Raw genomic sequence first — 57,175 nt, forward strand, 5'->3', positions numbered from 1 at the left:
CGATTTTCCCGCCCCAGCTAGACCGAATCTCCCTCCGTGCGCCATCGGGTTGCGCATCTGCCGCAAGGTCGGCTTGAACCTGGCCGGTGCCGACATTTTTTTCACATCCGCTTGGTTATGTTCCCCCCCGTTGATCAGGGGCCGCTCAGCCAATAGGCGATCACGGCGGCGCCCAGCACCCAGATCAGTAGTACCGCTGCTGCCCCGGCCAGGCTGGCCGGGCGGGCATCGTGCTGCTGCTCCCAGACGAGCGCCTGGGCGCGGCATGCGGCAAGGACGTCGGCGGGCATCAGACGCACGGCCAGCCAGATTCCGAGGGGCAATAAAATCAAGTCGTCGAGATAGCCCAATAGCGGGATGAAGTCCGGGATCAGATCGATCAGGCTCAACGCGTAGGCCACGATGCTGAGCACCAGCACGCGTAGCCACCAAGGCGTGTCCGGGTGGCGGGTACAGAACCAGAGCGTCATGACGTCACGTTTGAGCGTGCGTGCCCAGCCCTGCAGGCGGGACTTTAAGCGGGACAGACCGGACACCGGATGAATCCTTGATATGAAAGACACTGGCTGCGCCAGCGATAAGGAAAGAATCGCGATGATGCAAATAAATCCTTACACCGCACAACTCTTGACCGCTTTGCTCAACCGTCACTATCGGCTGCTCGGCCTGGCCGCGTTGTTGGCCGCCGGCCTGGCGACCGGTGTGGCCCTGCACTGGAACGAGCGCCTTTACTTTTATCTGACCAGCGAGATGAACGGCAGTCGCGATAACGCAGCGAATCTCTGGTTACCCGGTTACGGTGCGGTGATCGACGCCAAGCCGGTCGAAGGCATCCGCAAAAACCTTTCGGCAGTCACCTATGACGCCGATCTCGACTGCCTGCTAGCGGTGGTCAACGGCGGGCCTACCGAGCTGGTGACACTGAGCAAGACCGGCGAGCTGCTTGAGCGCTATCCATTGCAGGGCTTCGGCGATATCGAGGGCGTGACCTACATGGGCCACGGCCGAGTCGCGGTGTCGGACGAGCGCGCGCAACAGGTGAGCGTCTTTCAGTTACCGGCGCTGCCGCGGCCGATTGACATATCCGAGGCGCAGTTCTTTTCGCTGGGGATTAATCTCAACGGCAACAAGGGCTTCGAGGGCCTGACGTACGATGCGGCTGGGGACCGTCTGTTCATCATCAAAGAGCGCGACCCGCGTCAGCTCTATGAAATCCGTGGCCTATCTGCAAACCGCAACCGAAAGCCTGCTGGCCAACAGCAGCGGCGATCGTGAGCAGAGCAGTACTGCACCGCTGCCGGTTGCGGCCACAACGCCAGCAGCCAGACCGCGCAAGGCCTTGACCGACGGTGCGGTAGCGCAAGCACGCTGATACGTCCGATGTGCTCGATGCTGTGTCACTTGGCGGCGCGGATACGGCCGCCACTGACCAGCGTGGCCACTTGCCGGGCAAAGGCTTCGATGGAGAATGGCTTGGTGATCAGCTCCAGGCCTTCACCGATGAAGTTGCCCTTCATCAGCGCATGCTCGGCGTAGCCGGTCATGAACAGCACCTTCAGCTCGGGCTGACGGGTCCGGGCGAGATCCGCCAGCTGCCTGCCATTCAGGCCGGGCAGGCCGACGTCGGTGACCAGCAGATCCAGCTGCACGTCGGTTTCCAGAATCGCCAGCCCGGTCGGGCCATCGTGGGCCTGCAGAACGTTGTAGCCCATGTCCTGCAGCACGTTCGCCACGACTGAACGTACGGTCGGCTCGTCCTCCACCAGCAATACGCTGCCGCCACGTAGCGGTTGGGGCGTTTGCTGCGCCAGCTCGACGACGCCCTCAGGCAGTTGCACCGCATGCTGGCGCGGGAGGAATACCGACACCGAGGTGCCAACGTCGGGCGCACTCTTGATTTGTGTGTGCCCTTCGGATTGGCGGGCGAAACCGTAAACCATGGACAGCCCGAGGCCGGTGCCCTGGCCGATGGGTTTGGTCGTGAAGAAGGGGTCGAACGCGCGCGCGATCACCTCCGGCGGCATTCCGCAGCCGGTATCGGTGACGGTCAGGCAGACGTAGTCACCGCCAGCGACCTGTAGCTCGTCGGCCGCTTCCTGGGCGGCGAGATGCACGTTGCGGGTCTCGATGGTCAAGGTTCCGCCGTCGGGCATGGCGTCGCGGGCATTGATCGCCAGATTGAGGATCGAGCTCTCGATCTGGTGCAGATCGCATTGGGTCAGCCAGAGGTCATCAGCAAGCAACTTACGGATACGGATGGTCTCGCCGAGTGTGCGCTGCAGCAGGTCGTCCAGCGAAGCCACCAGGCGATTGAGGTCGATGGTTTTCGGGGCGAGCGGTTGTCGACGCGAATAGGCTAAAAGCCGATGCGTCAGGCCGGCCGCGCGTTGAGCCGAGTCGATAGCGGCATCGACATGGCGCGGCAGCTCGGCCGCGCGGCCCTGGCCAAGCCGTCGCCTGGCCATTTCCAGCGAACCCACGATGCCTTGCAGCAGGTTATTGAAGTCATGGGCGATGCCGCCTGTCAGCTGGCCGATAGCCTCCATCTTTTGTGCCTGGCGCAGTACTTCGTGAATGTGTTCGAGCTCTGCGGTGCGTGCTTTAACACGCGCTTCCAGGGTTTCGTTGAACTGGCGCAGGGCCTCTTCGGCACGCCGACGTTCGGTGATTTCGCGCTGCGCCGATTCGAGCAGGCGTGCGTTATCGAAGGCCACCGCTGCATGCCCGGCCACACCGACCATCAGCCATTCATGGCGGGCGGTGAAAACAGCGGATTTTTCGTGCCCGAAAAACAGCGCCCCGAGCACCTCGCCCGTACGCGACACCACCGGAATCGCAAGGTAACTGGTGACCGGCAGGTGGCCGTGCGGCATGCCGAAATGCGGCCCGCTCTTGCCGTAGCGCGGGTCCTGGGTGATGTCATCTGACCGGATGATTTCCGTACCGGCGAAGCTCGGCGCAAAGACTGCCGTCGCGCGTGGCTGGGGGAAACGTGAGAATGCCTCGCGAGGCACGCCGGCCAGCGCATAGAGGGTGTGGGTGACCCCTCCTTCATTTTCGACGTTGTAAAAGAAGGCGCCGAACTGGGCGCCGGTCAGCTCGACCCCGGCGTCGGTCACCATCTGCACCATGGTTTCGAGGTTCAGCTCTGCGGCCAGACGGCCGCCGATACGGTTGAGAATTTCCAGGGCTTGCCGGTCAGCGATCAGCTCTTCGCGACTTTCCGGCATGGGCGGTACTTCAATTTGCATAGGCAACACCCGCAGTAAGGCTTAACAACATCTACTTACTGGTGGACAGCGCCGGGTTCTGAGCAGCTCCCGCAACCGTTACGGTCACGCGACGAACTGCTATTTAGCTCACCTTTTTCACCTACGAGTCAGCAATACGCCCGACTCCATGTGGTGGGTATAGGGAAACTGGTCGAACAACGCACAGCGCTCGATGCGATGGGTGTCGTGCAGCTGGGCGATATTCGCGGCCAGGGTTTCCGGGTTGCAGGAAATGTAAAGGATGCGCTCGAAGCGGCGGGTCAGCTCGCAAGTGTCCGGGTCCATGCCGGCGCGCGGCGGGTCGACGAAAACGCTGCCGAAGGCATAGCTTTTCAGGTCGATACCGGCCAAGCGGCGGAACGGACGCACTTCGTTCAACGCCTGGGTCAGCTCTTCAGCGGAAAGACGCACCAGGCTCACGTTGTCGATGCCGTTGTCGTCGAGGTTGGCCAGCGCTGCGTTCACCGAGGATTTGCTGATCTCGGTTGCCAGCACCTTGGATACGCGGGTCGCCAGCGGCAGGGTGAAGTTGCCATTGCCGCAGTAGAGCTCGAGCAGGTCGTCGTCGCGCTCGCCGAGCACCTCGTGTGCCCAGTTCAACATCTTCTGGCAAACCTCGCCGTTGGGCTGGGTAAAGGCGCCTTCCGGCTGGCGATAGCGGAAGCTGCGACCGGCTACGACCAGCTCTTCTTCGACATAGTCGCGACCAATGACGATGCGTTTGCCCTTCGAGCGTCCGACGATACTCACGCCCAGCTTCACCGCCAGTTGCTCGGCTTCGGCCTGCCACGCGTCGTTCAGCGGGCGATGGTAGGCGAGGGTGATCAGCGCATCGCCGGACAAGGTGGTCAGGAACTCGACCTGGAACAGCTTGAAGCTCAGTGTTTCGCTGGCCTGCCAGGCGGCCTTGAGCTGCGGCATCAGCTGGTTGATGCGGCGGCTGGCGATGGGGAATTCGTCGATCAGGATCGGCGTGTGCTTGTCGCCCTGCTCGAACATCGCGTAATGGCGCTGGCCGTCCTCGCGCCACAGGCGAAATTCGGTGCGCAGACGGTAGTGCTCCCGCGGCGAGTCGAACACCTCTGGAGCCGGCGCGTCGAAGGGCGCCAGCAGTTTGACCAGCCGGGCGGCTTTCTCGGCGAGTTGGGTGTCGTAGATGGCGGGGTCGAATTGCGGACGGCTCATTGGGCACTCGAAGCAGATGAAGAAGGAGGAAAGGTATTTTTAGAGGCGCGCTGATCGCACGTTGAGCGGCGCGCGCACCCGGCAGATGACGTCAGCCCTCCAGGAAACCCAGCTTGAGCACGCAGAGCACGGCGAGAATCACCAGCATGGCGTTGAGTTCGCGCCAGCGTCCAGCCAAGGTCTTGGTCACGACCCAAGCGATAAATCCGAAGGCAATGCCGGTGGCAATGGAGAATGTCAGTGGCATGGCCAGCGCAGTGATGAGCACCGGCGCGGCGACGGTCAGGTCGCTCCAGTCGATCTCGGCCAGACCGGAGGCCATCAATACCGCGACGAACAACAATGCCGGTGCGGTGGCATAGGCCGGAACGCTACCAGCCAGCGGGGCGAAAAACAGTGCGGCGAGAAACAGCAGCGCAACCACAATGGCGGTCAGACCGGTGCGCCCGCCGGCGCTGACGCCTGCCGCCGATTCGATATAACTGGTAGTGGTCGAGGTGCCCAGCAGCGAGCCGCCCATGGCCGCGGTGCTGTCGGCGATCAGCGCGCGTCCCATCTTTGGCATGTAGCCGTCCTTGCGCATCAGCCCAGCCTTCTTCGCCACCGCGATGAGGGTGCCGGAATTGTCGAACAGGTCAACGAAGAGAAAGGCGAAGATCACGCTGATCAGGCCGACGTCCAGCGCGCCGAGGATGTCCAGCTGCAGGAAGGTCGGCGCCAGTGAGGGAGGCATCGATACTACGCCGCCGAATTCGGATACGCCGAGCAGGATGCTGATCACCGTGACCACCAGGATGCCGATCAGCACCGCACCTGTTACACGCCTTGCTTCCAGGCCGACGATCAGGAAGAAGCCGAGGATCGCCAGCAGCGCCTGTGGCTTGCTGAGGTCGCCCATGCCGACAAGGGTGGCCGGATTGTCCACGACGATGCCCGCGCTTTGCAGGGCAATCAGTGCGAGAAACAGGCCGATACCGGCAGCGATTGCCGAGCGCAATTCGAGCGGGATGCTGTTGATGATCCATTCGCGGATGCGGAAGACCGACAGCAGGAAGAACATGCAGGCCGACAGAAACACCGCGCCCAGCGCCACCTGCCAGGTGTGGCCCATGCCGAGCACCACGGTGTAAGTGAAAAAGGCGTTCAGCCCCATGCCTGGCGCCAAGGCAATGGGGTAGTTGGCGATCAGGCCCATCACTGCCGAACCGAACGCCGCCGCCAGACAAGTGGCGACGAAGATCGCGCCCTTGTCCATGCCTGTCGCGCCGAGGATGCTCGGATTGACGAACAGAATGTAAGCCATGGTCAGAAAGGTGGTGAGACCGGCCAGCATCTCGGTGCGCACGTTGGTGTTATGCGCCTTGAGTTGAAACAGCTTCTCCAGCATGGTCAATCCTCTTGTTGCCGGTCGTTGATCTGGCGGTTGGGTTTGCCGCTTCTGTGAGCAGCTTGTTCGCTACAGCAAAGCCTATCCGGGCGCTGCCCGCAAAAGCCGCGCATCTTACACTGGCGCCGCGGCGGGTTGAATTGCGCGGCAGATTCATCGTCGCGTCAGTACTTACTTCGCCCCTCCCAGCGAACAGGCTGTACACCGTCTCGTAGGATGAGTGAAGCGGCGCTGCTACAAAAAGAACGCCTTGGCTGAACGCGCGTAACCCATCAGCGCCGTCACGCGGATCAGCTATCGAATATTGCGTTCGCCACGCCTGCTAATTCCCACTTTCCATACGGCGCTCCGCACGCTACCCGGCTGAACGATTTTTTCCCCTTGGCAGTCGTACCCCTAGACGCAGGGACAGCGCACCAAATGCCTGAGGTCTCCGGCGAATCTGCTTAGAACAGGTGCCGGATGCCCTTCAAACCGTGAGGCTGTCATGAGCGAAAACGCTTCCAACGCAGGGGGCATCGCCGCCTGCTCGATCACCCTTCAACTCAATGGGCAGAGTCGACAGGTCGAGGTCTACCCGTGGACCACGCTGCTCGATCTGCTGCGTGAACAGCTGGCCCTGACCGGCACCAAAAAGGGCTGTGACCATGGTCAATGTGGCGCCTGTACGGTGCTGCTCAATGGCAAGCGGATCAACAGTTGCCTGACTCTGGCGGTGATGCACGACGGTGCTGAGCTGACCACCATCGAAGGGCTGGCGCAGGGCGAGGCGTTGCATCCCATGCAAGCCGCTTTCGTCAAACACGATGCCTTCCAGTGCGGCTACTGCACGCCCGGGCAGATTTGTTCTGCGGTGGGCCTGGTCGCAGAGGGCCGTGCGCAGACACGCGACGAGGTGCGCGAACAGATGAGCGGCAATATCTGCCGCTGCGGTGCCTACCCGAACATCCTCGCGGCCATTGAAGAGGCGACGCCCGAGACGCGCGAGCGCCTCGCCGGCGCGCAGGAGGTGACGCCATGAATCCCTTCAGCTATGCCCGCCCGAGCAGTGTCGACGAAGCCATCGGCCAGTTCCGTCCGGACAGCCGCTATATCGCCGGTGGCACCAATCTTCTGGACCTGATGAAGGAAAACGTCACCCGTCCGACCCAGCTGATCGACATTACCCGCCTGCCATTGGCCGACATCGAGGAAACCGCCGACGGCGGTCTGCGCATCGGTGCGCTGGTGAGCAATGCCGATCTGGCCTGGCATCCGCTGGTGGAACAGCGCTATCCGCTGCTGTCCCAGGCGATACTTGCCGGCGCCTCGCCGCAGCTGCGCAACATGGCTACCACCGGCGGCAACCTGCTGCAGCGCACCCGCTGCTATTACTTCTACGACAGCACCACGCCGTGCAACAAACGTGAGCCGGGCAGCGGCTGTTCGGCGCGCAATGGCCTCAACCGCATCCACGCGATTCTCGGCCACAGCGACGCCTGCATTGCGGTGCATCCGTCCGATATGTGTGTGGCAATGGCCGCACTGGAGGCGGTGGTGCATGTGCAAGGGCCGCAAGGCGAGCGGCGTATCGCCTTCGCCGATTTCCACCGCTTGCCCGGTGATGAGCCGGAGCGTGACAACACCCTGGTCGATGGCGAGTTGATTACCGCCGTCGAGCTGCCGCCGCAGGGCTTCGCCGATTACAGCTGTTATCTCAAGCTGCGCGACCGCGCCTCCTACGCCTTTGCGCTGGTTTCGGTAGCCGCGGCGCTGGACATGGACGCTACCGGCATTCGCGGCGCGCGCATCGCCCTCGGCGGGGTGGCACACAAACCCTGGCGCAAAGCCGAAGCCGAAGCGGCGTTGACTGGCGAACCGGCGGACGAAGCCGCATTTTCTGCCGCCGCCGACATTCTTCTCGAAGGCGCCAGCGGCTTCGAGCACAACGCCTTCAAGATCGAACTGGCCCGGCGCGCCATCGTTCGTGCCCTGACCGACGCCGCCAAAGGAGCCGCCCGATGAAGCCAGCCAATTCCCCGTTCGGCCAACCCATCGACCGCGTCGACGGCCCGCTCAAAGTCACCGGTCAGGCGCGCTACGCCAGCGAGTTCCATGTGCCTGGACTGCTCTATGGCAGCGTGGTCAACAGCAGCATCGCCCGTGGGCGGATCGTCAGCATTGATGCCGCCGCGGCGGAGGCCGTACCCGGCGTGGCGTTGGTACTGACCCATCAGAACCGTCCGCCGATTGCCAGCTACGACAAGCCCTACGAGGATGAAGATGCGGCCGATGGCTCGCCGTTTCGCCCGTTGTTCAACGATCGCATCCTTTACAGCGGCCAGCCGATCGCGCTGGTCGTGGCGGAAAACCTTGAGCTGGCGCGTCACGCCGGCAGTCTGGTGCGTGTGGAATACGCGTCAGAGCCGCATCGCACCGATCTGCTGAGCGAGCTGGAAACCATGCACAAGGCGCCCGCCGAAGTGCCACCGCCTCGCGGCGATGTCGATGGTGCGTTGCGGGGCGCCATGCTCAAGCTGGATCGGGAATACAGCACGCCGGTCGAACACCACAACCCGATGGAGCCGCATGCATCCACCGTGCACTACCTGCCTGACGGCAAGCTGGAGATTTACGACAAGACCCAGGGCGTGCAGAACTGCATGCGCTATCTGGAAGGTGTGTTCGGCATGGAAGGCAAGATTCGCATCCTCTCGCCCTTCGTTGGCGGCGCTTTCGGCTCCGGTCTGCGCCCGCAGTATCAACTGCCACTGGCGGTGATGGCGGCGCTGAAACTCAAGCGCTCGGTGCGGGTCACCTTGAAGCGCCAGCAGATGTTCACGTTCGGCTACCGCCCAAGAAGCATCCAGCGCCTTTCCATCGGCGCGGCGCCCAACGGCCAGCTGGAGGCGCTGAGCCACCAGGTCATCGGCCAGACGTCCACCTTCGAAGACTTCACCGAACACGAGGTCGAGTGGTCGGGCATGCTCTACCAGTGCCCCAACGTGAAGCTGGACTACCAGTTGGTGCCGCTGGACGTCTATACGCCACTGGATATGCGTGCGCCGGGCGCGACCATTGGCGTCTATGCACTGGAATGCGCCATGGACGAACTGGCCTACGCGGCGGCCATCGACCCGCTGGCGCTGCGCCTGAAGAACTACACCGAGCGCAATGGGAACGAAGACAAGCCGTATTCCAGCAAGGAGTTGCGCCAATGTTACGAGCAGGGTGCGGAGCGCTTCGGCTGGTCGCGCCGCTCGATGGAGCCACGCAGCATGCGCGACGGCCATCAGCTGATCGGCTGGGGCATGGCCACTGGCGTCTGGGAAGCCATGCAAATGCCGGCCAGCGCCAAAGCATGCATGGAGCCGGGCGGGTGGCTGGTGGTCAGCAGTGCCACCGCTGATATCGGCACCGGAACCTACACCGTCATGACTCAGATCGCGGCTGCCGCGATGGGCTTGCCCTTGGAGCAGGTGGAATTTCGGTTGGGTGACTCCAACCTGTCCAAGGCGCCGCTGGAGGGCGGTTCGGCCACGGTATCTTCGGTTGGTAGCGCGGTGCAGAAGGCCTGCGAAGAGCTACGACAGAAACTGCTGGATGCGGCCCAGCAGTCACCGGTTTCGATATTCACCGGGGCGAAGCTCGATGACGTCGAGTTCGTCGATGGGCACATGCGCCTGAAGGCGGCGCCAGAAACGAGCGTCGAGGTCGGCCAAATCGTTGCGGTGAGCGGCGTGCTGGAGGCCGAGGCAAGCGTCGAGCCGGGCGAGAAGCGCAACGAGTACGCCACCGCCACGCATTCGGCGGTGTTCGTCGAGGTTCGCGTGGACGAATCGCTGGGCACGGTCAAGGTCAGCCGCGTGGTCAGCGCGGTGGCGGCCGGGCGGATCGTCAATCCCAAGACGGCCGGCAATCAGATCGTTGGCGGCGTGGTCTGGGGCATCGGCATGGCGCTGCACGAGGAAACCATGATCGATCACACGCTCGGCCGCTACATGAACCACAACCTGGCCGAATACCACGTACCGGTGAACGCCGACATTGGTGAGATCGAAGTGATTTTCGTCGAGGAAAAGGACGAGATCGTCAACGCGCTCGGCTCCAAGGGCGTCGGCGAGATTGGCATCGTCGGCGTTGCTGCGGCAGTGGCAAACGCCATTTACCACGCCACTGGCAAGCGCGTGCGCGACCTACCGATCACCATGGACAAGTTGCTCTAGAGCGGCTAGAAGCTGTAAGCGTCTCTGGTGGGCTGAAGCCCACCCTACATTGGTGGCACGAAACGCTACAGCCCGTAGGGTGGGCTTTAGCCCACCATAGAGTGATATTCGTGAGCTGAAGCGAAGCGTCGCTCGGCCCCACCTACGGTCTGCGGTTGAACAGGTTGTGTGGCCGATAGGGTACGAGGTGCTTGAGGCGTCGTTTGTTGGGGGCAGTTGAGCCCGCTAATCCAGGTCGCGGTGCAACTGGTCGCGGTTGGTCAGGGTCGGGAACAGCTTCATCCAGGTGCCGGCGATGAGCAGCGTGCCGACCCCGCCGATCACCACCGCAGGTACGGTACCGAACCAATGAGCGGTGAGGCCGGATTCGAACTCACCGAGCTGGTTCGACGCGCCGATGAACAATCCATTCACCGCGCTCACCCGACCGCGCATTTCGTCCGGGGTTTCCAGCTGCACGAAGGCGCCACGGATCACCATGCTGATCATGTCCGCCGCACCCAACACGACCAGTACGCCGAGCGACAGCCAGAACGAAGTCGACAGGCCGAAGGCAATGGTGGCGACACCGAACACCCCAACGGCAGCGAACATCACCCGCCCGACTTGGCGGTTGATTGGATAGCGCGCCAGCCAGAAGGACATCAATAGCGCACCCACCGCAGGGGCCGAACGCAGTAACCCCAAACCCCAGGGGCCGGTGAGCAGGATGTCCTTGGCGAACACCGGCAGCAGCGCCGTGGCGCCACCGAGCAGCACCGCAAACATATCCAGCGAAATGGCGCCGAAGATATCCGGGCGGCTGCGAATGAAGCGCATCCCGGCCAGCAGGTTGTCCATCGCCGGGCCGGTCTGTTTCGGCGGTGCCGGGCGCTTCGGCAGACTCAGCATCAGGCTGCAGGCGAGGGCGAACAGCAGCGCTACCGGCCCGTAGACCCATAGCGGGCCGATGGCGAACAGCAAACCACCGAGCGCCGGCGCGACGATGGTCGCGGTCTGCATCGCCGAGGACGAGGCGGCCACCGCAGCCGGGAACAGTTGAGTGGGCACCAGGCTCGGAAGCAGTGCCTGAGTGGCCGGCCCTTCGAAGGCGCGTGCGGTCCCGAGCAGAAAGGCCAGCACGAAGATCATCTCGCGTGACACACCCAAGCCGCCGGCACCGAGAACCAGCGCTAGGGCTATCAGCCCTTGCAAACCCTGACACAACGCTGCCACCCGCCGACGATCGAAACGATCGGCAACGTGCCCGGTCCAGAGAATGAACAGCGCGCGTGGCAGAAATTCGGCGAGCCCGACCAGACCCAGGTCCAGCACGTTGCCGGTCAGCTCGTACATGTGCCAGCCGATGGCGACTGCGAGCATCTGAAAACCGCTAGCGGTGAATACGCGGGCGAACCAGAACTTGATGAAGGGATGCTGGTGGCGCAACAGCAGTTTGGCGTGGGTGGACATCAGGCGGGAGCGCAGGCGTGGCAGGGCCGGAGAGAGTAACACGCAGTATCCGTCGCGCTGCGTAGCTAAGCCGAATGTGGAAAGTATAACCGAGCGCAGTTTTCACGCAGCCCGGTAGTGTGGCCGGGCAGCGTTCCGCTTTAGCCCGAAAATGAAATGTTACCGGAGTTTCTGGTGGGCTGAAGCCCACCCTACGGTGCTGCGTTCTGTGCGTACGGATTCAGCCCGGCAGTCCGGTGCGCCCCGCGAATTGCTGAATGTTCATCCCCACGACCCTCGCTCATGCCTTGATCGCTCGCAGAATGACGAACTTGGGCGTCGCCGCGACCTGCTCGACCTTGCCGAACAGCCGCTTGAGCTTGATGTGATAGCCAAGATGACGGTTGCCGACGATCCACAGTTCGCCGCCCTTGCCCAGCGCGGCCTTTGCCTGGGTGAACATGCGCCAGGCAAGAAAATCGCCGACCACCTGCTGTTGGTGGAACGGCGGGTTGCACAGCACCAGATCCAGCGACTCCGGGGGCTGTTCGGCCAGCCCGTCACCGGCACGGATATCGGCCGGGCGCTCGCCGAGAATCGCTTGCCAGTTCTCGCGCGCCGACTGCACTGCCATGTAGCTTTCGTCGGTCAGTGTCAGCTGCGCCTGCGGATTACTCAGCGCATAGACGATACCAAGCACGCCGTTGCCGCAGCCCACATCTGCCACGCGCAAGTTGCCGAGTGCCTTGGGCAGATGCGGGAGAAAGGCGCGGGTGCCGATGTCTAGATCCTCCCGACAGAACAGGTTGGCATGGTTGATCAGCTCAATAGCCGGCTGATCGAGACGATACCGGGTTGGATACGGCGACGCTGGTGCTGGGTTGTCGCTGGGTGTGGCGAACAGCAGGCGCGCCTTCTTAACCGCCAGAGACGCCTGCACCGGGCCTATGTATTTTTCCAGCAGATCGCCGGCAGCGCGCGGTAGATGTTTGATCATCGCGGCAGCTATCACCTGTGCGCCCGGTGCCAGCTGGCCATGCAGGCGGATCAGCTGTTCTTCCAACAATGCCAGAGTCTTGGGGACGCGAATCAGCACGCGGTCGAACGGGCCCTGCGCGGCTTCGCTGGCCGGAAGGAAAGTCACGCTGTCCACGGCCAGCGCGTTGCGTTGCAAATTCTTCTGCAGCGCCAGGTACGCCAAGTGCGAGTCGCCGTTGCTGGTCACCCGTGCCTGCTGAGCCAAGGAGCAGGCCAGAGCACCGAAGTTGTCGTTGAGGATCAGTATCCGGGTGCCGGTCGGCAGGGCCTGCTCATGCAGCTGCGCCAGTAGATACTCGTCGGCCGCATCGAAGGCTTGCAGCGGTTCGTTCGGTTGTTCGGGCTGGCGGATCAGATCGAGGCTGGCGTACGGGGTTTCGAAAATAGGCATAAGAACTGGCGGTGTTTATGGGCGTCGGAAAGGAGTATCAGAGGATCAAGCCGATGAGAAACGATCTGCGTTGGCAATACCGCGTTAGAAGCAGCCTCAGCAAGTTCATGGAACGCCTAAACATCGCGTGCTTCGGCTGTTTTTGCGGGGCCGCTTAGGCCTCGTCTTGCCTTTCTCGCTAACGTTTTCCAGCGGCCTGATAACCCCTCGAACCCGCAGATGTCCGTGAAGGGAGCGAAGTATGACCGTCAGCGAAGAGAAGTTCACCCGCCAGCGCCTGCTCGAGGTGCAGACCTTGACGCCGAGTCTGTTCACTCTGCGCACTACCCGCGATCCCGGTTTCCGTTTCACCGCTGGTCAGTTCGCCCGGCTTGGTGTGCGCAAACCCAGCGGCAGCATCGTCTGGCGCGCCTACTCGATGGTCTCGGCGCCGCATGACGAGTTTCTGGATTTCTTCTCGATCGTGGTCCCGGATGGCGAATTCACCAGCGAACTGAGCCGCCTGAGGCCTGGCGACGAGCTGCTGGTGGACAAGCAGGCATTTGGCTTTCTGACCTTGGATCGCTTCATCGATGGTCGCGATCTATGGCTGTTAGGGACCGGCACCGGTGTCGCGCCATTTCTTTCGATCTTGCAAGACTTCGACGTCTGGCAACGCTTCGAGCGCATCATCCTCGTCTACAGCGCGCGCACCGCATCCGAACTGGCGTATCAGGACCTGATTCATGAGCTGCCGCAGCGTGATTATCTGGAAGAACTCGGGTCGAAACTGACCTATTTGCCGGTCGTTACCCGCGAAGACGTTCCGGGAGCGCTAAACGGACGTATCACTCGCCTGATCGAAAGCGGCGAACTGGAACGCGCCGCCAATCTAGCGCTGGAACCCGAGCATTCGCGGATCATGCTTTGCGGCAACCCGCAGATGATCGAAGACACCCGCAGCATCCTCAAGACACGTGGCCTCAACCTAGCGTTGACCCGCAGGCCGGGGCAGGTGGCGGTGGAAAATTATTGGTAGGTATCGGCTGAAGCCGGAAGTTAGAAGGAAAATTAACATGCAGCGTAGGGTGGGCTTCAGCCCACCAGTGTCCCAGGCGCCAATGTGCGCCGTGGTGGGCTAAAGCCCACCCTACGGTGTTTAGCCCACCAATGTTCCTTGCCGCTGCCTTTAAACCACACCCTGGGCCAGCATGGCGTCGGCAACCTTGACGAAGCCGGCGATGTTGGCGCCTTTAACGTAGTTGATGCGCCCATTTTCTTCGCCGTAGGAAACGCAGGCATGATGGATCGATTGCATGATGCCGTGCAGCTTGGTATCCACCTCTCCGGCGGTCCAGTGCAAACGCATGGCGTTCTGGCTCATTTCCAGACCGCTACAGGCCACACCACCGGCGTTCGACGCCTTGCCTGGGGCATAGAGAATGCCAGCTTCGAGGAATAGATCCACGGCCTCCAGCGTCGACGGCATGTTGGCGCCTTCGGCCACGCAGTTACAGCCATTCTTAAGCAGGGTGCGCGCATCGTCCCCATCGAGTTCGTTCTGTGTCGCGCAAGGCAGGGCGATATCGCATGGCAGGCTCCAGGGCCGCTGATCGGCCAGATAGGTCACGCCAAAATGTGCGCCCATTTCGTCGAGGCGACCACGACGGACGTTTTTCAGGTCCATCAGGTAGCTCCATTGCTCTGCAGTTAGGCCTTCCGGGAAGTGCAACGTCCCGCCCGAATCGGACAGGGAAACGACCCGGCCGCCCAGTTCCATAACTTTCTGCGCGGCGTATTGCGCGACGTTGCCAGAACCGGAGATGGCAACGCGTTTGCCTTCGAAGCTGCTGTGCGTGCTCTTGAGCATTTCTTCGGCGAAATACACGCAACCATAACCGGTGGCTTCCGGACGGATCAGGCTGCCGCCGTAGGACAAGCTCTTGCCGGTCAATACTGAGGTGAACTGGTTGGACAGACGCTTGTATTGGCCGAAGAGGAAGCCGATCTCGCGTCCGCCGACGCCAATGTCGCCTGCCGGTATGTCGAGGTCAGCACCGATGTGGCGGTACAGCTCGGTCATGAAGGATTGGCAGAAGCGCATGACTTCGTTATCGCTCTTACTCTTGGGGTTGAAGTCCGAACCGCCTTTGCCGCCGCCCATGGGGAGCGAGGTGAGGGAATTCTTGAAAACCTGTTCGAAGGCGAGAAACTTCAATACGCCGATATTGACCGAGGGGTGGAAGCGCAGGCCGCCTTTGTAGGGACCGATGGCGCTGTTCATTTGAATGCGGAAGCCGCGATTGACCTGTACACGTCCCTGATCGTCGACCCAGGGCACCCGGAAAATGATTGACCGCTCCGGCTCGACCATCCGCTCAATGATGCCAGCCTGCAGGTAGCGAGGATTGGCTTCGAGGAATGGCCAGAGGCTGCGAACGACTTCTTCTACGGCCTGATGAAACTCAGGTTGGTGTGGGTCGCGTTGTTTAAGTCGGGCAAGAAAAGCGTCAACGGTTTCGAACATCTGTGAGCCCTCGGCGACCGCTGTGGCAGTCATTTAAATTTTTTTTGGCCGGCGACTCTAACAAACAACTTTTGCACCGTGAAGGTGCGGTATAGAACGAAAAGCGTCACGTTCTGGTGCGTGATTGGCGCGAGCGGGTGTCTTCTCATGTTGGAAAAGCCACTTATCGCCCGTTTTACCGTTTTACCGTTTTGCTCATGCGAGGTGCATTGGTAGCTCATAGGAAAATCCAGAGCGAAACTGACTGGTGCGCCTCACTTTGCTGAAAGCCCATACGAAAACGGAGCCTTTCGGCTCCGTCATTGGTCGTGTTACTGGGCCAACTTCTTGTATTTGACCCGGTGCGGCTGGGACGCCGCGTCGCCCAAGCGCTTCTTGCGATCGGCTTCATACTCGGTGTAGTTGCCTTCGAAGAACACGATTTCGCCGTTATCTTCATACGACAGAATGTGAGTAGCGACCCGGTCAAGGAACCAGCGGTCGTGAGAGATCACGATTGCCGCACCAGGGAAGTCCAGCAGCGCTTCCTCCAACGAACGCAGGGTTTCCACGTCGAGGTCGTTGGAAGGTTCGTCGAGCAGCAGCACGTTGGCGCCTTCCTTGAGCGTCAGCGCCAAATGCAAGCGGCCACGCTCACCACCGGACAGGTCCTTGACAAACTTCTGCTGGTCGCCGCCCTTGAAGTTGAAACGCCCGACATAGGTGCGCGACGGCACTTCATAGCTGCCGATGCGGATCATGTCGGAACCGCCGGAAACCGCTTCCCAGACGGACTTGCTGCCGTCGAGGTCATCGCGGCTCTGGTCTACGCACGCGACCTGTACGGTGTCGCCGATCTCGATGCTGCCCGAGTCCGGCTGCTCCTTGCCCATGATCATGCGGAACAGCGTGGACTTGCCCGCGCCGTTGCCGCCGATCACGCCGACGATGGCGCCCTTGGGCATGCTGAACGAAAGGTTTTCGATCAATACACGGTCGCCGTAGCCTTTGGTCACGTTATTGAAATCGATGACCTTGTCGCCCAGACGCGGGCCAGCGGGGATGTAGATTTCATTGGTCTCACTGCGCTTCTGGAATTCCTGCGATTGCAGTTCCTCGAAGCGCTGCAGGCGCGCCTTGGACTTGGCCTGACGAGCCTTGGCGCCTTTGCGCACCCACTCCAGCTCTTCCTTCATGGCCTTTTCATGGGCCGACTGCTGCTTGGATTCCTGCGCCAGGCGGTTGGATTTCGCCTCCAGCCAACCAGAGTAATTGCCCTCGTAAGGGATACCCGCGCCGCGGTCGAGTTCGAGAATCCAGCCGGCGACGTTGTCGAGGAAGTATCGGTCGTGGGTGATCGCCACCACGGTGCCGGAAAAGTCGTGGAGGAAATGTTCCAGCCAGGCTACCGAATCGGCGTCCAGGTGGTTGGTCGGTTCGTCCAACAGCAGCATGTCGGGCGCTGACAGCAACAGACGGCACAGCGCGACACGACGTTTTTCGCCACCGGACAAGTGCTCGACCTTGGCGTCCCACGGCGGCAGGCGCAGGGCGTCGGCGGCGACTTCCAGTTGGCGCTCCAGGTTGTGTCCATCGCTGGCTTGCAGAATGGCTTCAAGCTTGGCCTGCTCGGCGGCCAGCTTGTCGAAGTCGGCGTCGGGTTCGGCGTAGGCCGCATAAACCTCGTCCAGACGCGCTTGCGCGTCCTTGATACCGCTGACGGCCTCCTCGACGACTTCGCGAACGGTCTTGCTCGGATCGAGTTGGGGTTCTTGCGGCAGATAGCCGACATTCAGCTCGGGCATGGCGCGCGCTTCGCCGTCGAACTCGGTGTCGACGCCAGCCATGATCTTCAGCAGGGTAGATTTTCCCGAGCCGTTGAGGCCGAGCACGCCGATCTTGGCGCCAGGGAAGAATGACAGGGAAATGTTCTTGAGGATTTCACGCTTCGGCGGAACGACTTTGCTCAGCCGGTGCATGGTGTAGACGTATTGAGCCATGGAGACGAATGCCCGTGACGAAGAAAAGGAAAGGGATGAATCCCGCCGCGGCCGACGGGGCAAACAGTTCGGCAAAGCTACCGGAATGCTCTAGGCAGGGCAAACCACGAGCAATGGATTTTCGATGCTGGCACTTTGCTGTTTAGCGAGGCATTCTTGGGTCATTCAAGTGTCAGTTTATGGCTACTCGTCTTTAGATAAGGTCCGATCCGCTTGGCCGAAATCGATCCCCCGCAGTCGTTGACGTCTCGCCCTGAAAGGCTCGCTTCTTTGGCTCGGTTAATTGCTCGGGTTTGCGCCCGGGTTCCCTTGCCGCGGCGCATGGCGATCTATTGGCAGACGCTGCGCTATTCGGCCACTGCACTGGGCGCTATCGAGGAGCGGATCCTCATCAGCGATTTCTCCGGCCAGCTGCAGTTTCTCAATTACCGCGCGGAGGCGATGTTCGGCTTGAGCAACCGCGACGCCTCGCGCTACCGGCTGCAGGAATTGTTGCCGAGCCTCGATCCGCTGGCCTTCGACGCATCCAACTCCGGTGTCGATTTGTGCCTCGATTCCGTGCGCCTTATGCAGGACGGCGAAGCTCGCGTGTTTTCCATGACCCGCCGAGCGCTGCGCCTGGATGGCGAAACGCAGCCATCCGGTTTCGTCTGGGTCATGCGCGATATCACCGTTGAACAATCGGCGCAGACAGCTCTGGCCGAGCGCGAGCGTTTCTGGTCCGAAGTGCTACGAGCGATACCCGATACGCTTTATGTTCAGGATTTGTCGACGGGCAAATTATTGTTCAGTAACAGCAATCTGGCCATTCGGCTGGGTTACAGCGAAGAAGAGCGCGGCCCGGACTCGAACGAGTTCTGGCGGCGCATCAGCCACCCTGACGATCAGGAATATATCTGGCGACTGCTGGCGCTACGCGGCTCGATAGCCGACGGAGCAGGGCAGGAATCCGTGCTGCGCTGGCGGCACCGCGACGGTAGCTGGCGCTGGTTCAATATCTGTGAACAGATACTGTCGCGCGATGATCAGGGGCGGGTTCTGCGCCTCATCGGCGTGGCCCGCGACGTCACCACGCACATCGAACGCAGCCATTCGTTGCGCGACAGTGAGCGCCGCTATCGCATGCTCGCTGACAGCCTGCAGGATGTGATTTTTACCACCGACAGCACCGTGCGCATCAATTACATCAGCCCATCGGTGCAGGCCGTGCTCGGTTACAGCCCCGAATGGGTGGCGGAGCACGGTCTCGATCAGGTGGTGATCAAGCCGCGCCAGGCGGCCCGCTTCTATGACTTGATGCGCCAGGTGCGCAAGGCCTCGGCCAACCCGGTGGCGCTCGCCGAGCTCGGGCAGAGCCTGCAGAACCAGACGCTGTATTTCGACTGTCTCGCCGCGGATGGCCGAGCGGTGGCGATCGAGTTGCGGATCATGCTGATCTGGAATGAAAACAATCGTTTCGACGGAGCCTTGTGTATCGGCCGGGATATCAGCCAGCAACGCCAGGCGGAAAAGGAGCTGCGCCGTGCCGCCACGGTTTTCGACCATTCCACGGCTGCCATTGTGGTCACCGACCCGGCGGGCGGGATCGTGCAGGTCAACGCCGCGTTCACGCGCATCACTGGCTACGGTACCGAAGAGGTGCTGGGCCAACTGCCGACGGTGCTCACCGCGGATCGCCAGCAGGCCATTCAGATGGGTTATGTGCGCAACCAGATCATCCAGACCGGTACCTGGGAGGGTGAGTTCTGGCTCAAGCGCAAGGATGGCGAGACCTACCCCTGCTGGATCGGCATTACCGCGGTACGCGACGCCGAAAACGATCTGGTCAGCTACGTCTGCTTTTTCAGCGACATGAGCGAACGCAAGGCCAGTGAAAAACGCATCCATCGCCTGGCCTACTACGACGGTCTGACCCAGTTGCCCAACCGCACGCTGTTCCAGGATCGACTCCACAGCAGCCTGCAGCTCGCCGCGCGACGAGGTGGCTGGGTGGTGCTGATGTTTCTCGATCTGGACCGCTTCAAACCGATCAACGACTCGCTCGGTCACGCGGCCGGCGACCGCATGCTCAAGGAAGTTGCCGTGCGCCTGGCCTCTTGCGTCGACGAAGACGACACCGTGGCGCGCATGGGTGGCGATGAGTTCACCTTTCTCCTGCACCCCGGCGGCAATCGCGACGAGGCCCTGACCCGCACGATCCACGTTGCCGAACGCATCCTCGCCAGCCTTACCGAGCCCTTCGTGCTGTCCGGTCGCGAATTCTTCGTCACCGCCAGTATCGGCATCGCGCTAAGCCCGCAGGATGGCGACGACATCAGCCAACTGATGAAAAACGCCGACACGGCGATGTATCACGCCAAGGAACGCGGCAAGAACAACTTCCAGTTCTATCAGGCGGAAATGAATGCCAGCGCGCTGGAGCGTCTGGAGTTGGAAAGCGACCTGCGCCATGCACTCGAACAGCGTCAGTTCGTGCTGCATTATCAGCCGCAGTTCCTTGCCGACGGCCGGACGCTGACCGGCGTCGAGGCGCTGTTGCGCTGGCAGCATCCAGTCCGCGGGTTGGTACCGCCGTGCGATTTCATTCCGGCACTGGAGGAGCTGGGCCTTGTGGTGGATGTTGGCGACTGGGTACTCGGCGAAGCCTGCCGGCAGATTGCGGCCTGGCATCAGCAGGGCGTGACGGTGCCGAAGGTTTCTGTGAATCTTTCCGCACGGCAATTCGCCGACGGCCGGCTGGGCCAGCGCATTGCCGCAACCCTTCAAGCCAGCGGCATCTCGCCGTCCTGTCTGGAGCTGGAGCTGACCGAGAGCATCCTGATGCAGGATGTCGGCGAGGCGATGCGCATCCTCGAATCGCTCAAACGCCTGGGTCCTTCGATCGCCATCGATGATTTCGGCACCGGCTATTCTTCGCTGAACTACCTCAAGGCGTTCCCCATCGATGTGCTGAAAATCGACCGCAGCTTCGTCGACGGACTGCCCCAAGGCGAGCAGGACGCGCAGATCGCCCGGGCAATCATTGCCATGGCGCACAGCCTGAACATGTCGGTGATCGCCGAAGGCGTGGAAACCCAGGCGCAGCTGGACTTCCTGCGTGAGCACGGTTGCGACGAGGTGCAGGGTTTCTATCTGAGCCGGCCGGCACCGGCAGATGAACTGCAACAGACAGCTTTAAGCTGCAAGGCATAAACCAGGGGTCGCATTGCCTGGCAGCAAGCCGCCGCACCGATTCGCTTGCAGCTTACAGCTGCCTTCATGTTGCAGATGACGACGCCTCATACCCGCGCCCCGGCGGATGAGGTAGAATCCGCGCCTCTCTTTTATACCGCCAGCTGATTCTCAGGGGACTGCCATGTTCAGCCGTGATTTGACCCTCGCCCGTTACGACGCCGATCTCTTCGCTGCCATGCAGCAGGAAGCCAAGCGTCAGGAAGACCACATCGAGCTGATCGCCTCGGAGAACTACACCAGCCCGGCGGTGATGGAAGCCCAGGGTTCGGTACTGACCAACAAGTACGCCGAAGGCTATCCGGGCAAGCGCTACTACGGTGGCTGCGAGTACGTGGACGTGGTGGAGCAACTGGCGATCGATCGTGCCAAGGAGCTGTTCGGCGCTGATTACGCCAACGTTCAGCCGCACGCTGGTTCGCAAGCTAATAGTGCCGTCTATCTCGCCCTGCTGAGCGCCGGCGACACCATCCTCGGCATGAGCCTGGCCCACGGCGGGCACCTGACCCACGGCGCCAGCGTTTCCTCATCCGGCAAGCTGTACAACGCCGTGCAGTACGGCATCAACGATCAAGGCCTGATCGACTACGACGAAGTCGAACGTCTGGCCGTCGAGCACAAGCCGAAGATGATCGTTGCCGGCTTCTCCGCGTATTCGCAAAAGCTGGATTTCCCGCGCTTCCGCGAAATCGCCGACAAGGTCGGTGCCTACCTGTTTGTCGACATGGCTCACGTGGCCGGTCTGGTCGCCGCGGGCGTCTATCCGAACCCGGTGCCGTTCGCGGACGTGGTCACCACCACCACTCACAAGACCCTGCGCGGTCCGCGCGGTGGCCTGATCCTGGCCCGCGCCAACGCCGATATCGAAAAGAAGCTGAACTCCGCTGTTTTCCCGGGCGCCCAGGGCGGCCCGCTGGAGCATGTCATTGCCGCCAAGGCAGTGTGCTTCAAGGAAGCGCTGCAGCCTGAATTCAAGACCTACCAGCAGCAGGTGGTGAAGAACGCTCAGGCCATGGCCGAAGTGTTCATCCAGCGCGGCTTCGACGTAGTGTCCGGCGGCACTCAGAACCATCTGTTCCTGCTCAGCCTGATCAAGCAGGACATCACCGGTAAGGACGCCGACGCGGCGCTGGGCAACGCGCACATCACCGTGAACAAGAACAGCGTGCCGAACGATCCGCGTTCCCCGTTCGTCACCTCCGGCCTGCGCATCGGGACCCCGGCCGTTACCACCCGTGGTTTCGGCGAGTCCGAGTGCCGCGATCTGGCTGGCTGGATCTGCGACATCCTCGACAAGATGGGTGACGAGTCGGTGATCGACGCCGTGCGCGGCAAGGTCGAGGCCGTCTGCGCCAAGTTCCCGGTCTACGGTAACTAAGGCGTTATCGCAGTACAGAGAAGCCCGGCTATTTTGCCGGGCTTTTTCGTTTTACCCGAAGGTGATATCCAGCAGCGCTCAGCAAGATCGCATCATCCGGAGAAGCTCGATGCAGCTCAAACACAAGATCGCCGCGCTCAGCATCCTGCCTTTGTTGCTGGCCGTGGCGGTGGTCTGCGCGCTGGTTTTCCTCCAGAACCAGCGCCTCGGCGAACAACAGGCCAAACTGATCGAGACCAGCATTCTGGCGAGCAAGCAGGCCGAGCTGAAAAACTACGTCGAGATGGCCACCAGCATCATCGCGCCGCTCTACGACAGCGGATTGAACGACGCCGAGACCAAACAGAAGGTGCTCGCGGCACTGGGCCGATTCAGCTTTGGCAGCGACGGCTATTTCTTCGTCTACGACCGCAGCGGACGCAACCTCATGCATCCACGCCAGAGCGAGCTGGTAGGGCAGAACTTGTGGAACATGACCGACCCGAACGGCCTGCGGGTAATTCAGGCGCTGATGCACAGCGCCGAAACCGGCAAGGGCTTTCAGCGCTATGCCTGGCAGAAACCCTCCACTGGGCAGTTCGCGGCGAAACTCGCCTATGTGGTGATGCTCGACCGCTGGGGCTGGATGCTCGGCACTGGCATTTACCTTGAGGACGTCGACCAGGCAATCCTGAAAGTACGTGAGGAGGTTTCCGGCGGCATTCACACCACCATGCTGGCGATCGCCGGGGTGGCGCTGGTGGCGGTGCTGCTCGTTTTCGCCAGCGGCCTGACGCTGAATGTCAGTGAGCGTCGGCTGGCGGATCGCAAGTTGCAGGTGCTTACCCAGCGCATCGTCAGCCTGCAGGAGGAGGAGCGCTCGCGGGTGTCTCGCGAGTTGCACGATGGCATCAGTCAGCTGCTGGTCTCGATCAAGTTCCAGTTCGAGCTGGCCAGCCATGAGCTGGCCAGTGGTAATCCGAAGGCACTGGAGACGCTGGATCGCGGAACCGAGCGCCTGGCGGGAGCCATCGGCGAAGTGCGGCGAATCTCTCACGATTTGCATCCGTCATTGCTGGATACCCTTGGCCTGCCGGCGGCGATCGGTCAGCTTGTGGCCGAGTTCGAACAGCGCAGCGGGCTAAAAATGGTATACAGCGACGGCCTCGGCGACGAGATTCCAGACGACGCTGTCGCTGTCGCTTTATTTCGCGTTCTTCAGGAAGCCTTGACCAATATCGAGCGGCACGCTGCGGCTCGCTCGGTGTATATCACGCTGGATGGCAACGACGCGTCGGTACGATTGAACGTCCGCGATGACGGCGTAGGTTTCAACCCGCGTCAGCTCGACAGCATCAAGGGTGGCATCGGACTACGCAATATCCGCGAACGGGTCGAGCATTTCGGAGGACGTTTCAGCCTGGCCTCGGCGCCCGGACGTACGGAGCTGGACGTGACCCTGCCAGCGCAGGTCGGCTGATGCCGGCTGAGATAAACGAATAAGAAGAGGCTCGCCCAATGAACCCGAAAGCTTGCATCAAGGTGGTACTCGTCGATGATCACGCGCTGGTGCGTGATGGTATCCGTGCGCTGTTGATGGCCGTGCCGGAGCTGGATGTTGTCGGCGAAGCCGGTTGTGGCGCCGAGGCGATCGAGCTACTCGGTCGCGTGCCGGCTGACGTGGTGCTGATGGATATCGGCTTGAAGGACGTCAACGGGCTTGAGCTGACCCAGTCGCTGCGCGAGCAATATCCAGACATCCGGATACTGATCCTGAGCATGTACGACAATCAGGAATACGTGAACACATCGGTGAAAGTTGGCGCCTGCGGTTACGTGCTGAAGGATGCACCGTCGCGGGAAATCATCCTCGCGATCGAGGCGATTGCCGCGGGCAACACCTATTACAGTGAAGGCATCGCCGAGAAGCTGGCCAGCCGCGGCGGCGAGGAGCGCGAGCTGACTCCGCGCGAGCGCGAGGTACTGCTGATGTTGGCCCAAGGGCATAACAACAAGGCCATGGCGCGCGCCCTGCAGATCAGCGTACGAACGGTGGAAACCCACCGGCTAAGCATCCGCCGCAAGCTCGATATCGATCGGCCGGCGGATCTGATGAAGCATGCGATGGTGCATGGTTGGTTGCCGGGGCAGCATTAGCGATCCGTTCGAAGCGCTTAAGGGAACGATTCGTCCAGACGCCGTCGTTAGCTTGTCCGTGGCTTCCTGTAGGATTGGCCATCAAACAGCTCTCTGGACGCCACATGTCTCTCATCCCTTCGGGCGTGATTCTGCCGCCGCCGCTGGTTTACCTGAGTTTTGTGGCCTGCGCATGGGGGCTGACGAAGTGGGTGCCGCTCGATCTGCCGCAGTACGGGTTGTTGCCATTTATCGGCTGGGGTTCGATTGCCGCCGGTATCTTTCTAATGGTCTGGGCGGCGCTGGAGATGTATCGCCACCGCACCACCATCAACCCTTACGGTAAGCCGAGCAGCCTGCTACAGACCGGGCCGTTCCGTTTCTCACGCAACCCCATTTATCTCGCCGATACGCTGATCTATTGCGGCATTGCGCTGCTGCTCGACAGTCTCTGGCCATGGTTGTTGCTTCCCTTGCTGATCCTCTGCGTGCAGCGCACCGTGATCGTCCATGAGGAGCATTTGCTGACTCGATTGTTCGGTGACGATTACCGGGCCTATCGGCGACATGTACGGCGTTGGTTCTGAACCGCCTTGGCATCGGCTGGCCTGACCTATAGTGAATGAAGTTTTCTCAGGAGTAGATCTGATGAGCGAAACAAGCAGCGAACGTCGGCGCTTCCAGCGCTTTGCCTTCGATGCCGAAACGGCTCTCGTACAGGGACAGCGACGTTGGCCGGTCGAGTTGCACGACTTGTCGCTGAAAGGCCTGTTGGTGCACCGTCCGGTGGGTTGGGATGCCGATCCTGCTCAACCGTTCGAAGCACAGATACGGCTGTCCGACGATGTTGAGGTGCGCATGGAGGTCGAAATGACCCATGCCAAAGGCGAGCTGATCGGCATGGTTTGCCGGCACATCGACGTCGACTCTATCAGTCATTTGCGACGGCTGGTCGAGCTCAATCTCGGTGACGAAGCGCTACTCGAGCGTGAACTTGCTGCACTCGGCGCGCCCTGAGCAGCGTCGCGGTATTACTCGAACAACGCATCCAGCGCCTGTTCGAGCCGCGTCACCGCGATGATCTCGAGTCCAGCAGGCGCCTCTTTCGGGGCGTTGCCCTTGGGCACGATGGCGCGTTTGAATCCGTGCTTGGCGGCTTCTTTCAAACGTTCCTGACCGCTCGGCACTGGTCGAATCTCACCGGATAGGCCGACCTCGCCGAACACCAGCAGGTCGGTGTCCAGGGGGCGGTTGCGCAGGCTGGAAATCACAGCGGCCATCAGCGCCAAATCGGACGCGGTCTCCAGTACCTTCACCCCGCCCACCACATTAATGAAGACGTCCTGGTCATAGGTCGGAATGCCGCCATGGCGATGCAGGACGGCGAGCAGCATGGCCAGGCGATTCTGGTCGAGACCCAGAGTGACGCGGCGCGGATTGGCCATGTGGCTGGTGTCGACCAACGCTTGCACCTCCACCAGCATCGGCCGGGTGCCTTCCCAGGTGGCCATGACCACACTGCCGGGTACTGCTTCCTGCGCGCGGGTGAGGAAGATTGCCGAGGGGTTGGTGACTTCCTTGAGACCCTTGTCGGTCATGCCGAACACGCCCAGTTCGTTGATCGCACCAAAGCGGTTCTTTACGGCACGCAGCAGACGCAGGCGACCGTCGGATTCGCCTTCGAAATACAGCACCGTGTCGACCATATGTTCCAGTACCCGCGGCCCAGCCAATGCGCCTTCCTTGGTCACGTGGCCGACAAGAAAGATCGCCGTACCGCTCTGCTTGGCGAAACGCACCAGCAGCGCCGCACTTTCGCGAACTTGCGCGACGCCGCCGGGCGCCGATTGCAGCTGTTCGGTGAAAATCGTTTGGATCGAGTCGATCACCATCACCTTGGGCTTTTCCAGGCGCGCGGTGGCGATGATGGTTTCGATGCAGGTTTCGGTCATCACCTTGAGTTTGTCCTGCGGCAGGTCCAGGCGGCGCGCACGCATCGCCACCTGCTGCTGCGATTCCTCACCCGTGACGTAAAGGGCTGGAAACTGCCGGGCTACATTGCACAGGGTCTGCAGGAGGATGGTCGACTTGCCGATCCCGGGGTCGCCGCCGATCAGCACTACCGAGCCGTCTACCAACCCGCCGCCGAGCACGCGATCCAGTTCGCCTGAGGCGGTAGAAAAGCGTGGCACTTCCTCGACGCTGACTTCGGCCAGGGTCTTGATGTTGGCCTGGTCGCCGGCCCAGCCAGCGCGGCCAGACGGCGGCGCGGCGCCGTCGATGATGGTTTCGACTAGCGTGTTCCAGGCGCCACAGTCGCCGCACTGGCCGGCCCACTTGGGGAAGGTCGAGCCGCATTCAGTGCAGCCATACATGCGCTTGGCCTTAGCCATGGGGAACTCCGTGTCGAGCAAATGGAGTCGCATGATAACGGCTGACTCGATCGGCATCAGCCACAAGCGCCGCGCGACTGTAAAGGAATCGCACAGGAGCGAGGCACATGCGCGATGGGCTACACCGGCGCCTACGGTTTCGCCTCGATGGGATAGCCCCGATTGCCGACGTGAGATGGATGCAGCCCATCAAAGTGCGGCACCGTACTCACTAACGTGCACCGCCTGCGATAAGTAGGTGATATCAAAACCGCTCGAACCATTGTCGCCCGTCACTGAAACTCTCTAGCCCGGTGCTTGAACCAAATCTATGCTGCTCAGGGTCGAAGCGCTACGGCGGTCGTTCCGGCCGCAATCTATCAATTACCAAGGGGAGTGCAATCAAATGGGCATGCTCAATGAATTCAAAGCATTTGCGGTGAGAGGAAACGTCATCGACATGGCGGTCGGCATCATAGTCGGGGCGGCGTTCACGAAGATCGTCTCGTCCTTCGTCGCCGACGTGGTGACGCCGCCGCTTGGGATGTTGATTGGTGGTGTGGATTTTTCGGATCTGTCCATTGTGCTCAAGCAAGCCGTGGGCGATGCGCCCGCTGTAACTCTCAGCTATGGGCGTTTCATCCAAACGGTGTTTGATTTCATCATCGTTGCCTTCGCCATTTTCCTTGCGGTGAAGGGCATCAATAGTCTCAAGCGCAAGGAGGCAGAGGCGCCATCCGCTCCGCCGGCACCCAGCAAGGAAGAGGTGCTGCTGACCGAAATCCGCGATGCTCTGCGTGCACAGAGTCGGCCATGAGACAGGCCTGACTACCTCCATGGATTTGGGGCGCCACAGCTTCCGGCACGGCTTTCTACACCTTGCAGCCAGGCAGAGGCATCGCCAGAATGGCGGCATCAATCGTGGCCGTCAGGCCACTCCAGCAAGGATTTCCGATGCCCGAAACTGTCGCTGCCGGCCTGCGCCTGGCGCCCGAGGCGCTGACCCGCCCTTTCGAACCTGCCCAGTTCGGTTTCAAGACCACCGATGAACTCGAGCCCTTCCTCGGCGTGCTCGGGCAGGAGCGCGCGGTCGAAGCCCTACAGTTCGGCGTGGCGATGCCGCGTCCCGGCTACAACGTCTACGTGATGGGCGAGCCGGGAACGGGGCGCTTCTCGTTCGTGCGCCGCTACCTCAAAGCCGAAGGTAAGCGGCTGGATACGCCCTCCGATTGGGTGTACGTCAACAATTTCGACGAGCCGCGTGAGCCACGCGTGGTGGAGCTGCCCCAAGGCGGAGCCGGTGAGTTCATCTCCGACATCGGTCAGCTGATCGATAACCTGATGGCGACTTTTCCTGCGGTATTCGAGCACCCAAGCTTCCAACAGAAGAAGAGCGCCATCGATCGCGCCTTCAATCAGCGCTACGACAAGGCGTTGGATGTCATCGAGAAGCTTGCGTTGGAAAAGGAGATTGCGCTCTACCGCGACAGCAGCAACATTGCCTTCACGCCGATGAAGGATGGCAAGTCGATGGACGAGGCGGAGTTCGCCCAGCTGCCAGAAGCGGAGCGCGAGCGCTACCACGAAGACATCTCCGCGCTGGAAGTCCATTTGAATGAAGGTCTCGCCAGTCTGCCGCAGTGGAAGCGCGAGTCGAGCAATCAGCTGCGTCAGCTCAACGACGAGACCATCAGCCAAGCCTTACAGCCGCTGCTCGCGCCATTGTCGGAGAAGTATGGCGAGAACGCCGGCATCGAGGCCTACCTGCAGGCAGTGCAGGTCAATCTGCTGAAAACCGTGGTGGAGCAACTGGTCGACGAAAATCGTCCCGACGCCCAGACCCGCCAGTTGCTCGAAGAACAATACAGCCCGAGCCTCGTGGTTGGGCACTCGCTGGACGGCGGTGCGCCGGTGGTGTTCGAGCCGCACCCGACGTATGACAACCTGTTCGGCCGCATCGAATACAGCACCGATCAGGGCGCGCTTTACACCAGCTACCGCCAACTGCGCCCGGGCGCGCTACACCGCGCCAATGGGGGCTTCCTGATGCTCGAAGCGGAAAAGATGCTCAGCGAACCCTTCGTCTGGGACGCGCTCAAGCGTGCGTTACAATCGCGCAAGCTGAAGATGGAGTCGCCGTTAGCCGAGCTCGGTCGGCTGGCCACCGTGACGCTGAACCCGGCGGTCATTCCGCTCAACGTCAAAGTCGTGATCATTGGCTCGCGGCAGCTGTACTACACGCTGCAGGATCTGGATCCCGACTTTCAAGAGATGTTTCGCGTGCTGGTGGATTTCGATGAGGAAATTCCGCTGGCCGAGGATAGCCTCGAACAGTTCGCCCAACTGATGAAAACGCGCACGTCGGAAGAGGGCATGGCGCCGCTGACCGCGGCAGCTGTTGCGCGTCTGGCCACCTACAGTGCGCGACTGGCCGAGCATCAGGGACGCCTGTCGGCTCGTATCGGTGATTTGTTCCAGCTGGTCAGCGAGGCGGACTTCATTCGCCAGCTGGCCAAGGACGAAGTCACCGATGTCGGCCACATCGAACGGGCACTGAAAGCCAAAGCCACCCGGACCGGGCGCGTCTCGGCACGAATTCTCGAGGACATCCTCGCCGGCATCATCCTCATTGACAGTGAAGGCGCCGCTATTGGCAAGTGCAACGGTCTGACGGTGCTGGAGGTCGGCGATTCCGCGTTCGGGATGCCAGCGCGCATCTCGGCCACCGTTTATCCGGGCGGCTCGGGCATTGTCGACATCGAGCGTGAGGTCAATCTCGGCCAGCCGATTCACTCCAAGGGTGTGATGATCCTGACCGGCTTCCTTGGCAGCCGCTATGCGCAGGAGTTTCCGCTGGAGATCTCTGCCAGCATCGCGCTGGAGCAATCCTACGGTTATGTCGACGGCGACAGCGCATCGCTTGGCGAGTGCTGCGCGCTGATTTCGGCCATCTCGCGGACGCCGCTCAAGCAATGCTTTGCTATCACCGGCTCGATCAACCAGTTCGGTGAGGTGCAGGCCGTCGGTGGCGTCAACGAGAAGATTGAAGGCTTCTTCCGGCTTTGCGAAGCGCGCGGGCTGACGGGTGAGCAGGGCGCCATCATTCCATTTGCCAACGTCACCACGCTGATGCTCGACGAGCGAGTACTTGAAGCCGTTCGCCAAGAGCGATTCCACATCTACGCTGTACGTCATGTGGATGAAGCCCTCTCGTTGTTGGTGGGTGAACAGGTGGGTGCGGCGGACAAGGACGGACAGTTCCCCAAGGGCAGCGTCAACGCTCGGGTGGTGGAGCGCTTGCGCGATATCGCCGAGATTGAACTCGAGGACGAAACCAAGAGCGACGCGGCGTCACCGGCGGAGGTCCTAGCCACAGCGCCAAGAAACGGTGCGGAGCAGAACTAGTCGGTTCTACATTGAGCGGTTATTGAACGGAACGATACGACCGGTGGCGGGTCTGCAATGGAAGGGAGTTCCCACTCCCTATCCACATGGTTATCCACAGCTTCTGAGGATAAACAGGTTGGCCCGCCAATCCATCCAGAATGACGGTGCGCAACCGAGCGCGAGGATCGCCGTCATGTCTCACACGCTTTGCTTGAATCGCCAGTGCCTGGGTCTGGTGACCCGTATCGAGTGCATTGTCCGCCCTCTGGCCGGCGGCAATGGCCTATGGACGTTGCTCTGCGCGGCAGGTATCGATGCCGGCCAACCTACTGCAATCAAGGCGCAGGGCCCATTCCACGGGCCTCGAGAGGCCGAGTCGGTGCTGGAGGCGATTGCCAGTAATCTTTATGGGCAAGGCTATTGCGAGTCCAGTTCGCCGTCGATCTGGCAGCTGCATATGCAAGCTGAATTGCGCAAGGTCAACGCCAACCAGGCTCGTTACCTCGGTGGCTGGGAGTCCAGGACCTGATTCTTGAATGAGCGCGTCGCGTCTGCAAGCTGGCTTTTTTGCTAAGCCGGCGGCTTTGTAAAGTTCTTATCCACAAACTAAATGCTGCCACAGGACGTTTATTGAGGCTCCGTAGCGCTGCGTATACCCGCCTGCCTGTATCCGCCTCAGAGAACAGATGGAACGCTTCATCGAGAACACCATGTATGCCGCGCTGATTGCTGGCACCTATCTGCTTTGGCCTGGCGTTCGCTCTTTTGGCCTCGGCGATCATGCTCTTTCAGGAAATCTGGCCCATCCTGGACAAGCTCACCAGTATTGATGCGGTCGGCACCTGAAGTGCTGCTGAAGGGGACGATGCTTTTAAGCTTCAAGCCCGAACGCATGGCTTGCTTGCGGCATAGGCAAGCCGCGAGCTGTGCTAGGCTGTCGGCCCTTTTTTCCAGCGGAGCCCAGGCATGACTGATCTGAACCTTTCAACCGACGAAACTCGCGTGAGCTACGGCATCGGTCGCCAGCTGGGAGATCAGTTGCGTGACAATCCTCCGCCGGGCATCAGCCTGGATGCGGTGATCGCAGGCATCCGTGATGCCTTCGCAGGTGCTGCGAGCCAGGTCAGCCCGGAAGATCTGAACGCCAGCTTCGCGGTCATTCGCGAGCGCATGCAGGCCGAAGCACAAAAGAAGGCCGAAGCCGCCGCAGGCGAGGGCAAATCGTTCTTGGCTGAAAATGCCAAGCGAGAAGGGGTTACCACGCTTGCATCGGGTCTGCAGTATGAAGTACTAACCGCTGGCGATGGCGCCAAGCCGAGCCGCGAAGACCAGGTTCGCACGCACTATCACGGCACGCTGATTGATGGCACCGTCTTCGACAGCTCCTATCAGCGTGGCCAGCCGGCCGAATTCCCGGTCGGTGGCGTGATTGCTGGTTGGACCGAAGCTCTGCAGTTGATGGGCGTTGGCAGCAAGTGGCGTCTCTATGTGCCGAGCGAGCTGGCGTACGGCGCCCAGGGTGTCGGTAGCATTCCCCCGCACAGTGTGCTGGTCTTTGACGTCGAGCTGCTCGCCGTTCTGTAAGCCGTTCTGCGCTACGGGCGCAGTGCCCGTGCATAGGAGAACAGGAACAGGTTGCGTACCTGTTCCTTGAGCACGCCGGGCTCGCTGGTGCTCAGCTCCTGCAGATCCAGATCGCCCTGGTCGCGCAACTCATCCAGGGCCTCTCCTTCCAGTGAAATGCACACCACACCGGTGTTGCGGTCGAGTATCCGCAGATAGGGTTGCGGGCGATCCAGCCAGGCATCAATCAGATAAGTCATGTTCGCCTCCAGTTAGTTTCATTAATGAGAATAATTGTTATTTGCAAACATGCAAGCACAAAAATCTCAGCTTGATTGATGGCGGCGAGTCGGTCTGGTCGATGTGGCTAATGAAGTGCTGGGGTGAGCGGGGTGGAGTTTGCTTCGGCGTTGATGTCAATGCGTGCGGGCGACGGCGAAGCGGCTAAGCTCCACCAAGGCATCGCGATAGCTGTTGGCGGGGATCAGCTCAAGGCAGGCGATAGCGCGATCGGCATAGTCACGCGCCATGCGTGCGGTGTAGTCCAGTGCGCCGCACGCCTCCACGGCCGTACGGATACTTTCGAGATCTTCAATGCCGCCTTTCTGGATGGCCTTGCGCACCAGCGCGGCCTGCTCTGCACTGCCTTCTCGCATGGTGTAAATCAGCGGCAGGGTTGGCTTGCCTTCAGCCAGATCGTCGCCGACGTTCTTGCCAAGTGTTTCGGCATCGCCCTGGTAGTCGAGCAGGTCGTCCACCAGTTGAAAGGCGACACCGAGATGGTCGCCGAAGGTACGCAATGCTTCGCACTGCTCCCCGCTGGCGCCGGCCAGGGTCGCGGCGCTGTGGGTCGATGCTTCGAAGAGCATGGCCGTCTTGCCGCGGATGACTTCCATGTAGATTTCTTCGGTGGTGCTGGCGTCGCGAACCTTGGACAGTTGCAGCACTTCGCCTTCGGCGATCACGCGGGTGGCCTGAGAAATGATCCGCATGACCGGCATCGAGCCGAGATCGACCATCATTTCGAAGGAGCGCGCATAAAGGAAGTCACCCACCAGCACGCTCGGCGCGTTGCCCCAGAGCGCATTGGCCGTGGAGCGACCGCGGCGCATGCCGGACATGTCGACCACGTCGTCGTGCAGTAGAGTCGAAGTGTGCAGAAATTCAATGATGGCCGCGAGAAGACGCAGTCGTTCACCTTTGAGGCCTAGTGCATTGCCGCTGAGCAGGACCAGCAAGGGGCGCAGGCGCTTGCCACCGGCCGAGGTGATGTAGTCCCCGATTTTTTCCACCAACGGCACGCGGGAAGTCAGTTGGTTGCGGATAATGCCGTCAACAGCGGCAAAATCTTCAGCCACTACTTGGTAAAAGGCCTGGGGTTGCATCGGGGACGAGTACTCCTCGGAGATTGCGCGGCATGCTATGGGGCGGGTCAGACACTGTCAAGGCAAGGCCCGCCGGCTATTGCGTGAGCCTTGGCGCATGCGTACAATCGCGGACCCTGAACTTCCCCCTGGGCATTTCCCTGCCTTACGCAATTGCAAGGGCGTCCCTTCCGGCCCCGAGCAGCCATGCCAGCCTCCAACTATTTCACTTAAGCGCTGGGTGAGCAGGATCAACGGAGATACACAGATGTACGCAGTTATCGTTACCGGCGGCAAGCAATACAAGGTCGCCGAAGGCGAATTCCTCAAGATTGAAAAACTCGAAGTTGCAACTGGCGAAGCAGTCACTTTTGACCGCGTTCTGCTGGTCGGCAACGGCGACGATGTAAAGATCGGCGCTCCGGTGGTCGATGGTGCCAAGGTCACTGCTGAAGTGATCGCCCAAGGTCGTCATGACAAGGTCACCATCATCAAATTCCGCCGTCGTAAGCACCACATGAAGCGTCAGGGCCACCGTCAGTGGTTCACTGAGGTCAAAATCACCGGTATTCAGGGCTAATAGGGCCTGAATCCCCTTATAGGAGTATTGAACTCATGGCACACAAAAAAGCTGGCGGTTCTACCCGCAACGGTCGCGACTCAGAAGCCAAACGACTTGGCGTGAAGATGTACGGCGGCCAGGCCATCAAGGCCGGTAACATCATCGTGCGTCAGCGCGGCACCCAGTTCCACGCCGGTTACGGCGTTGGCATGGGCAAGGATCACACCCTGTTCGCGAAAGTGGAAGGCGTGATCAAATTCGAAGTGAAGGGCGCTTTCGGTCGTCGCTACGTGAGCGTCGTCGCAGCCTAACCGCGACGTTGCTGGAAAAGCCCTGTCATGCGACGGGGCTTTTTTGTTTCTGTATCCTCTATAGGGCTCTTGCAAAACACTGCTTTGCTCTAAATTTTCGCTGGGTTTTGCAAGACCCTTATGTTTCCGTTTTTCTAGCCCGTCCCTGCGACGGGAGGCGTTCCCATGAAATTTGTCGATGAAGTGTCGATTTTTGTAAAGGCCGGTGATGGTGGCAACGGCATGATGAGCTTCCGTCGTGAGAAGTTCATCGAAAAGGGCGGCCCCAATGGCGGCGACGGTGGTGACGGCGGTTCCGTTTACATGGAGGCCGACGAGAATCTCAACACGCTGGTCGACTACCGCTATACCCGCCGCTTCAATGCGCCGAATGGGCAGAAGGGCGGCAGCACGGAATGCACTGGTGCGAAGGGAGATGATCTGGTTCTGCCGGTGCCGGTCGGCACCACCGTAATCGATGCCGCTACCCAGGATGTTATTGGCGACCTGACCAAGCCAGGTCAGCGTCTGTTGGTCGCTCAGGGCGGTTGGCATGGCCTGGGTAATACGCGCTTCAAGTCGAGCACCAATCGAGCGCCGCGGCAGACCACGCCGGGCAAGCCTGGTGATGCGCGCGACCTGAAGCTGGAATTGAAGGTGCTGGCTGACGTCGGTCTGCTGGGTTTGCCGAACGCGGGCAAAAGTACCTTTATCCGCTCGGTTTCGGCGGCAAAGCCGAAGGTTGCTGACTACCCATTCACTACGCTGGTGCCGAACCTCGGGGTCGTCAGTGTTGGCCGTTACAAGAGTTTCGTGATTGCCGATATTCCGGGGCTGATCGAGGGCGCGTCGGAAGGTGCGGGTCTCGGTATCCGGTTTCTTAAACACCTGGCGCGCACCCGCTTGTTGTTGCATTTGGTCGATATGGCGCCGCTGGACGAAAGCGATCCGGCGGACGCTGCCGAAGTCATCCTCAACGAGCTGGAGAAGTTCAGTCCCGCGCTGGCGCAGCGCGATCGCTGGCTGGTGCTGAACAAGGCCGATCAGTTGCTCGAAGAGGATCGCGAAGAGCGGGTCCGCCAGGTGGTCGAGCGCCTCGAGTGGGCGGGGCCTGTATTTGTCATCTCCGCTCTCGAGCGCGAAGGTACCGAGGAGCTCAGTCAGGCGATCATGCGCTATCTGGACGAGCGCACGCTGCGTCTCGCCGAGGAGCCGGCTTATGCCGAGGCGCTTGCCGAGCTGGATCAGCAAATCGAAGACGAGGCGCGGGCCCGTCTGCAGGAGCTTGACGATCAGCGAGCACTGCGTCGTGCCGGCGTCAAGGCGGCGGTGGATGTCGATGATGACGACTTCGACGATGACGATGACGATGAAGGCGGCGCGGAAATTTTCTACGTGCGTTAAACGCTGTTTTTTGTGTAGGTGCAGGGTTTAGCGAGTGGTCGACGGGCTGGCTGGCTCGTCTGCTGCTCATCGAATGGTTTGGCCGGTTACCGGATAGAAGGCGGGATCGATGCGGGACAAGGTGAGCGGCGCGCGGCGCTGGGTGATAAAAATCGGCAGCGCGCTGCTGACAGCCGATGGGCGTGGTCTCGATCAGGCTGCGATGGCGGTCTGGGTCGACCAGATGGTGGCGCTGCGTGAGGCCGGGGTCGAGCTGGTGCTGGTGTCGTCTGGTGCCGTTGCGGCTGGCATGAGTCGCCTCGGCTGGACGACGCGTCCCAAGGCGGTTCACGAGCTGCAGGCAGCTGCCGCGGTCGGTCAGATGGGGTTGATTCGGGCCTGGGAAACCAGCTTTGCGCGCTGCGATCAGCAGACTGCGCAGATTCTCGTCACGCATGATGATCTCTCCGATCGCAAGCGCTACCTCAATGCGCGCAGTACTCTGCGGACCCTGATCGATCTTGGCGTGGTTCCGGTCATAAACGAGAACGATACGGTTGTTACCGACGAAATCCGCTTCGGTGACAACGACACCCTGGCTGCGCTGGTGGCGAACCTGGTTGAGGCGGATCTGCTGGTGATCCTTACTGATCGCGACGGTATGTTCGATGCCGATCCGCGAAACAACCCCGATGCCAAGCTAATCAGTGAGGCCCGTGCCGACGATCCGGCGCTGGATCTGGTTGCCGGTGCTGTAGGGGGTGCGTTGGGGCGTGGTGGTATGCAGACCAAGCTGCGCGCTGCGCGGCTCGCTGCGCGATCAGGGGCGCATACCGTAATCGTTGGCGGCCGCATCGAGCAGGTCTTGGCGCGGCTAAAGGCGGGGGAGCAGTTGGGCACGCTGCTGGCGCCGGAGCGCAACCGTCATGCTGCACGTAAACAATGGCTCGCTGGCCACTTGCAGACGCGCGGCTCGGTGACGCTCGACGCCGGTGCGGTGGTGGCGCTCAAGCAGGGTAGTCGGAGTTTGCTCCCGGTCGGTGTCAGGGCAGCGCAAGGCGGCTTCCGCCGCGGTGAGATGGTCGTCTGCGTGGGCCCCGAAGGTCAGGAGGTTGCGCGTGGCCTGGTCAACTACAGCGTTGCTGAAACTCAACGGATTTTGGGGCATTCGTCTGACGAAATCGAAAAGCTGCTCGGCTATGTCGATGAGCCTGAGCTTATCCATCGCGACAACCTGATTTTGCTGTGAGGTATTCGATGCGATTGGCAAAGGTGCTGGTCTTGCTGCTTTCATGGCCGATGGTCGGAATGGCGCGCGAAGTGGGCGAAGTCGACACGGTGTTCAAGTGGCTCGGGCCGAACCACAAGATTGTGGTCGAGGCCTTCGATGATCCCAAGGTCGAAGGCGTGACCTGTTATCTATCCAGGGCCAAGACCGGCGGCATAAAAGGCGGGCTCGGTCTCGCTGAAGATCGTGCAGAGGCATCGATCGCCTGTCGCCAGGTCGGCCCGATCCGTTTGAGCGACAAGCTTGAGGATGGCGAGGTGGTATTCAGGGAGCGCACTTCGCTGGTGTTCAAGACTATGCAGGTAGTGCGCTTTTTCGATGAGGCGCGCAATACGCTGATATACCTGGTCTACAGTGATCGCGTGATTGAGGGCAGCCCGCAGAATGCGGTAACGGCTATTCCGATCTTGCCGTGGGTGCAGGCTCGGTAAAGTTCTAGCGACGGACTAGCTATGGCGCGCTATCGGCGTTGTGTTGGCCGCGGCCTGCAATGCTGTAATGCCGCAAAGTGCAACCAGGGGTTCGGTGTGCTGGTCTGTCTTCGTAGGGGCTTGCCTTGTGCGAATGCCTTTGGCTTTAGCGAGGAGGCTGGCACGTAATGTGCTTCTGCGGATGTCTGTTTCGGGCCAGGGCATGAGGATTTGTATGCATAAAAAAACCGGCTCAAGGCCGGTTTTTTCAAGAACGTACAGCTTAGGCAGCGGCAGCGCCGAGGGCCTTGATGTGGCCGTTCAGGCGGCTCTTGTGACGAGCGGCTTTGTTCTTGTGGATGATGCCTTTATCGGCCATGCGGTCGATGACGGGCACAGCTGCAGTGTAAGCAGTACGAGCTTTATCCAGATCTTTTGCGTCGATGGCTTTGACCACATTCTTGATGTAGGTACGAACCATGGAGCGCAAGCTGGCGTTGTGGCTGCGACGCTTCTCAGCCTGAATTGCGCGTTTTTTGGCGGAAGGGCTGTTGGCCACCGTCGAACTCCTCGAAAACGTGGGATTACAAAGCAAATAAGGCCGCGAATCATGCCGATGCACCGGGCGCTTGTCAAGCCCGTCTGAATTATCGCGGATACTGGTCGGACAGATGGGGTGCCGCTAAACTCGCGGCCTCTTTAAATGTCGTAACGGGCCATCAACCGGTGGCTTTGCCTGGCCGGAACCATCCTGCTGCAACTCTAGGAAGATAAATGTCCGATACATCCGGCAAAGGCGGATTGCTGCGTTCCAGTGCGGTGGTCAGCGTGATGACTCTGCTGTCCCGCGTGCTGGGCATGGTACGCGATATGGTAGTAGCCAGCTACTTCGGATCAGGGGCTGCGGCAGACGCCTTCTTCATTGCCTTCAAGATTCCCAATTTCCTGCGCCGGTTGTTTGCCGAGGGTGCCTTCGCACAAGCGTTCGTGCCTGTGCTATCGGAGTACCGAACCAAGCGGACGCTGATCGAGGTCAAGCTGCTGGTCGATCGCACGGCCGGCATGCTCGGGCTGATCCTGACGGGTATTACCGCCATCGGCGTGCTGGCCTCACCCTATGTGGTGATGTTGTTTGCGCCGGGCTTTCATGACGAGCCGGCGAAAATGCAGTTGGCCGGCGAGCTGCTGCGTATCACCTTTCCCTATCTATTGTTGATTTCCCTGACGGCATTCACCTCCGGCGTGCTCAATACCTATGGGCACTTCGCGGTGCCGGGCTTTACCCCAGTGCTGCTCAATGTCTGCATGATCACCTCGGCGATATTTCTCACGCCCTATTTCGATCAGTCGATCATGGCGCTGGCCTGGGGCGTGTTCATTGCCGGCTTCGCCCAGTTGGCTTTCCAGCTGCCTTATGTCGCCAAGCTGGGGCTGTTGCCGCGCCCGCGGGTGAGATTCGGTGACGAGGGGGTGCGGCGGATCATGCTGCTGATGATCCCAGCGTTGTTCGGGGTATCGGTCAGTCAGATCAATCTCTTGCTCGATACGGTGCTCGCCTCGTTTCTGCAGACCGGTAGCGTGTCGTGGCTGTACTACGCGGATCGGCTTTCGGAGTTACCTCTCGGCGCATTTGGGATCGCGATCGGTACGGTCATTCTTCCGAGTCTGTCGCGTCAGCATGCCGGAGAGGACCCGAAAGCCTTTTCCAATACTCTCAATTGGGCGCTGCGAATGGTGCTGCTGGTAGGAATTCCCGCGGCGCTCGCGCTGGGCATTCTGGCCGAGCCGCTGATTGCCAGCTTGTTCTTTTACGGCGCGATGAGCGAGGAAGCCGTGGTGCAGTCCGCCAATGCGCTTGAGGCCTACTCGCTAGGCGTGTTGGCGTTCATGCTGATCAAGGTTCTGGCGCCGGGTTTCTTCGCTCGTCAGGACCTGAAGACGCCGGTGCGGGTCGCAATCATCTGCATGATCGCCAATATGGTGATGAATCTGATCCTGATCTGGCCGCTCAAGCATGTTGGATTGGCGCTGGCGACCTCGCTTTCGTCGATGCTCAACGCCGGGCTGCTGTTCTGGGGGCTGTACAGAATTGGTGTTTTCCAGGTGGCGCCAGGGTGGGGGCTATTTCTCCTGCGTCTAGGTGGTGGTTGTGCAGCGATGGTAGGCGTGGTCTGGTGGCTGAACGCCCCGTCTGTCGAGTGGTTCGCCTGGGATTGGCAGCAGCGTGCGCTTCAGCTTGGACTCTTGGTTGCTGCTGGCCTGGGCGCCTTCGCGGCTGGGCTGCTATTGCTCGGTCTGCGTCCGCGCCACTTGCGTCACTGATCTATACGGGCGGCTCGCGGCAAACCTGTCCGGGACCGGTGCCTCATGCGTATAATTGACGACTTTTCAAGCAAGAAGTGCGGTATGCAGCTGGTTCGAGGTCTTCACAACCTGCGGCCCCGACATCGGGGTTGCGTCGCCACCATCGGCAATTTCGACGGAGTTCACCGGGGGCATCAAGCCATCCTGGCGCGTCTGCGCGAGCGTGCCGCCGAACTCGGGCTGCCCAGCTGTGTGGTGATCTTCGAGCCACAGCCGCGCGAATATTTTGCTCCGGACAAGGCGCCTGCGCGTCTGACCCGGCTGCGTGAAAAACTCCAATTGCTGGATGAGCAGGGCGTCGATCTAGTGCTTTGCCTGGCTTTCAATCGCCGTTTGCGCGAGTTGAGTGCCGCTGAGTTCGTCCACGCGACGCTGGTCGAAGGCCTTGGCGTTCGGCATCTGGAAGTCGGTGATGACTTCCGTTTCGGTTGCGACCGTGCCGGCGACTTCAATTTTCTATTGAAAGCTGGAGCGGCGGAAGGATTCACGGTGGAGGCCGCGACCACCATCGAGGTGGACGGTGAACGCGTCAGCAGCACGCGGCTGCGTCAGGTGCTTGCCGACGGCGATCTGGTACAGGCGGAGAAACAGCTCGGTCGACCATTCAGTATTACCGGGCGGGTCATGCATGGGCAGGCGCTGGGGCGTCAGCTTGGTGCGCCGACCGCTAACATCCAGCTCAAGCGCAAGAGCACACCGCTTAGCGGGGTGTTCATGGTGAGCACGGAAGTCGACGGCGTCGTACAGCCGGCGGTGGCCAATATCGGCATGCGTCCGTCGGTCAAGAGCGACGGCCAGCCGCATCTGGAAGTGCATTTGCTCAACTATCAGGGCGATCTCTATGGTCGACTGTTGCGGGTGACTTTTCACCGCAAGCTGCGTGACGAGCAGCGCTTTGCCTCGCTGGAGGCACTCAAGACGGCGATCGAGGCAGATATCGCCGCGGCTCGCGAATACTGGCGGGCTTCACCTATTACCACGAGTCAGGACTGAAATGACCGATTACAAAGCGACCCTCAATCTGCCGTCCACGGCATTTCCGATGAAGGCCGGTCTGCCACAGCGCGAGCCGGAGATTCTGCAGCGCTGGGACAGCATTGACCTCTACCGGAAGCTGCGGCAGATCGGCGAAGGTCGCCCGAAGTTCGTCCTGCATGACGGCCCGCCGTATGCCAACGGCAGCATTCACATCGGCCATGCGGTGAACAAGGTCATCAAGGATTTCATCGTCCGCTCCAAAACGCTGTCCGGCTTCGACGCGCCCTACGTACCGGGCTGGGACTGTCATGGCCTGCCGATCGAACACAAGGTCGAAATCACCTATGGCAAGAACCAGCCGGCCGACCTGACCCGCGAGCGCTGCCGCGCCTATGCCGCCGAGCAGATCGAAGGGCAGAAGGCCGACTTCATCCGCCTTGGTGTGCTGGGCGAGTGGGACAACCCTTATCGCACGATGGATTTTGCCAACGAAGCCGGTGAAATACGCGCGCTGGCGAAGATGGTCGAAGGTGGTTTCGTCTTCAAGGGCTTGAAGCCAGTGAATTGGTGTTTCGATTGCGGTTCGGCATTGGCCGAGGCGGAAGTCGAGTATCAGGACAAGAAGTCCGATGCAATCGACGTCGCCTTCCAGGTGGAGGATGCGGACAAGCTGGCGGCGGCCTTCGGCGTCGCTGCATTGGCCAAACCGGCCAGTATCGTCATCTGGACCACTACGCCCTGGACCATTCCGGCCAACCAGGCGCTCAATGTGCATCCTGACTTTGTCTACGCCTTGGTCGACACCGGCGACAAACTGCTAGTGCTCGCCGAGGAACTGGTTGAGTCCAGCCTGCAGCGCTATGGCCTGCAGGGCGAGATCATCGCCCGTTGCGAGGGCAAGGCGCTGGAGCTAATCCGTTTCCGTCACCCGTTCTACGAGCGCTTCGCGCCGGTCTACCTGGCCGACTATGTAGAAACCGGTGCTGGTACCGGTATTGTCCATTCTGCGCCCGCGTACGGTGAAGACGACTTCCGCTCCTGCAAGCATTACGGCATGGAGAATGACGACATTCTGAGCCCAGTGCAGAGCCATGGTGTCTACGTGTCGGACCTGCCGTTCTTTGGCGGTCAGTTCATCTGGAAGGCTAATCCGGCCATTGTCGAGAAGTTGCGCGAAGTCGGCGCGCTGCTCAAACATGAATCTATCCAGCACAGCTACATGCACTGCTGGCGCCACAAGACGCCGCTGATCTACCGCGCCACCGCGCAGTGGTTCGTCGGTATGGACAAGGTCGCTCATGACGGCAGCTCCTTGCGTCGTCGTGCACTGGATGCCATCGAGCAGACCGAGTTTGTCCCCGCCTGGGGCCAGGCGCGGCTGCACGGCATGATCGCCGGGCGTCCGGACTGGTGTATCTCACGTCAACGTACCTGGGGTGTGCCGATCCCGTTCTTCCTGAACAAGGAAAGCGGCGAACTGCATCCTCGTACGGTCGAGTTGATGGAAGCGGTGGCGCAGCGAGTGGATCAGGGCGGCATCGAAGCCTGGCCGAAGCTGGATGCAGCCGAGCTGCTGGGTGATGAAGCGGCGCAATACGAAAAAATCAGCGACACCCTGGACGTCTGGTTCGACTCCGGCACCACGCACTGGCACGTGATGCGCGGCTCGCACCCGATGGGGCACGCGCACGGTCCGCGCGCCGACCTGTATCTGGAAGGCTCCGACCAGCATCGTGGTTGGTTCCATTCGTCGCTGCTGACCGGCTCGGCCATCGACGGGCATGCGCCGTACAAGGGGCTGCTAACGCATGGCTTTGTGGTCGACGAAAACGGCCGCAAGATGTCCAAGTCGTTGGGCAATGTCGTTGCGCCGCAGGAAGTCACTGACAGCCTGGGTGCCGACATCCTACGCTTATGGGTCGCGTCCACCGACTATTCCGGTGAGATGGCGGTTTCCAAGGTGATCCTGCAGCGCAGTGCCGACTCCTATCGGCGCATTCGTAATACCGCGCGTTTCTTGCTGAGCAACCTCGACGGTTTCGACCCGGCGCAGCATCAGGTTCCGGCCGATCAGATGATCGCGCTCGACCGCTGGGCCGTTGATCGTGCCCTGTTGCTGCAGCGGGAAATCGAGGAAGCCTACGGTACTTACAAGTTCTGGAACGTCTACCAGAAGGTGCACAACTTCTGCGTGCAGGAATTGGGCGGCTTCTACCTCGACATCATCAAGGACCGTCAATACACCACCGGTGCTGACAGCCTGCCGCGCCGCTCCTGCCAAACCGCGCTGTACCACATTGCCGAAGCGCTGGTGCGCTGGATTGCGCCAATCCTGTCGTTCACGGCTGATGAGATCTGGCAGTACCTGCCGGGCGAGCGCAACGAATCGGTCATGCTCAATACTTGGTACGAGGGCCTCGCCGAACTGCCAGACAATGTCGAACTAGGACGAGAGTTCTGGGAAAAGGTCATGGCGGTCAAGGCTGCGGTGAACAAAGAATTGGAAACCCAGCGTGCCGCCAAGACCATCGGCGGTAACCTGCAGGCCGAAGTAGTTCTATATGCGGAGGACGCGCTGGTTGCTGAGTTGGCCAGGTTGGGCAATGAGTTGCGCTTCGTGCTGATTACCTCGGCAGTGAACGTTGCACCGCTAGCCGATGCACCGGCCGATGCGGTGCAAAGCGAGCTGTCCGGCCTCAAGCTGCAGATCAGCAAAACTGGGTATCCGAAATGCGGTCGTTGCTGGCATCACCTGCCTGATGTGGGAACCCATGCGGCTCATCCGGAAATCTGCGGTCGCTGCGTCGAGAACATCGAAGGCGACGGCGAGGTGCGTCGCTATGCGTGACGGAGCAACTGATCGTAGGGCTAGTGCAATCCTCCGCGGACTTTTGCAATCTGCTGGAAGTGTCAGTGCGGGATCGAGCCCCGTAGGGTGGGCCGGGCGGCGCTCCGCTTCAGCCCACCGTTGGCACGGTCGCATTCTTGGTGGGCTGAAGCCCACCCTACGACACCTCAGTCATAGAGCGGACACAACTCGCTGCACTCTTCAGAGGGCGGCGGCATGACCACCCGTCTCGGCAAGCTCACGTGGCTTTGGCTCAGCGTATTGGTCATCGCACTGGACCAGGCAACCAAGCACTACTTCGAAGCCAATTTCAGCCTGTACCAGAAGGTCGAGGTCATTCCGGATTATTTCGCCTGGACCTTGGCCTACAACACGGGCGCAGCCTTTAGCTTTTTGGCCGATCACTCCGGTTGGCAGCGCTGGCTATTCGCCCTGATTGCCATTGGCGTCAGCGTTGTGCTGTTGGTGTGGATGAAGCGCCTGAAGCCGGGTGAAACCTGGCTGGCGGTTGCCTTGGCGTTAGTCCTGGGTGGCGCTTTAGGTAATCTCTACGATCGTGTGGTGCTTGGTCACGTGGTCGACTTCATCCTGGTGCATTGGCAGAACCGCTGGTATTTCCCGGCCTTCAACATTGCCGACAGCGCCATCACCATCGGCGCTGTGATGCTGGCGCTGGATATGTTCCGTAGCAGTAAAACGGGAGAGACGGTAAATGACTGAACAACGCATCGGGCCGGACATGCAGGTCACTCTGCATTTCGCCCTTAGCCTGGATAATGGTGAGCAGGTCGATAGCACCTTCGACAAGCAGCCGGCCACGTTCAAGGTGGGCGATGGCAATCTGCTACCTGGTTTCGAACAGCAACTCTTCGGACTTAAGGCTGGCGACAAGCGCACCATCCAGATCGCGCCGGAGCAAGGCTTCGGCCAGCACAACCAGCAGAACGTGCAGGTCATGCCGCGTAGCCAGTTCGAAGGCATGGAGCTATCGGAAGGACTGCTTGTTATTTTCAACGATGCGGCTAAGACTGAGCTGCCAGGTATCGTCAAAAGCTACGATGATCGCCAGGTCACCGTGGACTTCAACCATCCGCTGGCCGGCAAGGCGCTGACCTTCGAAGTGGAAATATTTGAGGTCAAGCCGGTCTGAATGACCGGCTCCCGTAAGCAAGTTGCTCCTGTAGAAGCGAGTCGCTGGCTATCAAGGCGCGTAACCCCATCGCGAGCATGGGCGTTATGCTGATTCCAGCTTCGCCTCATACGTTGACCAGGCGTTACACTCCACAACTCACCCGCCCGAGTGCCGAGAATCCACATGCAAATCAAACTCGCCAATCCGCGTGGCTTCTGCGCAGGCGTCGACCGCGCTATCGAGATTGTAAATCGTGCGCTTGAGGTATTCGGCCCGCCGATCTACGTGCGTCATGAAGTCGTGCATAACAAATTCGTGGTGGAAGATCTGCGCGAGCGCGGGGCGATTTTCGTCGATGAACTCGACCAGGTGCCGGATGGCTTTATCGTGATTTTCAGCGCCCACGGCGTGTCCCAGGCGGTGCGGATGGAAGGGGAAAGGCGCGGCTTAAAAGTGTTCGACGCCACCTGCCCGCTGGTCACCAAGGTACATCTGGAAGTGACGAAATACAGCCGCGAGGGGCGTGAGTGCATCCTCATCGGCCATGAGGGGCATCCTGAAGTCGAAGGCACCATGGGCCAGTACGACACCGCCAACGGTGGCGCCATCTATCTGGTCGAAGATGAAGAGGACGTGGCCAAGCTACAAGTGCGTAACCCCGAGTCGCTGGCATTCGTGACGCAAACCACGCTATCCATGGACGACACCAGTCGCGTGATCGATGCCTTGCGCGCACGCTTCCCCAGCATTGGCGGGCCGCGCAAGGACGACATCTGCTACGCCACCCAGAATCGTCAGGATGCGGTCAAGCAGCTGGCGGGTGAGTGCGATGTGGTATTGGTTGTCGGCAGCCCCAACAGCTCCAACTCCAACCGCCTGCGTGAGCTGGCCGAACGCATGGATACGCCGGCGTATTTGATCGATGGCGCGGAAGACCTCAAGCGTGAGTGGTTCGAGAATATCGACCGGGTCGGTATCACCGCTGGCGCTTCAGCCCCAGAGGTGTTGGTGCGCGGCGTGATCGACCAGCTGCGCGAATGGGGCGCGACCGATATGGATGAGCTGGAGGGGCGGCCGGAGAACGTGACGTTCTCGATGCCGAAGGAGTTGCGGCTCAAAGCGGTTTAACGATTTGCGAAATAAAAGAAGCCCGGCGATGCCGGGCTTCTTTTTTAACTTCCGTTTAGCGTTTCCAGCACTGGGCCGAAGTCATCCCGTCCTTTTGCCCCTTTGCGCCAGTATTGGATAGCGTCAGCGTGCCACACTTGTCGTTCGCCATGCTGCCCGTCGGTGCGGCCTGCAGCACGTATGCGGTGGCGGATGGGCTGCCTTCGGCAAACCCGATATCGTAAGCTTTGGTCCCGCCATCCTTGGGTGCCTGACTGAACGGCAACGCAACTGCAGTTCCTGCGCTGTTTTTGTCGTAGCGCCCACTACCGGTGTAATTGCGCTCCATGAAATGCGCCAGCTCCATCAAGGCTGTTTCAGCGTCCGCGCGCTTGGCGGCGCGGACGTATTCCTGATAGCTGGGGTAGGCAATGGCGGCGATGATGCCGATGATCGCGACCACGATCATCAGTTCGATCAGCGTAAAGCCTCGATTTAAGGAGCTTCTCAAAGGTTATTCCTCACTTCATGCCAGGAAAGGCGGTTGGAGTCGTTGTTATTTCCCATGACCTCAATGCAGACCGGTGTCACGCCATCCGAATCGGTACTTGAGGCCGAACTGGCATAGCACAGGTACCGTTTGCCGGTTTTCTGGTCGCTCAGCCCAATCGTACCTTTGACCGCGCCTTCGTCGGGGTCCGCCACACCGCTCACCGGGATCTTGGTGCCGTCCTCTAGCTCGATGTAATCATCCCCATCAATCTTTCCGTCTCCGTTGTAATCGAAATACGAATAGGCGAGACGGCTTCCCGTGGCAAGGTCGAGGCTTATAATCCAGCTCGTTCCGCCGGCATCACATGGGTCCGCCGACGGGATCAAGGAGCTGAACGTGACCCTGTTGCCGCCAAGTTGGGCTTGAGAAATGACTCGTTCTCCCTTGGGTCCAGGGCCGCCTCTTGAGGTTTTCCAGAGCAGGTCGAGATACCAACCCTGATCTTCTTCCTCCATCACATTCTGGCTGATGCCTCGTCCGTTGAGGCCGGTGCCGGTTACTTCCCTAAGAATCTCTTGCTCTAGTAGATTCTGCCGGCCGTCGATTTGCTCGCCACTATCGACGATGCCATAGAACGACTGAACCTGCGGTGACCTAGGAATCTCGTTATCGGTGGTTTGGTAGAAGCTGCCCGTACCGAAGACCAACATGATTTGCCGATCCTTTGTATAAGCCGCGTCCAACGGCGCGGTGATAGCCTGGCGGGCTCCGCTGCTGTCTTTCGCGATGAAGAGGGGTTCAATCTCGCCGTCTACCCGCAAGCTGGTAGGCGCATCCCAATCACTGACCGTCGTACCGCTAGTATCCAGGCGCCATACATTGCCTTTTGTATCGGCTACGTAGATTCGGTCGGCGACACGGTCGTTGTCCAGGTCGACGGCCAAAGGTGCGCCCAGATCCCCGCTGTCAGGCAGGTCGAAGCGCTTCAACACGCTGCCGTCAGCCGCATCGAGGATCCAGACGTAGCCGCTGGTTGTGTTCGTGGGGCGGTCATAGCCACTGGTCACGATCACGCCAAACTTACCGTTAGAAAGCGGCACGAGGCTTGGGCGCCCAAGGCTGTATCCCATCTCCGGGTGCGTGAACTCCCATAGCACGTTGCTGCTGCTCATGGCTGTCGGGTTGGTGACGTCCAGCGCGAAGATGCTGCGGCCTCCTGCGCCGGAAGAGCCGATAACGAGAGTCTTCCAGGCGCTCCCGACCCAGGCGTCACCGATACGCGGCGTGCCGTCGACGTAATAGCGATGGGAATAGGTAGGCTCGGTTAGCTGAGAGAGATCATCGATCAGATCGTTCGGCACGTAGGCGAACAGCTCGTTGCCACCCGAGCTTTCCAGGCTCGCATTGAAACCATGCAACATCCCATCGTTGGCGCCAACGACCACCAGAGGTGGTCGGCTCTGATAGGTGCTCGATGCACGGAAAGTGGTATAGGCGCTCTTGACTGCACTGGTGAATCCTGCGCTTTCTGGCAGTTGTGAATAGCCGAAGTTCGGTTTGTAAATATACTGCGGATCCGAGTTGGCGATATCGCCCAGCCGGCTAGTACGTTGCCGGAACGGGTTGTTAGGTGTGGCGTCGGTACGCTCCATGCTGCGATCGCCGCGAATGAAGGCGAGTCGGTTCTGACCTACCTGTTCCGTTGCTAGCGCCCCACCGGTCGTCTGTCTAAGCGCTTCCTGCTGCGCTGTGTTCAGCTGCGCCCAGGTGAAGGTGCGCCCTGTTGTGGATATCAACGCGCCAGAGGTCGCATCGGTGGATGGAGGGGCCGAGGTCAGAATGCTGCGATCAGACATCTGCGCGTTAGTCAGTGCATCGAGTTTAGTTGCGGCTTTCCAGGTCGGTGTTTCGCTAACCGTACCGTCGGTTGCGACTGCCTTAGCCAACAAGTCGCCGCTCCAGGCCGCGCTGTCTAGCATCGACTGGAAGACCACCGTGTCGGTTTCAAGCTTCGTTGAGTTCGTGGAAAGCGCGGCAGTCGTGCTGCGTACTTCGTCTGCAATGTTGGCAAATGCTGTTTTCAGGCTTTCGACCATCTTGGTGGCATCGCTCGCCACATAGAAGTTGTCTGGGCGCTTGTCGCCATTGGAAAAGGTTTCGTTGTTGGTCCACCACCAAGACTGATTGAGCGCGTCGCCGAACTCATAATCATCTGGAGCCTTGAAGCCACCATATTTCGCGGCTAGCCAGTACTGGTTGGATGCCTTTGACTCTAGCGTCTGATTCTCTCGAACGTCGACCCAGTGAGTGGAGATCGTCTGTTTCCCGCCCCGGTCTTCGCGTAGGTCGGTGGTGTTAGCGTAGTAGGCCAGCCCGGCAATATGGGCGGAGTTGCCACGCCCAGTGAATACGTTCGCTGCGTTTTTCGAAATCCCTTCCAGATCGAATACTTTCTGGGTCCATTTTTGGACATTTAGGTCGTCATCAGCCACCGGGACGTTCCGATCTTCGTGGGTATAGACGTCGCCAATGCCAAGAATTACGTTCTTCTGGCAAGAGTATTGGATAGGGTCAGTCCAGTTGGTGACGACCGGGAATTTGTCCCGCTGTGCCTCGTTAGTAATTTTGGAGTAGGCGGCGACATTACCAAGGTTGCGGAAGTAGCGGAGCGCGGTGTAGTAGAGCTCGCTGACCGGGTCGTTCGACTTATGGCTGTTTGTCAGCTCGCCGAACTTGTTGATGTAGTTGATAACTCCACTGTTGCCAGTGCTGTCGTCATGGGGGTTAGCATAGAGAATCCCGGTGTCTGGAGACCATTCCTTCAATTCATTTTCGAGTTCATTGGGCGTGCCGGGCTCACGCTTGGTCTGACCGACATAGCCCTGCGCAGCACGCAACACGCCACCGTTACGGGTGTTGCCATCTTCGTTCAGGTAGCTGAAAACGCTGTAACGGATGTCCTTGGCGTATTGCTGAATCAAGCCCTCTGGTTTCCAAAGATTCTCCCCATATTTGGTGCAGCCGCTCTCAAGATAATTCGGTACGCAAACTTCGACGCGAACTGTGAAATGCTTCGTTGTAGTTCTCCGTCCGGACGTATAACTGAAGCGTACGGTTTTATTCTTCTGATAGTCGCTGCCTTGATATAGCGAGCTGGTCACCGAGACGTTTCCGAAAGGGGTGGTCTTGCTCGCATTTGCGGACGTGATTGTACGGTCAGGAAAGTAACTATTTCTTCCTGATCGTGTCGCCTTTTCTAGAATTGTTTGTGAAGTGCTATCTACTACACGGTAGCCGCCGGTCAATGCCTTACGGAATGGGTCGATAGTCTGTGTGGTCGCCCAATTCAGGTAGTTACCGCTCCACTCCCCGGCACAGTTGCGGTTAGCGCTTGTTGTGTAGCTGACCGGGGTGAAGTACCCGCCACCGCTGTCAACCGTGACGTTGCCGAAATAAGGATCATTGAATTGCTGTTCAATAAATGAATAGCACTTATCAGCATCGAAATATCCGGTGTAAGTAGTAGCGTTGTTGTAATCACCGAGGTTAGCCAAGCTAATGACTGTTGGGAATTCAACCGAAGGTACCAGTGCCAAGTTGCCTGGTACATTGCCGCCGCCGAGTAGCAATGGCGTTTGCGACACGTCGGCCACGGCTTGGCTGGCGCCGAGTGTCCAGCACAGCGCGGTTCCGGCTAGCAACAATGGGCGCCAGATGGCGGTAAGGCCGTTCCTAGGCATGCTGCTATGATTGAGCGGCATCATGTCACTCCTCTACGAAATACAGGGAACGAAGGGTGACCTTCGAGTCCGGGCTGGCGCCGGTGCCGGTGGCTTCGATGCGTACTAGAACGAAATCAAGAATCAGCGACTCGCCGGCGGCGAGCGAGTCCCCTCCGGCAGTTTCCGGGTTGACCATGTTCTGCATATCGAGCTGTCCAGGGTGGGGGAGCCGGGTGATGGTGTAGGTGGGCTTGCTGTCTACTTCCCCGGTGAATTTGGTGAAGGTCACGACTTCCGGGTCTTCATCATTGATCGGGTATTGCACATCATCGATCAGGTTGGCGTAGTCTGTTTTGACTTCCTGCTCGGCAAAGCGCAAGGCGGCCTCGGCGGCCTGGAACGCGAGGTTGTGATCGCGCATATTGCCTGCCATTCGTTCCTGTAGATTGGTATCGCGCATCGCCGCTGCGCCGAGGATGGTGAGCAATAGCAACATAATGAGCGCAACGAGTAGGACAGCACCCTGTTGCTTCGAATAGCCGAAAGATCCCTGTTTCATGGCAAACGATTCCGTATGGCGACGGTTGTGGTGTACACCTGGGCGACGCGGTTGTCCTTAATGGTCACCGTGCCGTCGTCGTAGAGGGCGTACTCATCATCTCTGTCGATGCCAACCACTGGCGGATAGACGAACTGCTGCGGCTCGTCTAGCACGTTCGTTTCGGGGCTGATGGCGAGCATGGAAATACGCGCCGAAACCACCTTGTCCCAGTCACCTGCGCCGGTAGCGGTGAGGTTGTTGGTTCCCGCTTTCACGTACTCGTCTGCGAGGCGGTCACCATCCTTGTCTATTCCGTAGGTGACTTGCATGTCGATGATGCCTTCGACGAGCTCTTCATCTGCTCTGCTCGGACTGAGTACCTTGCGGACTAGCGAAGGAAGTCGACCTTCGTCAGCATTGTCGCGAATGAAGTAGGTGTGGCTGCGTAAAATGTGCGCCGTAAACCTGCCGTTATAGGCTTGGCTCATGCCGGCCTTTGTATTGCCTGGAATTTCGTTGTTACCGTTCGTTTGAAATGTGCTCGCATTACCGCTATTCGTGTTCTGAAATATGTCACAACCAGTTGAGTTCGCTACTAAGACAATTTGACCGCTATAGGCCCCAGTCTCACCTTTCACACCGAGATTGCCAGCGCCGACCTTATTATTTCCATTGGATTCGAATTCCGTGCCGGCGCCCGCGTATTTCACAATAAACGCATCGGTGTTGGCGCGTATCGCATCTGCGGCTTCGAAAACTACTGGCTTACTGTTATCCCAGCCCTGGACCGCCGGATTTGTGCTGTAAGAGTTTTTATCATCGACTGAATAGGAAGCTTTCGAGAGGTCAAGCTGATTGAGTGGCTCGCTTAAACACTCCCCTTTATAACCCGCCTGGCGCACGTCGAACGCAATAAACTCCGTCGCAAAGCGTCCCGCTTCCTGTACACGGGCAACCGCCGTATTGGTGCGGTACATGTCTTTGCTGGACAAGAAGACCTGCAGGACGCCGCCGAGCAATATCAGGCTGATCAGCATGGCGACCATCAGCTCGATGAGCGAGAGGCCCATTTGTCGGTTGAAAGAGACTGGTTTCATAGCTGAGTCCGGTAGACAAATTTTTCGGGATCGTCATTCTCGGCGTCGATGCGGCCGCGGTTGTCGTTCCACTCGATGGAAATCGTGAACAAACGCCCGTTACGCACAACGCTGCCGCGGGCATCGGCCGAAAGTAAGCAAGACAGGGAGTTCAACCATTCCGCCACATCCCTCTGGGCGAGAGTTCCACTGGGGTCGAGATCGGGGTCGCAGGCTTCGTTCTTCAGCGCAATGTCGTAAACGCCGTTTAGCGCGTCGGAGCGGTTGGCGCGCATGCGGTCGATGACGTCGTAGGCGAGTACCGTGGCTTGGGATCGGTAATAAGCGCTCTGGTTGCTTTGCAATGCCGTCATCTGCATACCGGCCAGGCCCAGCAGCCCAACCGAAAGAATCAGCATCGCCACGAGCACTTCAATAAGCGTCGCGCCGCGCTGAATAGCTGGAATCTTCAGATTTCGTCTCATGGGCAGGTTCCTTTTGCGCTCGTGGCTCGTCCTGTCGCCGTCAGTGCGATGGTGTACTGGGCCTTGCCGGTGCAATTTGTGTGAGCAACCACAAATTGCACATCAGCCGCACCGGACGCTTTGTTCAGCAGGCCGTTCGGGCGATAGGTCAGGGTTTCGTTAGGCCCGGTGACGGTGTCCTGGCCGCCAACCGCGTCCCATACGCGGAGTACGTCGCCACCATTAACCTTGACCAGCCACCCGTTACCCCAAGTCACCGCATTCGCACAGACGTTGCCGTTGCGTCTGCAGACATCGACCCTCACACCTCTCTTCACAGCTTCGGAGCGGGCGTACTGCAACGCACCCATAAGATCGTTTGAAATCGTCTGGGTCCGATTGCTCTGAATGAGGTTCGTGAATGACGGCGCTGCAATTGCCAATACGATAGCCAGAACAGCCAATGTGATAAGCAACTCGATAAGGGTGAAACCTCGGGAATGCCGCATGGTTTTTCTCGATTTTAGAGTCATCAGATCATCCCGATTAACCGTTGCGCTTCCCATCCTGCCCGGACGTCCGGTCGGTTTGGAAGGTTGTGCGGCATCTTAGGTGCAATGGTCGTCGGCAGTGGGTGTATCAAGTCTCGCGCGGCCTGTGATGTTGATCACAATCTTTCTCAGCTTCGCGTCCTGGCGGCACAAGATAAAGGTGCCGTTGAGGCTGTGAGTCGTGCCGTCAGGTTTGAAGGTCATGTGACGTTGCTTTCTAAAATTTCGCCACCTCCACGAGTGGCTGGTCGCTACCGTCGAGATACGTAACGGAGTGTCTTGCTCGTCAAGGGCTCCGTTAGCGTCCAAGTCGTCGAATACAAGGATTTGGCCGCTCCATCTCGCAAGCCCGTCACAGCCCGACTCTCCAGCGCAGATACTCACTGGGCGCCTACTGGTTATCGCCCTGCTTCTTGCGAAGTTGAGGTCTGCTAGTAGCTGATTGACCTGCGTACGCTGTCGAAGCGAGTCAATGATAGAAGTGAAGGTCGGTATCGCTAACGCCAATACGATCGCGAGTACGGTGAGGGTTATCAAAAGTTCAATAAGGGTGAAGCCCTGATCCTTGTTCGGCATGGTGCGGTTCCTTTGCACGTATCATGTGCCGCCTTCCTGGCGGTGCTGTCTTGTTACTACCGACCCACGTCGGCGAAGAACGCTTTTAGAGCAACATGGCAGCCAGTCCAAGGATTGAAAGCCAAAAATGTGAACCAGCGTGCCGGAGGGTAGCTTGGAGCAAAGAATGATCGTCGTCGGAGGAGGAGTCATTGGACTGCTTTCCACCTACCTACTGGCGAGAGCAGGCCAGACAGTCGTCCTGCTCGAATCAGGCGAGACGGGCGCCGAAGCCTCGTGGGCTGGGGGCGGGATCGTGTCTCCGCTGTACCCGTGGCGCTACAGCCCGGCGGTGACGGCGCTGGCGCATTGGTCGCAGGCGTTCTATCCGCAGCTGGGGGAACGTCTGTTTGAGCAAACCGGGATCGATCCCGAGGTGTACGAGACCGGACTCTACTGGCTGGATCTGGAGGATGAGGACGAGGCGTTGGCCTGGGCCGAACGCGAGGGGCGCGCGCTGGGGCGAGTGTCGATGGAGCATGTGCACGCTGCGGTACCCGAGCTTGGCGAAGAATTTTCTCGGGCGATATTCATGCCGGGCGTCGCCAACGTGCGCAACCCACAGCTTTTGCGGGCCCTACGGGCAGCGCTCGCCAAGATGCCGAATGTGCAGGTGATCGAGCGTTGCCCGGTTACCGCTTTCATTCGTGACGGCGAGCGGATTCTTGGAGTCCACACGGCGCAGGGCGAAGTGCGAGCCGATCGGGTGGTGGTTGCCGCCGGGGCGTGGAGCGGAAATTTGCTGGCTACGCTGGGGCTGGAGTTGCCAGTCAAACCGATGAAGGGGCAGATGATTCTGTTCAAGTGCGCCGAAGACTTTCTGCCGAGTATGGTGCTAGCCAAGCGACGCTATGCAATTCCGCGGCGGGACGGCCATATCCTGGTAGGCAGTACGTTGGAAGACGTCGGCTTTGACAAAACGCCAACCGAAGACGCGCTCGAGAGCCTCAGAGCCAGTGCTATCGAGCTATTACCGGCGCTGGCCGATGCGACCGTAGTGAAGCACTGGGCCGGGTTGCGTCCAGCTTCACCCGAGGGCATCCCTTATATCGGGCCAGTATCCGGTCACGACGGCCTCTGGCTCAACTGCGGGCACTTCCGTAACGGTCTAGTGTTGGCTCCGGCGTCCTGCCAGTTGCTGACGGATTTGATGTTGGAGCGTGAGGCTGCTCTGAACCCAGCGCCATATGCGCCAGCTGGCCGATTCTGAGATCGATCTCCGGCCGACGGATGGGCCTCCTAAAACCTGAGGCCTACGTGTAGGCCGGTTTTGCTGTTAAATTGCGCGGCTGTGTAGCGCTGGCTGTAGCCGCGCCGATTTCTTCGCTCAAGAGGTTTGTGTGGCCAAGAAAACCACCTCTTTCTCAGGCCTTGGCGGCCTGGTCTTTTCCACCGATGCGGGGCGGCACTGTTCGAATTGCAGCCAGCCGTTGGATGCCTGTGTTTGCAAGCAGTCGGTAATCCCCGAAGGTGATGGCATCGCCCGTGTTCGTCGGGAGAGCAAAGGGCGGGGCGGAAAAACCGTGACGACCATCGCTGGCGTACCGCTTGCCGAGGCCGAACTTAAGGAGCTCGCCAGCGCACTCAAGCGTCGCTGCGGCACCGGTGGCGCGCTCAAGGACGGGGTTATCGAAATCCAGGGCGATCATGTTCAGCTTCTTCTGGATGAACTGACCAAGCGTGGATTCAAGGCAAAAAAATCCGGCGGTTGAACGCATTACGATCTGATCACGCGTTTGCGCTTATTTCCTTGCGCATCGGCTGTCCAACCGGGATAGCTTTTCTGTCGTGCCCTACCGCCCGACAGACCACCAATTTCTCAGGAGGCTTAGATGCCCGTACGACGCACACGTAAAGACGACGGCAGCCAATGGACCGCAGCGGACAGCCGTAGCGTTTACGGCATTCGTCATTGGGGCGCGGGTTATTTCTCGATCAGCGATGACGGTCAGGTCGAAGTGCGCCCGCAAGGGCCGGTTGGCGAGCCGATCGAATTCACCGGGCTGATCGAGCAGCTGCGTGATGCAGGGCTGACTTTGCCGTTGCTGGTGCGCTTCCCGGACATCCTGCAGGACCGTGTTCGCCGGCTGACCGGCGCCTTCGATTCCAACATCGAACGGCTGGAATACCAGAGCAAGTACACCGCCTTGTATCCGATCAAGGTAAACCAGCAAGAGGCGGTGGTGGAAAACATCATCGCCACGCAGAACGTCGCGATCGGCCTTGAAGCGGGCTCCAAACCAGAGCTGATGGCCGTGTTGGCACTGGCGCCGAAGGGCGGCACCATCGTTTGCAACGGCTACAAGGACCGAGAATTCATTCGCCTGGCGCTGATGGGGCAGAAGCTCGGGCACAACGTGTTCATCGTCATCGAAAAGATGTCTGAAGTGGGCATGGTCATCGAGGAAGCCGCCGAGCTGAAGATCCTTCCACAGGTCGGTCTGCGAGTGCGGCTGTCATCGTTGGCGTCGAGTAAGTGGGCTGATACGGGTGGCGAAAAATCCAAGTTCGGCCTGTCGGCAGCCCAATTGCTTACCGTCATCGAGCGCTTCCGTGCGGCGGGGGTCGAGCAGGGCGTGCGACTGCTGCATTTCCACATGGGCTCGCAAATTGCCAACCTCGCCGATTACCGCGAAGGCTTTCGCGAAGCGATTCGGTACTACGCCGAGCTGCGCGCGCTGGGCTTGCCGGTCGACCATATCGACGTGGGCGGTGGGCTGGGCGTCGACTACGACGGCACGCATTCGCGCAACGCCAGTTCGATCAACTACGACATCGACGAATACGCCGGTACCGTGGTCGGGATGCTCAAGGAGTTCTGTGATCGCCAAGAGTTGCCACACCCGCATATCTTCTCTGAAAGCGGCCGAGCCATGACCGCGCACCACGCGGTGTTGGTGATGCAAGTGACCGACTTCGAGCGCCACAACGACGAGGCGCCGACCATCGAAAATTACGACGAGCTCCCCGAGATCGTCCAGGCACTCGCCGATCTTCTTGGCCCGTCCGATCCGGAGATGGTCACCGAAACCTACTGGCGCGCCACTCATTACATGAGCGAGGCCGCCGCGCAATATGCTTCCGGCAAGTTGTCCCTGGCGCAGAAGGCGCTGGCTGAGCAAAGCTACTTCGCCATCTGTCGTCGTCTCTATAACCAGCTCAAGGCGCGCCAGCGCTCGCATCGCGCGGTGCTTGACGAGCTCAACGACAAGCTGGCTGACAAGTACATCTGCAATTTCTCGGTATTCCAGAGCCTGCCGGACACCTGGGCGATCGACCAGATTTTGCCAATCGTGCCGCTACAGCGTTTAACCGAAGAACCGGTGCGTCGCGCCGTGCTGCAGGATTTGACCTGCGACTCCGACGGCAAGATCAAACATTACGTTGACGAGCAGAGCATCGAAAACAGCATGCCGGTGCATGAAATCCAGGCGGGAGAGGAGTATTTCCTCGGGGTCTTCCTGGTCGGCGCCTACCAGGAAATTCTCGGTGACATGCACAATCTGTTCGGCGACACCGATTCGGTGAACGTCTATCAGCGCGAGGACGGCAGCTTCTACCACGCCGGCATCGAGACCCACGACACCATCGAAGACATGCTGCGCTACGTGCACCTGTCGCCCGAGGAGCTGATGACCTACTACCGCGACAAGGTTTCCAGTGCTCGTCTCAGCGCCAAAGAGCGCACCCAGTACATCGATGCGTTGCGGTTGGGGCTGACGCGATCTTCTTACCTGACGCCTTGATTGGGTCGATCGGCGATCAGGTGCCAGTCGTTGGCACCTGATCGCTAGCAAGCTAGCTCCTACAGGGTCAGGGTGTTGGGTGTCGCATGTGATTCAGCCTGCGACTCAATAGCACCAGCCCGTAGGGTGGGCCGGGCGGCGTTCCGCTTTAGCCCACCACGAACCTCGCACCCGGTTGTGGACTGAAGCCCACCCTACGGCGTCGCTTTCCGCTCGGCGGACCGACGGAGGCGATCCATCGAGCGCGCAATAGTGTTCAGACCTTACGCACGAATTCGGACTTCAGCTTCATCGCGCCGATGCCGTCGATCTTGCAGTCGATGTCATGGTCGCCATCACACAGGCGGATGTTCTTGACCTTGGTACCGACTTTCACCACCAGCGACGAGCCCTTGACCTTGAGGTCCTTGATCACAGTGACGGTATCTCCGTCCTGCAGGGCATTCCCGACCGAATCCTTGATGATCTTTTCATCATCGGCAGACGCCTCGGGCGTCGCGCCGGACCACTCGTGGGCGCACTCGGGGCAGACCAGCATCGGGCCATCCTTATAGGTGTATTCGGAATTGCAGATGGGGCAGGGCGGCAAAGAGCTCACGGCAGATCCTCGGTTGGGATGATGCAAAAAGCCGCGGATTATAAGGTTTCGCCTGCATTGCGGTTCCCGTCGTGTCAAGCGCGACGGGAACCGCAATGCAGTGTCATATAGTGTTGCTGCGTGTTCCGGTCTGAACGCCGGACCGGCTGGATTGGCTGTCTACCGCGTCGGCCATGGCTGGAGGCGGCTTAACTCAGGCTTCG

Annotated in this window: 50 protein-coding genes and 1 pseudogene (1 of these 51 cut by a window edge); 30 read left to right on the forward strand and 21 right to left on the reverse strand. The window is 60.1% G+C overall.

Annotation, left to right across the window (positions count from 1 at the left end; all coding sequences use genetic code 11):
* Window positions 1–134: 134 nt before the first annotated feature.
* Window positions 135–527 (reverse strand): YkvA family protein, encoded by a 393-nt coding sequence (locus tag D7241_RS00345; RefSeq protein ID WP_408101166.1) that lies wholly within the window; start codon window positions 525–527, stop codon window positions 135–137.
* 67 nt (window positions 528–594) lie between these two features.
* Between D7241_RS00345 and D7241_RS00350 the strand changes: the two genes are divergently transcribed.
* Entirely contained in the window at window positions 595–1,275 is a 681-nt protein-coding gene (locus D7241_RS00350) for an SdiA-regulated domain-containing protein (RefSeq protein WP_408099829.1), read from the forward strand.
* Window positions 1,276–1,397: 122 nt separating this feature from the next.
* On the opposite strand, the gene D7241_RS00355 is transcribed toward D7241_RS00350, so the two are convergent.
* The 3 genes from D7241_RS00355 to D7241_RS00365 all read right to left on the reverse strand — a co-directional run bounded on the left by D7241_RS00355 (window position 1,398) and on the right by D7241_RS00365 (window position 5,844).
* The gene (locus D7241_RS00355; RefSeq protein WP_408099830.1) at window positions 1,398–3,251 is read right to left on the reverse strand and encodes an ATP-binding protein; all 1,854 of its coding nucleotides are present in this window, start codon (window positions 3,249–3,251) and stop codon (window positions 1,398–1,400) included.
* Between the two features lie 117 nt (window positions 3,252–3,368).
* Entirely contained in the window at window positions 3,369–4,457 is a 1,089-nt protein-coding gene (gene trmA / locus D7241_RS00360; protein ID WP_408099831.1) for a tRNA (uridine(54)-C5)-methyltransferase TrmA, read from the reverse strand.
* A gap of 91 nt (window positions 4,458–4,548) precedes the next feature.
* Entirely contained in the window at window positions 4,549–5,844 is a 1,296-nt protein-coding gene (locus D7241_RS00365; RefSeq protein ID WP_408099832.1) for an NCS2 family permease, read from the reverse strand.
* 487 nt (window positions 5,845–6,331) lie between these two features.
* On the opposite strand from D7241_RS00365, the gene D7241_RS00370 reads away from it, so the two are divergent.
* From D7241_RS00370 to D7241_RS00380, 3 genes are read left to right on the forward strand one after another with little or no spacing between them, the layout of a single operon-like run.
* A complete protein-coding gene (locus D7241_RS00370; RefSeq protein ID WP_408099833.1) occupies window positions 6,332–6,865 on the forward strand; it encodes a (2Fe-2S)-binding protein in 534 nt (177 codons plus the stop codon).
* Window positions 6,862–7,848 (forward strand): FAD binding domain-containing protein, encoded by a 987-nt coding sequence (locus D7241_RS00375; RefSeq protein WP_408099834.1) that lies wholly within the window; start codon window positions 6,862–6,864, stop codon window positions 7,846–7,848. Before D7241_RS00370 ends, D7241_RS00375 begins: the two co-directional genes overlap by 4 nt.
* Window positions 7,845–10,049, forward strand: coding sequence for a xanthine dehydrogenase family protein molybdopterin-binding subunit (locus tag D7241_RS00380; RefSeq protein ID WP_408099835.1), 2,205 nt, complete (start codon window positions 7,845–7,847; stop codon window positions 10,047–10,049). The genes D7241_RS00375 and D7241_RS00380 overlap by 4 nt, the downstream gene beginning before the upstream one ends.
* Window positions 10,050–10,274: 225 nt before the next feature.
* Here D7241_RS00380 and D7241_RS00385 read toward each other — a convergent pair whose 3' ends face one another.
* Complete coding sequence (locus D7241_RS00385) at window positions 10,275–11,501, reverse strand: MFS transporter (protein WP_408101167.1); 1,227 nt, start codon at window positions 11,499–11,501, stop codon at window positions 10,275–10,277.
* Window positions 11,502–11,781: 280 nt separating this feature from the next.
* A complete protein-coding gene (locus D7241_RS00390) occupies window positions 11,782–12,909 on the reverse strand; it encodes a methyltransferase (RefSeq protein WP_408099836.1) in 1,128 nt (375 codons plus the stop codon).
* A 241-nt stretch (window positions 12,910–13,150) separates the two neighbouring features.
* On the opposite strand from D7241_RS00390, the gene D7241_RS00395 reads away from it, so the two are divergent.
* Window positions 13,151–13,927 (forward strand): ferredoxin--NADP reductase, encoded by a 777-nt coding sequence (locus D7241_RS00395; RefSeq protein ID WP_408099837.1) that lies wholly within the window; start codon window positions 13,151–13,153, stop codon window positions 13,925–13,927.
* 150 nt (window positions 13,928–14,077) lie between these two features.
* On the opposite strand, the gene gdhA is transcribed toward D7241_RS00395, so the two are convergent.
* Both gdhA and ettA read right to left on the reverse strand, forming a co-directional pair.
* The gene (gdhA, locus tag D7241_RS00400) at window positions 14,078–15,415 is read right to left on the reverse strand and encodes an NADP-specific glutamate dehydrogenase (protein ID WP_408101168.1); all 1,338 of its coding nucleotides are present in this window, start codon (window positions 15,413–15,415) and stop codon (window positions 14,078–14,080) included.
* 311 nt (window positions 15,416–15,726) lie between these two features.
* On the reverse strand, window positions 15,727–17,394 hold the full coding sequence (gene ettA / locus D7241_RS00405; RefSeq protein WP_408099838.1) for an energy-dependent translational throttle protein EttA: 1,668 nt from the start codon (window positions 17,392–17,394) through the stop codon (window positions 15,727–15,729).
* 597 nt (window positions 17,395–17,991) lie between these two features.
* Between ettA and D7241_RS00410 the strand changes: the two genes are divergently transcribed.
* From D7241_RS00410 to D7241_RS00435, 6 genes are all read left to right on the forward strand, one after another.
* Window positions 17,992–20,586, forward strand: a complete 2,595-nt coding sequence (locus tag D7241_RS00410) for an EAL domain-containing protein (protein ID WP_408101169.1) — start codon at window positions 17,992–17,994, stop codon at window positions 20,584–20,586.
* A gap of 163 nt (window positions 20,587–20,749) precedes the next feature.
* Window positions 20,750–22,003: a serine hydroxymethyltransferase gene (gene glyA, locus D7241_RS00415; protein ID WP_408099839.1), complete on the forward strand. Its 1,254-nt coding sequence runs from the start codon at window positions 20,750–20,752 to the stop codon at window positions 22,001–22,003.
* Between the two features lie 109 nt (window positions 22,004–22,112).
* On the forward strand, window positions 22,113–23,462 hold the full coding sequence (locus D7241_RS00420; protein ID WP_255982466.1) for a cache domain-containing protein: 1,350 nt from the start codon (window positions 22,113–22,115) through the stop codon (window positions 23,460–23,462).
* A gap of 38 nt (window positions 23,463–23,500) precedes the next feature.
* On the forward strand, window positions 23,501–24,139 hold the full coding sequence (locus D7241_RS00425) for a response regulator (RefSeq protein ID WP_408099840.1): 639 nt from the start codon (window positions 23,501–23,503) through the stop codon (window positions 24,137–24,139).
* A gap of 104 nt (window positions 24,140–24,243) precedes the next feature.
* Entirely contained in the window at window positions 24,244–24,705 is a 462-nt protein-coding gene (locus D7241_RS00430; RefSeq protein WP_408099841.1) for a methyltransferase family protein, read from the forward strand.
* Window positions 24,706–24,766: 61 nt separating this feature from the next.
* A complete protein-coding gene (locus tag D7241_RS00435; RefSeq protein WP_255982460.1) occupies window positions 24,767–25,135 on the forward strand; it encodes a PilZ domain-containing protein in 369 nt (122 codons plus the stop codon).
* A gap of 14 nt (window positions 25,136–25,149) precedes the next feature.
* On the opposite strand, the gene radA is transcribed toward D7241_RS00435, so the two are convergent.
* On the reverse strand, window positions 25,150–26,511 hold the full coding sequence (gene radA / locus D7241_RS00440) for a DNA repair protein RadA (protein ID WP_408099842.1): 1,362 nt from the start codon (window positions 26,509–26,511) through the stop codon (window positions 25,150–25,152).
* 385 nt (window positions 26,512–26,896) lie between these two features.
* Here radA and mscL point away from each other — a divergent pair, with 385 nt between their 5' ends.
* From mscL to D7241_RS00465, 5 genes and pseudogenes are all read left to right on the forward strand, one after another.
* Window positions 26,897–27,307: a large-conductance mechanosensitive channel protein MscL gene (gene mscL / locus D7241_RS00445; RefSeq protein WP_408099843.1), complete on the forward strand. Its 411-nt coding sequence runs from the start codon at window positions 26,897–26,899 to the stop codon at window positions 27,305–27,307.
* 137 nt (window positions 27,308–27,444) lie between these two features.
* Window positions 27,445–29,895, forward strand: coding sequence for a Lon protease family protein (locus D7241_RS00450; RefSeq protein WP_408099844.1), 2,451 nt, complete (start codon window positions 27,445–27,447; stop codon window positions 29,893–29,895).
* A 175-nt stretch (window positions 29,896–30,070) separates the two neighbouring features.
* Window positions 30,071–30,406 (forward strand): hypothetical protein, encoded by a 336-nt coding sequence (locus tag D7241_RS00455; RefSeq protein ID WP_255982454.1) that lies wholly within the window; start codon window positions 30,071–30,073, stop codon window positions 30,404–30,406.
* A gap of 157 nt (window positions 30,407–30,563) precedes the next feature.
* A pseudogene (locus tag D7241_RS00460) lies at window positions 30,564–30,705 on the forward strand (TIGR00645 family protein); the annotation flags it as partial.
* Window positions 30,706–30,843: 138 nt separating this feature from the next.
* Complete coding sequence (locus D7241_RS00465) at window positions 30,844–31,461, forward strand: FKBP-type peptidyl-prolyl cis-trans isomerase (protein ID WP_255982450.1); 618 nt, start codon at window positions 30,844–30,846, stop codon at window positions 31,459–31,461.
* A gap of 11 nt (window positions 31,462–31,472) precedes the next feature.
* Here the strand turns inward: D7241_RS00465 and D7241_RS00470 are convergent, their stop codons facing one another.
* Window positions 31,473–31,700, reverse strand: a complete 228-nt coding sequence (locus tag D7241_RS00470) for a hypothetical protein (RefSeq protein WP_255982448.1) — start codon at window positions 31,698–31,700, stop codon at window positions 31,473–31,475.
* A gap of 156 nt (window positions 31,701–31,856) precedes the next feature.
* Window positions 31,857–32,825: a polyprenyl synthetase family protein gene (locus tag D7241_RS00475; RefSeq protein WP_408099845.1), complete on the reverse strand. Its 969-nt coding sequence runs from the start codon at window positions 32,823–32,825 to the stop codon at window positions 31,857–31,859.
* 247 nt (window positions 32,826–33,072) lie between these two features.
* Here D7241_RS00475 and rplU point away from each other — a divergent pair, with 247 nt between their 5' ends.
* The 5 genes from rplU (at window position 33,073) to D7241_RS00500 (ending at window position 36,758) form a co-directional block, all read left to right on the forward strand.
* The gene (gene rplU / locus D7241_RS00480) at window positions 33,073–33,384 is read left to right on the forward strand and encodes a 50S ribosomal protein L21 (RefSeq protein WP_255982444.1); all 312 of its coding nucleotides are present in this window, start codon (window positions 33,073–33,075) and stop codon (window positions 33,382–33,384) included.
* Window positions 33,385–33,419: 35 nt separating this feature from the next.
* Window positions 33,420–33,677, forward strand: coding sequence for a 50S ribosomal protein L27 (gene rpmA / locus D7241_RS00485; RefSeq protein ID WP_003281574.1), 258 nt, complete (start codon window positions 33,420–33,422; stop codon window positions 33,675–33,677).
* 165 nt (window positions 33,678–33,842) lie between these two features.
* Window positions 33,843–35,060 (forward strand): Obg family GTPase CgtA, encoded by a 1,218-nt coding sequence (gene cgtA / locus D7241_RS00490; protein ID WP_408099846.1) that lies wholly within the window; start codon window positions 33,843–33,845, stop codon window positions 35,058–35,060.
* A 109-nt stretch (window positions 35,061–35,169) separates the two neighbouring features.
* A complete protein-coding gene (gene proB, locus D7241_RS00495) occupies window positions 35,170–36,288 on the forward strand; it encodes a glutamate 5-kinase (protein WP_408099847.1) in 1,119 nt (372 codons plus the stop codon).
* 8 nt (window positions 36,289–36,296) lie between these two features.
* Window positions 36,297–36,758: a CreA family protein gene (locus tag D7241_RS00500; RefSeq protein ID WP_408099848.1), complete on the forward strand. Its 462-nt coding sequence runs from the start codon at window positions 36,297–36,299 to the stop codon at window positions 36,756–36,758.
* 262 nt (window positions 36,759–37,020) lie between these two features.
* Here D7241_RS00500 and rpsT read toward each other — a convergent pair whose 3' ends face one another.
* Window positions 37,021–37,296, reverse strand: a complete 276-nt coding sequence (gene rpsT, locus D7241_RS00505) for a 30S ribosomal protein S20 (RefSeq protein WP_255982435.1) — start codon at window positions 37,294–37,296, stop codon at window positions 37,021–37,023.
* 215 nt (window positions 37,297–37,511) lie between these two features.
* Between rpsT and murJ the strand changes: the two genes are divergently transcribed.
* From murJ to ispH, 6 genes are all read left to right on the forward strand, one after another.
* On the forward strand, window positions 37,512–39,059 hold the full coding sequence (murJ, locus tag D7241_RS00510; protein ID WP_408099849.1) for a murein biosynthesis integral membrane protein MurJ: 1,548 nt from the start codon (window positions 37,512–37,514) through the stop codon (window positions 39,057–39,059).
* An 84-nt stretch (window positions 39,060–39,143) separates the two neighbouring features.
* Window positions 39,144–40,094, forward strand: a complete 951-nt coding sequence (gene ribF, locus D7241_RS00515) for a bifunctional riboflavin kinase/FAD synthetase (protein ID WP_408099850.1) — start codon at window positions 39,144–39,146, stop codon at window positions 40,092–40,094.
* A gap of 1 nt (window position 40,095) precedes the next feature.
* On the forward strand, window positions 40,096–42,927 hold the full coding sequence (ileS, locus tag D7241_RS00520; protein ID WP_408099851.1) for an isoleucine--tRNA ligase: 2,832 nt from the start codon (window positions 40,096–40,098) through the stop codon (window positions 42,925–42,927).
* Window positions 42,928–43,143: 216 nt separating this feature from the next.
* Window positions 43,144–43,647: a signal peptidase II gene (gene lspA / locus D7241_RS00525; protein ID WP_408099852.1), complete on the forward strand. Its 504-nt coding sequence runs from the start codon at window positions 43,144–43,146 to the stop codon at window positions 43,645–43,647.
* Complete coding sequence (locus D7241_RS00530) at window positions 43,640–44,077, forward strand: peptidylprolyl isomerase (protein WP_408099853.1); 438 nt, start codon at window positions 43,640–43,642, stop codon at window positions 44,075–44,077. The genes lspA and D7241_RS00530 overlap by 8 nt, the downstream gene beginning before the upstream one ends.
* A 165-nt stretch (window positions 44,078–44,242) precedes the next feature.
* Window positions 44,243–45,187, forward strand: a complete 945-nt coding sequence (gene ispH / locus D7241_RS00535) for a 4-hydroxy-3-methylbut-2-enyl diphosphate reductase (RefSeq protein WP_408099854.1) — start codon at window positions 44,243–44,245, stop codon at window positions 45,185–45,187.
* A gap of 55 nt (window positions 45,188–45,242) precedes the next feature.
* Here ispH and D7241_RS00540 read toward each other — a convergent pair whose 3' ends face one another.
* The 7 genes from D7241_RS00540 to D7241_RS00570 all read right to left on the reverse strand — a co-directional run bounded on the left by D7241_RS00540 (window position 45,243) and on the right by D7241_RS00570 (window position 52,589).
* Window positions 45,243–45,677 (reverse strand): type IV pilin protein, encoded by a 435-nt coding sequence (locus D7241_RS00540; RefSeq protein WP_408099855.1) that lies wholly within the window; start codon window positions 45,675–45,677, stop codon window positions 45,243–45,245.
* Window positions 45,674–49,423: a pilus assembly protein gene (locus D7241_RS00545; RefSeq protein WP_408099856.1), complete on the reverse strand. Its 3,750-nt coding sequence runs from the start codon at window positions 49,421–49,423 to the stop codon at window positions 45,674–45,676. The genes D7241_RS00540 and D7241_RS00545 overlap by 4 nt, the downstream gene beginning before the upstream one ends.
* Before the next feature lies 1 nt (window position 49,424).
* Entirely contained in the window at window positions 49,425–49,940 is a 516-nt protein-coding gene (locus tag D7241_RS00550; protein ID WP_255982415.1) for a PilX N-terminal domain-containing pilus assembly protein, read from the reverse strand.
* Window positions 49,937–51,019 carry a PilW family protein gene (locus D7241_RS00555; protein ID WP_255982413.1) on the reverse strand — a complete coding sequence of 361 codons (1,083 nt, stop codon included), beginning with the start codon at window positions 51,017–51,019 and terminating at the stop codon, window positions 49,937–49,939. Before D7241_RS00555 ends, D7241_RS00550 begins: the two co-directional genes overlap by 4 nt.
* Window positions 51,016–51,483, reverse strand: coding sequence for a type IV pilus modification protein PilV (gene pilV, locus D7241_RS00560; protein ID WP_255982410.1), 468 nt, complete (start codon window positions 51,481–51,483; stop codon window positions 51,016–51,018). The genes D7241_RS00555 and pilV overlap by 4 nt, the downstream gene beginning before the upstream one ends.
* Window positions 51,480–51,995: a GspH/FimT family pseudopilin gene (locus D7241_RS00565; RefSeq protein ID WP_408099857.1), complete on the reverse strand. Its 516-nt coding sequence runs from the start codon at window positions 51,993–51,995 to the stop codon at window positions 51,480–51,482. Before D7241_RS00565 ends, pilV begins: the two co-directional genes overlap by 4 nt.
* A gap of 75 nt (window positions 51,996–52,070) precedes the next feature.
* On the reverse strand, window positions 52,071–52,589 hold the full coding sequence (locus tag D7241_RS00570; protein ID WP_408099858.1) for a GspH/FimT family pseudopilin: 519 nt from the start codon (window positions 52,587–52,589) through the stop codon (window positions 52,071–52,073).
* Window positions 52,590–52,743: 154 nt separating this feature from the next.
* Between D7241_RS00570 and thiO the strand changes: the two genes are divergently transcribed.
* The 3 genes from thiO to speA all read left to right on the forward strand — a co-directional run bounded on the left by thiO (window position 52,744) and on the right by speA (window position 56,374).
* On the forward strand, window positions 52,744–53,838 hold the full coding sequence (gene thiO / locus D7241_RS00575; protein ID WP_408099859.1) for a glycine oxidase ThiO: 1,095 nt from the start codon (window positions 52,744–52,746) through the stop codon (window positions 53,836–53,838).
* 130 nt (window positions 53,839–53,968) lie between these two features.
* Window positions 53,969–54,340, forward strand: a complete 372-nt coding sequence (locus tag D7241_RS00580; protein ID WP_408099860.1) for a translation initiation factor Sui1 — start codon at window positions 53,969–53,971, stop codon at window positions 54,338–54,340.
* 120 nt (window positions 54,341–54,460) lie between these two features.
* The gene (gene speA, locus D7241_RS00585) at window positions 54,461–56,374 is read left to right on the forward strand and encodes an arginine decarboxylase (protein WP_255982400.1); all 1,914 of its coding nucleotides are present in this window, start codon (window positions 54,461–54,463) and stop codon (window positions 56,372–56,374) included.
* A 256-nt stretch (window positions 56,375–56,630) separates the two neighbouring features.
* On the opposite strand, the gene D7241_RS00590 is transcribed toward speA, so the two are convergent.
* Together D7241_RS00590 and D7241_RS00595 are read right to left on the reverse strand one after the other, a co-directional pair.
* Window positions 56,631–56,972 (reverse strand): zinc ribbon domain-containing protein YjdM, encoded by a 342-nt coding sequence (locus tag D7241_RS00590; protein WP_408099861.1) that lies wholly within the window; start codon window positions 56,970–56,972, stop codon window positions 56,631–56,633.
* A gap of 193 nt (window positions 56,973–57,165) precedes the next feature.
* A protein-coding gene (locus D7241_RS00595; protein WP_408099862.1) for an acyl-CoA thioesterase crosses the window boundary here: on the reverse strand, window positions 57,166–57,175 show its 3' end. Its footprint extends 473 nt past the window's final position; the window shows 10 of its 483 coding nt (coding positions 474–483); the start codon falls outside the window, past its right edge; it ends in the stop codon at window positions 57,166–57,168.

The organism is Stutzerimonas sp. VN223-3, from assembly GCF_045999685.1.
Lineage (GTDB): Bacteria > Pseudomonadota > Gammaproteobacteria > Pseudomonadales > Pseudomonadaceae > Stutzerimonas > Stutzerimonas stutzeri_AR.

What these genes read in the sequence shown, in the direction of transcription:
- D7241_RS00350 (WP_408099829.1), top strand. Translation starts at nt 595, where the DNA reads ATGATGCAAATAAATCCTTACACCGCACAACTCTTGACCGCTTTGCTC.
- D7241_RS00375 (WP_408099834.1), top strand. Translation starts at nt 6,862, where the DNA reads ATGAATCCCTTCAGCTATGCCCGCCCGAGCAGTGTCGACGAAGCCATC.
- D7241_RS00355 (WP_408099830.1), bottom strand. Translation starts at nt 3,251, where the DNA reads ATGCAAATTGAAGTACCGCCCATGCCGGAAAGTCGCGAAGAGCTGATC.
- D7241_RS00470 (WP_255982448.1), bottom strand. Translation starts at nt 31,700, where the DNA reads ATGACTTATCTGATTGATGCCTGGCTGGATCGCCCGCAACCCTATCTG.
- pilV (WP_255982410.1), bottom strand. Translation starts at nt 51,483, where the DNA reads ATGAGACGAAATCTGAAGATTCCAGCTATTCAGCGCGGCGCGACGCTT.
- D7241_RS00365 (WP_408099832.1), bottom strand. Translation starts at nt 5,844, where the DNA reads ATGCTGGAGAAGCTGTTTCAACTCAAGGCGCATAACACCAACGTGCGC.
- D7241_RS00435 (WP_255982460.1), top strand. Translation starts at nt 24,767, where the DNA reads ATGAGCGAAACAAGCAGCGAACGTCGGCGCTTCCAGCGCTTTGCCTTC.
- rpmA (WP_003281574.1), top strand. Translation starts at nt 33,420, where the DNA reads ATGGCACACAAAAAAGCTGGCGGTTCTACCCGCAACGGTCGCGACTCA.
- ileS (WP_408099851.1), top strand. Translation starts at nt 40,096, where the DNA reads ATGACCGATTACAAAGCGACCCTCAATCTGCCGTCCACGGCATTTCCG.
- D7241_RS00465 (WP_255982450.1), top strand. Translation starts at nt 30,844, where the DNA reads ATGACTGATCTGAACCTTTCAACCGACGAAACTCGCGTGAGCTACGGC.
- D7241_RS00425 (WP_408099840.1), top strand. Translation starts at nt 23,501, where the DNA reads ATGAACCCGAAAGCTTGCATCAAGGTGGTACTCGTCGATGATCACGCG.
- ettA (WP_408099838.1), bottom strand. Translation starts at nt 17,394, where the DNA reads ATGGCTCAATACGTCTACACCATGCACCGGCTGAGCAAAGTCGTTCCG.
- glyA (WP_408099839.1), top strand. Translation starts at nt 20,750, where the DNA reads ATGTTCAGCCGTGATTTGACCCTCGCCCGTTACGACGCCGATCTCTTC.
- ribF (WP_408099850.1), top strand. Translation starts at nt 39,144, where the DNA reads ATGCAGCTGGTTCGAGGTCTTCACAACCTGCGGCCCCGACATCGGGGT.
- gdhA (WP_408101168.1), bottom strand. Translation starts at nt 15,415, where the DNA reads ATGTTCGAAACCGTTGACGCTTTTCTTGCCCGACTTAAACAACGCGAC.
- D7241_RS00500 (WP_408099848.1), top strand. Translation starts at nt 36,297, where the DNA reads ATGCGATTGGCAAAGGTGCTGGTCTTGCTGCTTTCATGGCCGATGGTC.
- D7241_RS00395 (WP_408099837.1), top strand. Translation starts at nt 13,151, where the DNA reads ATGACCGTCAGCGAAGAGAAGTTCACCCGCCAGCGCCTGCTCGAGGTG.
- D7241_RS00550 (WP_255982415.1), bottom strand. Translation starts at nt 49,940, where the DNA reads ATGAAACAGGGATCTTTCGGCTATTCGAAGCAACAGGGTGCTGTCCTA.
- lspA (WP_408099852.1), top strand. Translation starts at nt 43,144, where the DNA reads ATGACCACCCGTCTCGGCAAGCTCACGTGGCTTTGGCTCAGCGTATTG.
- trmA (WP_408099831.1), bottom strand. Translation starts at nt 4,457, where the DNA reads ATGAGCCGTCCGCAATTCGACCCCGCCATCTACGACACCCAACTCGCC.
- mscL (WP_408099843.1), top strand. Translation starts at nt 26,897, where the DNA reads ATGGGCATGCTCAATGAATTCAAAGCATTTGCGGTGAGAGGAAACGTC.
- D7241_RS00530 (WP_408099853.1), top strand. Translation starts at nt 43,640, where the DNA reads ATGACTGAACAACGCATCGGGCCGGACATGCAGGTCACTCTGCATTTC.
- D7241_RS00570 (WP_408099858.1), bottom strand. Translation starts at nt 52,589, where the DNA reads ATGCCGAACAAGGATCAGGGCTTCACCCTTATTGAACTTTTGATAACC.
- D7241_RS00545 (WP_408099856.1), bottom strand. Translation starts at nt 49,423, where the DNA reads ATGATGCCGCTCAATCATAGCAGCATGCCTAGGAACGGCCTTACCGCC.
- speA (WP_255982400.1), top strand. Translation starts at nt 54,461, where the DNA reads ATGCCCGTACGACGCACACGTAAAGACGACGGCAGCCAATGGACCGCA.
- D7241_RS00555 (WP_255982413.1), bottom strand. Translation starts at nt 51,019, where the DNA reads ATGAAACCAGTCTCTTTCAACCGACAAATGGGCCTCTCGCTCATCGAG.
- D7241_RS00430 (WP_408099841.1), top strand. Translation starts at nt 24,244, where the DNA reads ATGTCTCTCATCCCTTCGGGCGTGATTCTGCCGCCGCCGCTGGTTTAC.
- murJ (WP_408099849.1), top strand. Translation starts at nt 37,512, where the DNA reads ATGTCCGATACATCCGGCAAAGGCGGATTGCTGCGTTCCAGTGCGGTG.
- D7241_RS00565 (WP_408099857.1), bottom strand. Translation starts at nt 51,995, where the DNA reads ATGACTCTAAAATCGAGAAAAACCATGCGGCATTCCCGAGGTTTCACC.
- D7241_RS00420 (WP_255982466.1), top strand. Translation starts at nt 22,113, where the DNA reads ATGCAGCTCAAACACAAGATCGCCGCGCTCAGCATCCTGCCTTTGTTG.
- ispH (WP_408099854.1), top strand. Translation starts at nt 44,243, where the DNA reads ATGCAAATCAAACTCGCCAATCCGCGTGGCTTCTGCGCAGGCGTCGAC.
- D7241_RS00410 (WP_408101169.1), top strand. Translation starts at nt 17,992, where the DNA reads ATGACCCGCCGAGCGCTGCGCCTGGATGGCGAAACGCAGCCATCCGGT.
- D7241_RS00450 (WP_408099844.1), top strand. Translation starts at nt 27,445, where the DNA reads ATGCCCGAAACTGTCGCTGCCGGCCTGCGCCTGGCGCCCGAGGCGCTG.
- proB (WP_408099847.1), top strand. Translation starts at nt 35,170, where the DNA reads ATGCGGGACAAGGTGAGCGGCGCGCGGCGCTGGGTGATAAAAATCGGC.
- rplU (WP_255982444.1), top strand. Translation starts at nt 33,073, where the DNA reads ATGTACGCAGTTATCGTTACCGGCGGCAAGCAATACAAGGTCGCCGAA.
- D7241_RS00380 (WP_408099835.1), top strand. Translation starts at nt 7,845, where the DNA reads ATGAAGCCAGCCAATTCCCCGTTCGGCCAACCCATCGACCGCGTCGAC.
- D7241_RS00385 (WP_408101167.1), bottom strand. Translation starts at nt 11,501, where the DNA reads ATGTCCACCCACGCCAAACTGCTGTTGCGCCACCAGCATCCCTTCATC.
- radA (WP_408099842.1), bottom strand. Translation starts at nt 26,511, where the DNA reads ATGGCTAAGGCCAAGCGCATGTATGGCTGCACTGAATGCGGCTCGACC.
- cgtA (WP_408099846.1), top strand. Translation starts at nt 33,843, where the DNA reads ATGAAATTTGTCGATGAAGTGTCGATTTTTGTAAAGGCCGGTGATGGT.
- D7241_RS00475 (WP_408099845.1), bottom strand. Translation starts at nt 32,825, where the DNA reads ATGCAACCCCAGGCCTTTTACCAAGTAGTGGCTGAAGATTTTGCCGCT.
- D7241_RS00390 (WP_408099836.1), bottom strand. Translation starts at nt 12,909, where the DNA reads ATGCCTATTTTCGAAACCCCGTACGCCAGCCTCGATCTGATCCGCCAG.
- D7241_RS00455 (WP_255982454.1), top strand. Translation starts at nt 30,071, where the DNA reads ATGTCTCACACGCTTTGCTTGAATCGCCAGTGCCTGGGTCTGGTGACC.
- D7241_RS00370 (WP_408099833.1), top strand. Translation starts at nt 6,332, where the DNA reads ATGAGCGAAAACGCTTCCAACGCAGGGGGCATCGCCGCCTGCTCGATC.